The organism is Thermopolyspora flexuosa (assembly GCF_006716785.1).
GTDB lineage: Bacteria > Actinomycetota > Actinomycetes > Streptosporangiales > Streptosporangiaceae > Thermopolyspora > Thermopolyspora flexuosa.
On the sequence record NZ_VFPQ01000001.1, the window covers coordinates 4,253,156 to 4,310,826 of the forward strand.

Below are 57,671 nucleotides of genomic sequence, written 5' to 3' on the forward strand. Positions count from 1 at the left end.
GCGTTCGCGGCCGGGTTCGGCAGCCTGCGGCAGTTCAACGCGGCGATGCGCGAGGCGTACGGCTTCGCCCCGGGCGAGCTGCGGCGCAACGGGGCAGGCGCCGCGGCTGCCCGCCGTACCGGTGGGGCGGAGGGCGGCGGCGCGATCACGCTGCGCCTGCACCACCGCCGGCCGTACGAGGCCGGGGCGCTGCTGGAGTTCCTGGCGGCGCGGGCGGTTCCCGGGGTGGAGGCCGTGGACGGCACGGGCTACCGGCGGGTGGTGCCGGGCGGGGTGATCACGCTCACCCCCGCCGACGGTCATGTCGCGCTGCGGGCCACCCTCTCCGACACGCGGCAGCTCGCGCGGATCGTCGCCCGCTGCCGCCGGCTGCTCGACCTCGACGCCGACCCGGACGCGATCGCCGCCACGCTGGGCGCGACGCCGCTGCGGCCGCTGGTGGAGCGCCGCCCGGGGCTGCGCGTGCCGGGGGCGTTCGACGGGTTCGAGATGGCGGTGCGGGCCGTGGTCGGGCAGCAGGTGTCGGTGGCGGGCGCGCGCACCCTGCTCGGGCGGCTCGTGGCGCGGGCGGGCGAGCGGACCGCGGACGGCCACCTGTTCCCCACGGCCGAGCGGCTCGCCGACGCGGACCTCGCCGGGCTCGGGCTCACCGAGCGCCGCGTCCGCACGCTGCGCACGCTCGCCGAGCGGGTGGCCCGTGGCGAGATCGACCTCGACGGGGCGCAGGACCCGGCCGAGGTGACCGTACGGCTGCTCGCCGTACCGGGGATCGGCCCGTGGACCGCGGGCTACATCGCGATGCGGGCGCTGCGCGACCCCGACGCCTGGCCCGACGGGGACCTCGGGCTGCGGCGGGCGATGCGGCGGCTCGGCATCGGGGACGACGAGATCGGGCGGTGGCGGCCCTGGCGGGCGTACGCCGCCCAGTACCTGTGGAGCGCATCATGATCCTCACGCAGACCATGCAGACCCCGGCGGGCCCGCTCTCCCTGCTCGTGCACGACGACGTGCTCGTCGGCGCCGGCTTCACCGCCGACCCCGAGGAGTTGCACCTGCGGCTGGCGCCGGAGCTGCGCGCGCTGCCGCTGCGGCCGGTCGGCGACGTGGGCAAGGCCGCCCAGGCGGTACGCGACTACCTCGACGGCGACCTGGCCGCGCTCGACGCGATCGCGGCGAGGCAGCACGGCAGCGAGCGGCGGCAGCGGCTGCTCGCCGCGCTGCGCGCGGTACCGGCGGGCACGGTGGTGACGTACGCGGAGCTCGCCGAGCGGGCGGGCATGCCGCGGAGCGCGGCCCGGGCGGCCGGTGGGGCGTGCGCGGGGAACCTGGTCGCCCCGTTCGTGCCCTGCCACCGGGTGGTGCCCGCCACCGGCGGGGTGGGCTCGTACTACTACGGGCCCGAGGTGAAGCGGTGGCTGCTGCGTCACGAGGGCGTGCCGGTCTGACCCCCGGCCCGGCGACGGCCCCGCCGCCAGCGAAAACGAGTGATGCTCACTTTGTCCGTTGATGTATCAGGACGGCGGGGAGCGGGTCTGGCTCAGTGGGGAGTTCCCCCAGTCGCCGGGCGGAAGGGGCGGACATGTCCAGACCAGGGGTCGGCTGGACGGGCCGGGCGCCGGGGGGACATCCCCGTGCCTGAGGACTGGAGCGACGAGGAGCTGCTGGCGCTGCTCGCCGACTATCTGCGGGCGGCCGAGCACATCCCGCCGCATCTCATCGAGGCGGCGAAGGCGGCGATCACCGAGCTCCACCTCGACCCCGATCTCGCCACCTGGGACGCCGACCTCGCCGAGCTGTGCCTCGGCCACGGCGTCGCCCGGCCCGCCTTCGACTCCGCGCTCGCCGGCGGGGCGGCCTCACCGGCCCGGTCGCCGGACGCCGTGCGGGCGCTCACCTTCGTCGCCGCCGAGCTCACGATCGAGCTGGAGATCCGCCCGGACGCGCTGACCGGGCGCCTCCTGCCCGCCACCCCGGCCGAGGTGCGCGTCCACACCCTCGGCGGCGACGTCCTCACCGCGCCCGCCGACCGGCTCGGCCGCTTCGTGCTGCGCGGTGCCGTCTCCGGGCCGTTCCGGCTGCACTGCCGTAACGGCTCCGGCCTGGACGTGTCCACCACCTGGATCGTCCCGTAGGCCAGGCGCGATCCCGGACCTCCCGCCCGCTCGCGGACCAGCGTCCGGGCGTTTCCTCCGGTCGCCCCATCGCCGGATGAGCGGGCGGCTGCGCCCTCATATCGTTCGGACAAATGCGGCATGCCATTGTACTCGTGACAAAGGTCGCATCAATTACGACAAGGCATATTCACGCCCTGTGACCCCGATATCGGATCATCGCCCTCAGGAATTACGGATGGATAAATCGGCACATGACGTAAATCACGGCGATTGCGAGCAATTGACGATATGATCAACATTCCGATCGCGCCGCTTTGGGCGGCACCGACGGAAGGGGTCAGGTTGACCGAGGAGAAGCGCAACTGGGCCTGGGCCGGCAATCGCGAGAACGAGCGTGTGCCCCCGGAAATCGATCCGAGCAAGCCGAGCGTGGCCCGGGTGTACGACTTCATGATCGGCGGCAAGGACAACTTCGCCGTCGACCGTGAGGTCGCCCAGAAAATGCTGCAGATCGCCCCCGAGGCCCCGTACAACGGCAAGGCGAACCGCGCCTTCCTGCGGCGGGCGGTGACCTACATGGCCCAGGAGGCGGGCATCCGGCAGTTCCTCGACATCGGCTCGGGCCTGCCCACCGTCGGGAACGTGCACGAGGTGGCCCACGAGGTCGACCCCTCGATCCGGGTCGTGTACGTGGACAACGACCCGATCGTGCTGGTGCACGGCCGGGCGATCCTCGCGGACAACACGACCACCACGGTCGTCCAGGCCGACGTCCGGGAGCCGGAGTCGATCCTCGAGAACCCCGAGGTGCGGAAGTTCATCGACTTCCGCGAGCCCGTCGGGCTGCTGTTCGTCGCGATCCTCCACCACCTGAAGGACGAGGACGACCCGGCCGGCCTCGCCGCCCGGTTCTACGAGGTCCTCGCCCCCGGCAGCCACGTCGCCATCTCGCACTTCTGCAACCCCGGCGACCGGCACCCGGGCGCGTCCCGGCTCGCGGTGGAGTCCGAGCGGGTGTTCGCCGAGAACCTCGGCACCGGCCGGTTCCGCACCCCCGAGGAGATCCAGGGCTTCTTCGGCGACCTGGAGCTGATCGAGCCGGGCCTGGTGCCGCCGCTCGACTGGCGCCAGGACCCGGAGACGGTGGCCGGCATCCTGCCGCCCAACCGCGACCTCTACCACTGCATCTACGCGGGCGTCGCCCGGAAGAACTGAGGTACGCCCGGCCCGGCGGCGGCCCCCCTCGGGAGGCCCGGTCAGGAGGCGCCGCCGGTGACCGTGCTCTGCACCTCGCCCACCGGAACGTCCACCGTGGCCGAGGCGCGGACCGGCGCGTAGCCGATCGGGCCGACGGGCCGGGTGGCGGTGACGTTCACCTGCCACAGCGTGGTGACGGTGAGCTCGTACACGCCGCGCGGCCGGTCGGCCGAGGCGCGCAGGTAGCGGACCCCGCAGGTGAACTCGCCACCCTTGGTGTAGGGGCGTCCGGTGCCGCCGCACCCGTCGCGCACCTCGGCCCGGTCCCAGGTGGTGCCGGGATCGATCTCGATCCGGGTGCGGGTCGCGGTCACGGTGGCGCTCATCACGCCGGGCAGGGTCGCGGTGACCGAGCGGGTGGCCCCGCCGGGGTCGGTCAGCCACACCCAGGTGGGCAGGTTCACGTAGCTCCTGGTCCGCGGGCTGAGCCGTACCCGGGGCTCGGGCACGGTGAGCGCGGCGCGGGCCACGTCGACGAGCTCGCGGACGGTGACGCCGCCCTGCGGGACGGTGCCGTTCGGCACGAACAGGAAGGCCTCCAGCTTCGACCGGCAGGCCAGGGCGTCCGGGTCGAGGTGGTTGTACGCGGGCTGCCACCACATGCCGTCCTGCCCGATGCGCTCGCGGAACCGGTCGAGGAATCGCTGCCACTTCTCCTCGGTGGCGCCCGGGGTGTGGTGGAACCAGTAGTGGCGCAGGGCCTCCTGGGTCTTCAGCATCTCCTCGGGCGTCTTCGACGGCTCGTACCAGCAGGGGCGGCGCAGCCGGTAGCCGTCGCTCCTCCCGCGGCGCAGGCCGTCGCCGGACAGCCGGATGCGGGAGTTCGTCAACTGCACTCCGGCGGTACGGCCGCGCTGGAAGCCCTCCCCGGTCACGCCCGGCGGCCTGGTGGCCCCGGACCCGGCGCGCCCCGGGTCGGGCGCGGCGGCGTGCGCGGGCCCCGGCGACCCGAGGAGGACCGGCAGCGGGATCAGGGCGGCGGCCGCGAGCGCGGCACGCCGCAGCGGGTTCGCTCTCATCGCAGACACCCCTTCGCACGCTCGTCGGGCTGCTCGGCGTAGTGGAGCACCGTGACCCGCCAGACGCCGTCCTCGCCGCGCCGTACCCCGGCCGCCTGGAAGTGCACGGCCTGCCCGGGCCTGGTCCAGTCGGGCTGGTCGGCGAGGGCACGGCCGGTCGCGGCGTCGGTCACCCGCACCCCGGATCGGTCGATGCACGCGTCCACCTCGGCGCCGGTGCCCTGCACCGAGGCGACCCGCAGGCCGTACAGGCGGACCGTGCCCTTGGCGGCCATCGCGCCCTCGGCGTACGCCCGCACCCACGCGTAGCCGTGGAAGCGCGCGGGCTCCTCGAGGGTCTCCAGGTAGGAGCGGTCCTTGCCGCTCGTCGCGATCGCGCCCCAGATCTTCGTGACGTAGTCGCGGTACGCCCGCACCATGGCCGCGTGCTCGGCGGACAGGCCGCCGGGCCACTCCACGACGACCTCCATGCCGGGCGCGGAGCGCACCCGCTCCACCCGCGGCCCGGACCCGGCCGGTGTGGACGGGCCCGCCGACGCCTTCGGGGCGGCGTCCCCGGTGGCGGTCGCGCCCGGCGCCGGGCCGTCTCCGGGGACGAACGTCTCCTCCTCGTCCGCCGCGCAGCCGGCGGCGAGCAGCGCAGCGGTCGCGGCGAGAGCCGTCCATCGCAGGCGGGTACGGACCGGGCGGGTGCGGCTGCCGGGGTGCGGAGGCCGGCCTGCCACGGTTCGGCGGAGCACTGCGGTACCCCTTTCTCTCGTGCCCGTTCGTCACGCCGACGGCAGCGAGTGCAGGCGCCAGGCGGGCAGCAGCTCGTCGATGAGGGCCTCGGTCTCCGGGGCCATGCCGATCCCGTACGGGTGCGAGGCGGCCCGCCGGTGGAGGCTGTCGACCACGGCCCGCAGCCGCGCCGTGTCGCCGGTGGCGTGGACGGCGCGCAGCAGCGCGCGCCACAGGTTCTCGTCGTCGGCGGCGAGCAGCAGCCCGGCCCGCACCGCCCGCACGGCGCGTTCCGGGTCGCCCTGCGCCAGCCGGATCTCGCACAGCCGCAGCGCCGCGTCGGCGACGGCCGCGGTGACGTCGTACTCGAGGTCGTCGGCGGCGAGCCAGGCGTACCGGCCCTCCGGGCGGTCGGCGAGCAGCGGGCCGCGCACCAGGTCGAGCGCCTGCTCCAGCAGCGCGGCCTGGTCGGGGCCGTCGCCGCGGGCCCGCCGGGTGAGCGCGACGAACATCTGCCAGTCGGTCTGCACCTCCGGGCCGAGGCGGAGCCTGCCGGAGGCGTCGGTGTACAGGTGCGGGCGGCCGGTCCGGTCGGTGCCGAGCCAGCGGGCCACCCGCTCGAAGGTGGCGTCCCGCACCGACTGCTGCACCCCGCGCGGCCACAGGATGCCGCCGAGCACGACCGGGTGCACGCCGCCGGGGTGGGTGGCGAGGTAGACGAGCATCTCGTGCACCAGGTCGGCGCGGCCCTCCTCGAGCGGCCTCGCCGGGGTGATCTCGATGGGGCCGAGGATGCGCACCTCGATCGAGGCCGGTCCGGCGGGCGGCGGCACGTTCGCCGCCGGGATCGGCTCGCCCTGCTCCCGCCGTGCGGTGCGGAACAGGTCGATGACCGCGTCGTAGTGGCGGCGGGGCAGCAGCTGCGCCCGCGCCTCCAGGCCGAGGGCGTCCACGCGCACGGTGCGGTCCTCGTCGATCGCCCAGGTCCACGCCGCGTACGGCACCGCGCCCGCGACCACGTACCCGGCGGCGGTGCGGATGCCCGCGCGGGCGAGCATGGCGAGCCGCCGCGCCTCGTAGGCGTCCGGCCGCAGCGCGGACAGCAGGTAGTGCGGCGGCCACGCCGGGTCGGTGGCGCTCGCGGCGATGCGGCCGGTGAGCACGTCGCCGGGGCCGGGGAGGTGGGCGGCCCGGGCCTCCAGCTCGGGCAGCGCCTCGGCGAGCGAGCTCACGTGGCGCACCCGGTCCGGGGCGATCATGGTGAGTTCCTCGCCGAAGCCGACGAGGGTGATGCGCATGCCGTCGGACCAGCGGTTGGTGGCGAGCTCGACGGCGAGCGCGGCGAGCGCCTCGGTGGTGTGGGCGCCGATCACCGAGATGAGCCCGTACGCGGCCTCGAGGTCGACCATGATCCGGCCGCTGGCGTTCGTGCCGAGCGAGACGAGCCCCGGGTACGGCGCGGCGACGTGTGCGAGCGCCTGCTCGTCGATGCGCCTGCCCTCGTGCGCGGCGAGCCGCCACACCTGGCCGCCGTCGAGCGCGGTCCACGGCTCGGGGGCGTCCGGCTCGGGCGGGTGGATCCACAGGTCGATGCCGTAGCGGGACAGGTGGGCGGCGTAGATCGTGGGCGGGGTGCGGCCCTCCTCGGCGAGCCGGCGGCCGAGCAGCCGCAGCCCGAGGTCGAGCAGGCGGCTGCCGGGCGCGTCGGAGCCGAGGCGCAGCGCGACCTCGGCCTCGGCGGCGTCGCCCTGCGGGCGGGGGATGCGGTGGCCGAACGCCCGGTGCCACAGCTGCTCCCGGCGCCGCCGCCCCAGCGCGGCGAGCACCCCGGCCGCGACGAGCGAGCCGGTGGCGAGGTAGTCGAGCAGGTCCGGCCACGGCTCCCGGGCCCCGCTCGCGGCCTCCCCGGCGTCGTTCGCGGCGCCGTCCTCGGTGCCGGCCCCCGTGGCTCCCTTCTCCGCCCGCGCCTTGGCCGCCGCCTCGGACCCGGCTCCGGCGCGCGTGCCGCTCCCCGCGCCCGGCCGGTCGCCCGGCCGCTCGGCCGCCCTTTCGCCGGAACGTTCCCCCGGCCCGGTCTCGGCGTCCGCGCGCCCGGCCGTACCGTCGCCGCCCGACGCGCCGCCCGCCTCGGCCGCGTCCCCGCGCACCGACCGGCCCGCGGCGTCGGCCGAGCCGCCGGGGTCGATGTGGGTGGTGCGGCCGTCGCTCTCGGCCGGCCTGCCGGGATGGTTGCGCAGCGTCTCGGCGGGATCCTGGTCGGCGGGCACGACGTGCACGTTGACGGCGTCGTCCGGCATCTCGAGCACCCAGCCGGGCCGGATCAGGTCCGCCATGCGCAGCCGCGACCCGTCCGGCTGCACCTTGTCCCGGTTGAGACGGAAGATCTCGGGGTAGCGGCGGCCGTCGCCGAGACACTTCTCGGCGATCTCCCACAGGCTCTCGTGGTGCCGCCCCTCCGGCGGCTGCACCACGTACACCTTCCTGACCTTGCGCGCGCCGAGCGGCGGCCGGACCTGCTGGAGCGCAGCGCGCTCCTCCTTGCCCGCCTCGGCAGCGGCGGCGGTCGCCGCGGGGCGGAGCGGCGCGGCCGATCCCGAGCCGATGATCGGCCCGGCCACCGTGGAGACCGCGAACAGCAGCAGGACCGCCGAGACGAGCCGGTTCGCCAGGGCCTGGGTGCCGCCCGCGAACGGCACCCGGGCGGGCATGCCGACCCGGCGCACGCCCGCGTACACCTCGACGATCACGCACAGGACGAGCTGGGCCCAGGCGAGCCAGACCACCAGCACCAGCAGCGCGACGATCATCTCCGGGCCGACGCGCCGGGTGAGCAGGTCCGGGTTGAGCAGCTCCCCGGTCAGCGGCGGGCCCGCGTACCGCAGCAGCGCGAACGGGACGCCGCCGAGCAGGGCGGCGAGCAGGACCAGCGCCCCCAGCCCGGCGAGCACGTCCCCGGCCGAGCGCCCGGCCCGGATCCGCACCGGCCGCCGATCGCCCGGCGGCGCCCCGCCTCGGTGCGGCGCGGACCTGTATGGCGCGCCCATGGCGTCTCCTCCCCGTTCTCCCTGAGTCGTCTCAGCGTCGTCGCAGCGCCCTCCGTGCGCCGATCACCGCCCGGGCCCGGGCGGACCCGTGCGGCGGCCCGTCCCGGCGCACGGCTCCGGCCCACCGCGCCGCTCCCCCGCGCGTCACGGCGTCCCGCCCCCGTCCCCGGCGTCGGGCGCGGCGGTGGCGCTCGCCTCCATCTCGTCGCCCGCGAAGCCCAGCGCGGCGAGGAACATCGCGCTCCACCGCACCCGCACCGCCACGGTCACCTCGGTGGCGCCGACCTCGCAGCGGGACATGCGCGCGCCGTCCTCGCCCTGGGCGTCGACGATCTCCTGGGCGCGGCGGCACACCGCGTCCTCGTCACCGCGCAGCACGACCCGGTCGGTCTCGTGCAGCCGGTCGACGTCGATCTCGTCGGCCGCGGCCCGGGCGCCCTGCTCGGCGATGTCCGCCGCCCGCAGCCGGGCGTTGATCGCGGCCCCGCCGTCCACGAGGAGCCCGGCGAGCAGGAACACCGCCGCGGCGAAGACCACGGTGAACACCGCCATCGAGCCGCGGTCCCGCCCGCCGCGGGCCCGCCGATCGGGTCGGAGCGCGCTCACTCCACCCTCCGCAGCCGCTCGATCGGCACCACCGCTCTGCCGGTCATCTCGCGGGTCGCCCCGAAGCCGAGGAAGCCCAGGTCGAGCTCGCAGGTGACGGTCGCCACCACGGCGCCGCCCGGCCGCCACCGGGCGTCGTCGAGCTCGACCCGCGGCGCGCAGTCCCGGCCGAGCGCCGCCTCGGCCGCCTGTCGCGCGGCGGCCTGCGCCTCGGCGAACGTGCGCCGCACCGAGGCCGCCCGGGCCGCGTCCCGCGCCGCGCCGTTCACCTCCCCCTGCGCCTCGACGACCCGGCCGGCGCCGACGAGGAACAGCAGGAAGAGCACGAACACCGGGGCGAGCAGCACCGTCTCCACCGCCATCGAGCCCCGCTCGCGGGCCTCCGGCGGTGTGCGGCGGCACCGGGCGGGCGCGGTCATCCGCACCCCTCCGTGCCGTCGTCCGGGCGGAAGCACTCGACCGGCCCGCCGAACCGGGAGGTGACGGTGAAGGTGAGCGCGGGCAGCAGCGGGATCACCTGGACCGCCGATCCGGTCACCTCGACGCCGCGCAGGTCGCCCTCCTCCCAGGCCCGCACCCGGACGTCGGCGAGCAGGCGGGGGCCGACCGAACGCACGATCTGCTCGGCCTTCGCCTCGGCGTCGTCCTCCCAGCCGGTCTCGCCGCCCGCCCGCGCGACGCGCGCCCCCTCCCGCGCGGCGGCGTCCGCGACCTGGCGGCCGTGGAACCAGAGGGCCACCTGCACGATGAGCAGCACGATCGCGAGCACGACCGGCATGATCATGGCGAGCTCGACCACGGTCGCGCCGCGGTCGCCGCCCGCCCGGTCGCCCCGCTCCGGGCCGGTACGGCCCGCGGCGGGGGCGGTGGCACGACTACCGGCCGGCGTCGCCGCCGGAGCGGTAGCCACCGCTGCCTCCTCCGTTGAAGGCGTTCTCGATCTCGGTCTGCCGCTCCTCGACGAGGGTCCGGATCAGAGTGGCGAGGCCGAGCGCGACGCCCGCGATGATCGCGGTGATCAGCACCCATTCGACCGCGGAGGCCCCCTTGGACGGGGCGTTACGCGCCCGGTCGAGCCGTACGCTGAGCAGGATCAGCAGGTAGGACAACCACGGCGGTGGGGTGAACATCTAGACTCCCAACATCTTCATCGCAGCCGGAAAACTCAGGAAGACCAGGAACCCGGCGCACAGCAGGAGCTGGGCGACGAGCATCGACTGGGACCTCTCGCCCGCCTGTCCCTCGATCTCGGCGAGCTCGCGGCGGCGCAGCGTCGCGGCGCGGGCGCTGAGCGACGCCCGCACCTTCGCCCCGTCGTCGGCGACGAGGGCGAGCGCGGCCGACAGGTCGCGCAGCTCGTCGACGTCGATCTCGTCGCCGAGGCGGCCGAGCGCCTGCCACGGGGTGATGCCGACGATCCGGGCGTTGCCGAGCGCCTCGCGGATGCGGGCCATCGCCCAGTTGCCGTCGTCGCCGACCGAGACCGCCATCATCAGCGCCTCGGGCACGCCCCGCCCGCCCGCCAGGTTCATCGCGACCAGGTCGAGGAAGGCGCCCACGGCGTGCCGGAAGTCGCGCCTGCGCGCCGCGGCGTCGCGCCGTACCTGCAGGTCGGGCAGGAAGAAGAAGACGACGGCCGCGAGCACGGCGGTCCACAGCGGCACCTGCGGGGAGAAGCCCCAGCCCAGCAGGGCCAGCCAGCCCGCCAGCAGCGGCGAGAAGAGCAGGCCGGAGGCGGCGAGCAGCGCCTTGGTGGCGAGGAAGCCCTCGAAGGAGCGGCCGAGCAGCGCCAGGTCGGCCCGGATCGACCTCACCTCCCAGCCGCGGGCGGCGTAGAACCGGGCGAGCCGTTCGCCGAGGCCTCGCCGGAACGCGCTGAGCCGCTCGTCCGTGGCGACGAGCCGGGTGCGCGGCCCGGAACCGCCCTCGCCGCGGGCCGCGTCGAGCGCGCCGATCCGGGCGACGAGGCCGGGCCGCGCCGGGAAGAGAGCGCGGATCAGCAGGAACACCCCGAGGCCCAGCATCGCCCCGAACAGCGCCGGTTCAGCCATCGCCGCTCCTCGTCGCCGGGCCCGCGAGCAGGCGGGCGGGCTTGTCGAACCGGGCGAGCCGCCGCATCCACGCGAATCCAGCGCCGAACAGGGCGGCCACCACCACGAGCACGGCCTGGCCGAGCAGGCCGTCGTACTCGCTCACGTACGAGGGGTTGAACAGCACGAGCAGGGCCGCGAAGAGCAGGGCAGCCCCGACCACGATCTGCACGCTGCGCCGGGTGGCCCGGCGTTCCGCCTCGACCTTGCGGCGCACGTCGAGCTCCTCGCGGGCCGAGGCGGCGAGCGCGGAGAGCACCTCGCGCAGGCCGGGGCCGCGCAGCCGGGAGTTGAGGATGAGCGCGGCCACCACGAGGTCGGCGGAGGTGTCGTCGAGCTCGTCGGCGAACTCGCGCAGCGCCTCCGGCAGCGGCATACGGGTGTGCAGCCGGTCGACGAGCGCGCGCAGGTGGGGCCTGAGGGTCGGGGCCGCCGCGCGCACCGAGGCGGGGATCGCCTGCTCCAGCCCGGCCGCGCCGGCGATGGTGTCGCGCAGCGACTCGGTCCACGCGGCGAGCGCCTCCAGCTTCCGCATCGCGAGGCGTTCCTCGGCCGCGCCGCCGGCGAGGCCGCGCCAGGCGAGCACGAGCAGCACCGCACCGGCCGCCGCCACCGGCCAGCCGGTGACGACGAGCACGAGCCCGCCGGCGACGGTCGCCACCGCCGCCCGGGTGGACAGGGCGTCCAGCGTCCGCCGCGGGTCGCGCCGCCGCCCCGGCCGGGCCGGCCGCGGCGGCAGGCCGTACAGGGCGAGGCCGAGCAGGAACAGCCCGCCGCCGACCGCCGCGCCGGCGAGCATGACGAGCGGGTCGAACAGCGTGGCGGGGATCACCTCCACACCTCCAGCGCCGGGTCATAGCCGTGCGCGGCGAGCTCCTCGATGCAGGAGATCGGCGCGTGCGGTACGGCACGGCCGTCCGGGCCGGGCGCGAACACCTCGCTGGACAGCACCCGGCCGTCGCACCCGGTCACCTCGCGGATGCTCGACACGAACCGCCGCAGCCGCCCGCCCCGCGCGTAGTCGTTGCGTTTCTCGATGAACACCACGAAGTCGATCGCCCCGGCGATGAGCATGTGCGTCGCCTCGATGGGCAGCCGCTCCTCGGCCTGCAGGGCGTAGGTGGCGATGCGGTTGAACACCTCCATCGACGAGTTGGCGTGGATCGTCGACAGCGATCCGTCGTTGCCCTGGGTCATTGCGTTGAGCATGGTGACGATCTCGTCGCCGAGCACCTCGCCGACGATCACCCGCGACGGGTTCATCCGCAGCGACCGCCGGACCAGCTCGGCCATGCTGATCGCGCCCTGCCCCTCGGAGTTCGGCAGGCGCTCCTCGAAGGCGACCACGTTGGGGTGGAGCTCGGGGAACTGGTCGAGGCCGAGCTCGAGCGCGCGCTCCACGGTGATCAGCCGCTCGTTCGGCGGGATCTCGTTCGCCAGCGCGCGCAGCAGGGTGGTCTTCCCCGCGTTCGTCGACCCGGCGATCATGATGTTCTTGCGGGCGGCGACCGCCGCGGAGAGGAACCGGCCGACCTCGGGGGTGAGCGTGCCGTTCCCCACCAGGTCGGACAGGAACACCTTGGTGAGCCGGGCGCGGCGGATCGACAGGGCGGGCCGTGCCGTGACGTCCATCACCGCCGACAGCCGGGAGCCGTCCGGCAGTCGCAGGTCGAGCTGGGGGTTGGCGGTGTCGAACGGGCGGCTGGACAGGCCCGAGTAGGCGGCGAGGATCTGGACGAGCTCGATCAGCTCCTCGTCGGAGTCGGCGACCGGCTCGCCCATCACCTCGCGCCCGTCGGCGTAGCCGATGAACACCCGGTCGCAGCCGTTGATGTCGATGTTCTCGATCTCGGGGTCGTCGAGCAGCGGCTGCAGCCGGCCGACGCCGAACAGCGCGGCGTGCACCGCCGACGCCAGCGCCTCCTCCTCTTCCGCGGTGGGCGGGGTACGGCCCTGCGCGATCTCGGCGCGCGCGTGCTCCTCGAGCACCTGGGCGATGAGCGCGCGGGCGAACTGGCGCTCGTCCTCGGCGGTCATCGGCGGCAGACCGTTCGCCTGGTCGATGCGGCGCTGGCGCGCCAGGCGGTCGCCGACCTCCTTGCGGAACCGCTTCACCAGGGTGTGATCGATCATCTGCCCTCCCTCGCCGGACGGGGCCGGGGGACGACCGACCCGTCGGCGGCCGGCCGGACGGACTGCGGGGCCGCGGACCCGGCGGGTCCGGCGGGTTCGGCGGGTTCGGCGGGCGCGGCCGTGCCGGGGGCGACGGGCACGCGGGCGACGAGCCTCCCGGCGAGTTCCCGGGCGGTCCGGATGAGCAGGCTGCGGTCGAGCCGGCCGCCCCACTGGCCGCGCAGCAGCTCGGCGCCCTTGGGGTCGTGGGCGAGGCCGCCGACGAAGGCGACCCGGTCGCTCGCGGCGGTGACGATCCGGCGCACCTCGTCGATCGCCTGGCGGTAGGACCGGGGGTCGGCGATGACCACGACGCCACGCTCCGGGCCCCTCGGCAGCAGGGCGAGGCGCTCGCGCAGGTGCGCGACGTGGTCGAGGCTCGCCCGGGTGAACAGCACCACCAGGTCGGCCTCGGCGATCAGGTCGTTGATCTGCGGGTGACCGCCGAGCCGTCCGCAGTCGGCGAGCACGTCGGCCTCCGGCAGCGCGGCGAACGCCCGGCCGAGCGGGCCCCACAGCCAGGTGAGCCCGGCGGCCTGCTCGGCGTGGGTGAGGCCGGTGAGCACGTCGAGGCCGCCGACGAGGCGTTGGGTGTGCGCGTAGATCTGCTCGGGGTGGAGCCCGCGCCGGGCGGTGGCGCCGAGGCTGAGCAGGCCGCGGTCCGGGTTGAGCATGCGGCCGTCCTCACCCGGCAGGCGGTAGACGAGGTCCCCGCCCGCGGGGTCGCACTCGGCGACCAGCACCGGACGCGGCCACACGGCGCCGAGGGCGGTGGCGGCGGTGGTGACGCCGGGCGCGCCCTTGTCGGCGGCGAGCGCGATGAGGCCCACCTCAGCTCGCTCCGGGGAGTACGGCGAGGGCGATCTCGCCACTGGAGGAGTGCTGGGCGACCGTGGGCGAGTCGGCGGTGTCCACGATGATCGACACCAGGCCGCCACCGCCCCGGCCGGCGGCGCCGATCGAGTGGACGAGGGCGTTCTGCACGAGGACCCGGCTCGCGCCGTCGCTCCGCGCCGGTACGTGGATCACCTGGACGCGGTCGCCCTCGGCGAGGTCGGCGGGCATCTGCCCGGCCTTGAGGGCGAGGCCCACGATCGCCTTGCCGGGGGCGAGCTCCTCGCTCGCGGAGGTGGTCATGCCCCGGATCAGCAGCGTGCCGGGGACGAGGGGCACCTTGGCGTACGTCTTGGCCACCTGGTCGCGCAGCCGCCACGGCACGTACTCGACGCCGGTCCCGGCGACCTGCACCTCTTCCATGGCGGACAGGGCGATCGGCTGGCCGGCCGCGATCTGCCGGGTGATTCTGATCGCGGAGACGCGGTCGCCGGCGCGCATCGTCAGCAGCGTGGTGGCGAGCGCCCCGCCCAGGATGAGGAGCACGGCGAGCGCCGCCAGGGCGGGCTTGCGCTCCCGGGGTGGCATCGGGAGCCTTCGGGACGCGGGCGCGGACAGCCCGGGATGACCGCCGTTCGCCTCCGGGCGGCCGGCGGCGGGGCGGCCGTCACGCGCGGGCTTCTCGCTGGTCCTCATGGGTGCGTGACTCCAAAAGGGCGTTGTCGCGGCTGGTCACCGCGCAGGTGGGCGAACCTCGATTTGGAGCTGGGTAACGCGTATCCGATTCGGAATTCACGCCATTATGGGCGGATCGGCCTGCCTGGCCGGGGCGAAATCAACGATCCATGCCTATCCGTTATGGCCGGACGCCGTCAACAGGGCTGCACGATTTTAGCCGTGCCGCGCCCGGAGAGCACCGCTTATTACCATAAGGCATGATTAACTGCGATAACTACGACAACTTTACTAACTCTGTTACCGCTCGCGTGAGCGCGCGCCTCCGGACCGCGGCACGCCACATCATGCCACGTCAGCGTGCGAACCGTGACCGGTTGTCCACAGGCCCGGCTTGATCCGGGCGGTTATCCACAGATCGTCGTCCACCCGCTCCACAGGTCCCGTGACTCTGCTGACATGGCGGAGTCCGATCGGCTCCGAGGAGGCAACAATCGTGATCAACGGGACCACGGTTGCATACCGTACAGAAAGGTGCGGCCCACCCCATAGGCATTACCGCAAATACAGGGATCGGATCGCATTCGCTCGCTACCGTGTGGGGCGTACGGGCCGTGGCGGTGTTTTCTGCCGGCCGGATATCCGCGGGAGGCCTCGCATGCGACTGATGCTCACCGTGGTCACGGACCGCGGCAACCGCGACGTTCTCGTCGAGGGTGACGAGACGACGACCGTCGCCGACCTCGCGGAGGCGCTGCACGGCACGTCCCCCCGCTCGCCGGGCGCGGACCTGTCAAACGTCGTACGGCTCCGCTCCCGCGCCCCCTACGGCCTGGATCGTGTCGACGGCGGTCCGTCCAGACGAACGCCGCGGGATCGCGGTCACGGGACGGCCGAGCGGCGCCGCCTGTGGCTCGACGGCCGCCCGCTGGAGCCCGACGCGCTCGTCTTCGGTCTGTTGCGCGACGGCGACGTGGTCGCGCTCGAGCCGGGCAGCGCGGCCGCGACGGTGACCGAGGAGCCCGGCGGCGTGGTGGAAATGCGGGTCGTCGGCGGCCCGGCCGCAGGCGCGGTGCACCGGCTCGGCCTCGGCGTCTACACGATCGGATCCGATCCGGCCGCCGCCGTCGTCGTGGACGACCCCGCGATGCCGCCGCTCGGCGCGATCCTCCGCATCACCCCGCACGGCATCACCGTCGAGCCTCCCCCCACGGACCACGCGCATCTCACCCCCGGCTACCTCGACGCGCCGGAGCCCTCCCCAGGACACCGCTACGCCGGCGCGGCACCGGACCGGACGCTCCCCCACCCAAACGCTCGGAACCTCCACGACGGCGACCCAAGGTACGGCGACGTCCGGCGGTCCGGCGGCCTGGGCGAAGGCGGCGAGCGGTACTCCCCTGGCCGGGAACGGGCGGGCGACGTCCCGCGCCGCCCCGTGCGGCGTCCCCCGCGCGCCCGGCCGCGGGCACGAGGACCGAACGCGGCGGACACCCCTGCGGACGGGTACCTCGGCCGTCCGGCCGGCAACGCCGTCCCCGGCGACCGGGGGATCTCGTGGGCGTCCACCGGCGACAGCCCTCCGGCGGGCCACACATCGTGGCCGGACGCCCACCCCACCGGGAGCCGACCCCGCCCCGGCGTGTCACGGACCGGAGCGGGCGACGTCGCCGCCCCCGGCCTCGGTGGCGCCGGACGCAAGGCAGGCGGTGGATGGCATGGGCCGCAAACCGGCGAGCCGCTCCCCGGGACGGCATGGCCTCACCGGCAGCCGGGATCCGGCAGGGGGGCGGGTGTTCCGGGCAAGCCCGCACGCGGCTACGGCGGCGGGCACGGCACCCGTCTCGCCCGAGGCCCGGACGAATGGGCGCGCGAGCCCTCCGGTCACGGGCGGCGACGCGGGGAACGCGGCAACACCCCGCGGGATCGCCGCAGCCCCGTGGACGAGGAGGAGACCGGCCGCCGAAGGCTGTGGCGCAGGCGGAGGCGGCACGTGGCCGAACCGGACACGGCCGAGTGGGAGGACCCGGCCGCGCCTCGCCTTGACGGGGCGCCGCTGACGGAGCCGACGACCTGGGGCGACGGGCGACTGCTGCGGTGCGGCAACTCGCTGTTCGCCTGCGGCCCGGTCGAGCCGCCGGACGCGCACCTCGACACGTTGCCGGACGGCGGCCTCGCGTACAACCGGCCGCCCCGGCTCGCCCCGGCGGAGCGGGTCAGGCGCTTCGAGGTACCCGCCGAGCCCAAACGCACCGAGGGCATGCGGCTCCAGCTGCTCGCCGCGCTACTGCCCGCCGTGTTCGGGCTGGTCATGGCGGTGGCCTTCCAGCTCTGGTACTTCCTGCTGATCGCCCTTATGACGCCCGCGATCATGATCGGGCAGTGGTGGAGCGACCGCCGGCACGGACGCAAGAAACACCGGCAGGCGATGAAGGTGTACCGGCGGCGCCTCGCCGAGTTCGAGGAGGAGATCGAGCGCGCCCGAGTGCTCGATGAAGCCGAGCGACGGGCCGCCGCCCCGGACCCGGCGGAGCTGCTGCTCACCGCGAAGGGTCCGCGCCGACGGCTGTGGGAGCGGCGGATCCACGATCCCGACGTGCTGCGGCTGCGGGTCGGGCTCGCCGACCTGCCCGCCGACATGGAGTTCGTGCCGGAGCGGGGCGCCGCGGACGTCAAGCTCCCCGACCCTCCGATCGCGCGGAACGTGCCGGTCAGCCTCGCCATGCGCCGCCTCGGTGTGGCGGGGATCACCGGCGCACGTCAGACGGCCACCGCCGTGGCCCGCTGGCTCATCGGCCAGGCCGCCACCCTGCACAGCCCGCGCGATCTCGCGATCGTGGTGCTCTCCGCGAAGGCCGACGGCGCCGAGCAGTGGTCGTGGGTGCGCTGGCTGCCACACTGCGGCCCGCGCGACTCCGACTGCGCCGCGCTCGTCGGCGCGGACCCGGAGGCGGCGGCGAAGCGGGTGGCGGAGCTGGCGTCGCTGGTCGCCGAGCGCCTCGACGAGGACGGCTCCTACGGCCGGACGTTCCGCGGCGCCGGGCTCGACGCGCGGCCGGGCGGCTGGGACGACCCGCAGTGGGCGGGCACCGGGAAGGCCGACACCGGCCCGGCCTTCGCGGCCTACAGCGACCGGCCCTACGACGTGCTGCTGATCCTCGACGGCGCCCAGGTGCTGCGCGCGCTCCCCGGCATGCCACAGGTGCTGCGTCAGGGACCGCGCGTCGGGGTCTACACGATCGCGATCGACGACGACCGCCGGCTGCTGCCCGAGGAGTGCGCCACCGTCGTCTCCTGCGGTGTCGACGGGTACGTCCGGCTGCACGGCGGGGGCCTCGACGCGCTCGGCCCGATCCTCGCCGACCAGGTCTCCCCCTGGTGGGCCGAACAGCTCGCCCGCTCCCTCGCCCCGCTGCGGGACGTCGGTCGCGGCGACCCGGCCGCCGCCCTGCCCTCGTCGGCCCGGCTCCTCGACCTGCTCGGCCTTTCACCACCGACCGCACAGGCGATCCGCGCGAAGTGGACCGGCCACACCACCGAGGCCCTGATCGGGGCCGGCCCCGAGGGCCCCTACAGCATCGACCTGCGGCGCGACGGCCCACACGGGCTCGTCGCCGGCACCACGGGCGCCGGCAAGTCCGAGCTGCTCCAAACCCTGATCTGTGCCCTGGCGGTGGTGAACCGCCCCGACGAGATGACCTTCGTGCTCATCGACTACAAGGGCGGGGCGGCGTTCAAGGAGTGCGTACGGCTGCCGCACACCGTGGGCATGGTGAGCGACCTCGACGGCCACCTCACCCAGCGCGCCCTGGAGTCCCTCGCCGCCGAGATCCGCCGCCGCGAGCGCATCCTCCTCGCCGCAGGCGCCAAGGACATCGAGGACTACCAGGACCTCCGCGCCAAGTACGCGGGCGCGTCCGTTCGCCGAGGCGGCCCGGATCCGGCCACGCTCCGTTCTCGTTCGAGCGGCCCGCTGACGGGCGGGCCATCCCCGAACGGACGGTCTGACGGCTCCGTACCGGGGCGCGTGGCCGTGGGCGACCGCGCGTGGGCGGCAGCCGCGACCGACCGCCGTGCCTCCACGGGGCGGGTTCCGGCCGACTCCCTGACCGCCGAGTCCGTGGCCGCCGCCCCTCTGCCGTTCGGTGCCGCGTCCCGCGATGCCGTTCCGGTGGCCTCCACGGTCGAGATGCGGGCGGCCGTGGACGGAACGACCGGTCACGGGGTGCTCGGGCACGAGGTGGCCGCCGCTTCGGAGGTGGCCGGGATGGCCGCGACCGGACACGACGCGAGCGCGTCCACACCAGGCCTGGCCGCGACGGCAGGTCGGGGCGGGCCGAGGCCCTCCCCCGCCGCGGATTCGGGGTTACGGCCCGCCGCCGGGACGGCCGACGTGGGTGCGGCGGGGACAGCGCTGGAGCCGCTGCCCAGACTGGTGCTGATCATCGATGAGTTCGCCGCGCTCGTGGCCGAGCTGCCGGACTTCGTGGAAGGGCTGGTCGACATCGCGCGGCGCGGGCGCTCGCTCGGCATCCACCTCATCCTCGCGACCCAGCGGCCGCAGGGCGTGGTGACCGCCGACATCCAGGCGAACACCTCGCTGCGGATCGCGCTCCGGGTCACCGACACGACCGAGTCCACCGACGTCATCGACGGGCCGGAGGCCGCGCGCATCCCCAAGTCCCTGCCCGGCCGCTGCTACGTGAAGTCGGGCGCGGGCGCCCCGGTGGCCGTGCAGGCGGCCAGGGTCGGCGGCCGTACCCCCAGCCGAGAGGATCAGGGCAAGGCCCGGGTGGTCGAGCTGTCCTGGCAGGCCCTCGGCCATCCGGTGCGGCTCTCGGGCCCCGTCCGGGAGGACGTCGAGGAGACCGACCTGTCCCTGCTCGTCGACGCGATCCGGGACGCCGCGCGCGAGGCGGGCATTCCGGCCCAGCCGAGCCCGTGGCTGCCGCCGCTGCCCGACAACGTCGTGCTCGGCGAGGCCCCCGAGCTTCCGCTGCACGTCCCCGGCCGCCCGGACGGGGAGGTCCCGCCACTGCCCTTCGGGCTGACCGACCTGCCCTGGGCACAGTCACGCCGCCCGCTCGTCCTCGACCTCGTCCACGGTGGCCACCTGCTCATCGCGGGCACGTCCCGCACCGGCCGGTCGACCGCGCTGCGCACCATCGCCGGCTCGATCGCGGCGAACGCCTCGCCTGCCGACGTCCACCTGCACGCCATCGACTGCGGCTCGGGTGCGCTGCTCCCACTCGTCGCCATGCCGCACTGCGGGGCCGTGGTCACCCGGGACCAGATCGACCGGGTGGAGCGACTGCTCGGCCGCCTTCGCGCCGAGGTCGCCCGGCGCCAGCGCGTGCTCGCCGAGGCGGGCTACGCCTCCCTCGCCGAAGCGAGGGCCGTCGCACGCGCCGCGGACGGCTCCGACCGCGACGGCCGGACCGTCGAGCGCATGCCGTGGCTGGTGCTCATGCTCGACCGCTGGGAGGGCTTCGTCGCCGCGTTCGAGCAGTACGACTACGGCAGGCTGATCGAGGCCCTCATGCAGTTGCTGCGTGAAGGGCCCGCCGTCGGGTTGCGCGCCGTGGTGACCTCCGACCGCTCCGGTCTGCTCGGGCAGATCTCCACGGTGTTCGACGACAAGCTCGTGCTCCGCCTCGCCGACCCGACCGACTACGGGCTCGCCGGGCTGCCCTCCAAGAACCTGCCCTCGTCGATGCCGCCCGGCCGCGTGCTCGCCCCGGCGGAGCACGGCCTGGTCGAGAGCCAGATCGCCCTCCTCTGCCCGGATCCGGCGGGACCCGCGCAGGTGGCCGCGCTACAGGCGCTGGCGCGAAAGGCCGCCGAACGCTGGGGCCCGAACCCGAATCCGCCGCTGCGCGTCGACGCCCTGCCGATGCGGATCACCGCGTCGCAGGTGCGGGACCTCGACCCGGCGTTCACGCCGCCGTCGCCACTGTGGGTGATGCTCGGCGCGGGCGGGGACGCACTCGCCCCGCTCGGCATCGATCTGCTCGCCCAAGGCCCCGCGGCGATCGTCGCCGGCCCCGCACGTTCCGGCCGCTCGTCCGCGCTCGTCACCGCCGCCCGGTCGCTGCTGTCCCGGGACGTCCCGGTACTCATCGTGACCCCGCGGCGCAGCCCGCTGCGCGACCTCGCAGGCACCCCGGGCGTGCTCGCCGTCCTCGACGGGGGCGGCAAACCCCTGGACGGCTCGCCTGAGGAGCCGCTCGCCGCCCTGGTGGCGGGCCGTACCCGCTACGTCGTCCTCGTCGACGACTCCGAGCTCGTCTCCCCCGACACGCCCACCGGCATGGCCCTGGAGGAGATCCTCCGCACCGGCCGGGACGAGGAACACGGCCTGCTCATCGCAGGCACCACGGGCGACCTCGCCACCGCCTACCGCGGCTTCGTCGCCGAGGCCCGAAAGTCCCGGACCGGACTGCTGCTCTCGGTGCAGAGCCCTGCCGACGGCGACCTGTTCACCGTCCGCCTCCCTCGCGGCGCCGTAGGCGGCCCCATCGGCCGCGGCCTGCTCATCATCTCCGGCACCGCCACCCCCATCCAGGCCGCCGTTCCCGACTGACCGCCACGACCGCGACGGACCATGCGCCATCCACCACGCCTCATCCCCGATACGCAGGTCTCCGTCCGGGCTGCGCCAGGGCCCGGCCGACCGCCACCTGCCCACCGGCCACACCCCCGGCGGCACTCTGGGTGTCCCCACCGGCTCCGCCGACTCATCACCCCGGCACCCCACCGATCGACGTGTCCGAGCGACCGTGTCCATGGCTGCTCAGCGCGCCCCACCACCGCCCACCGCGAGCTCAACCCCGACTGCGGTGGGCACCGCCCTCGACACATCCGGCAGGAAGTTCCCGTTCGGCTCCTTAGGCGGTCCAGCCGCACCCCATCGGTGGGCGAGTCAGGGCCCCTCTCCCGGCGAACCGTTCCGGCGGAATGGTGGGGCTTACTCGCCATTTCACGGCCTGCTCATCGACCCCGGCACCGCCGCACACACAGACCAGCGTGCCGATCTCACCCACCCGCTCAAGCACCACGTGCGGCGTCGCGCCCACCCACCGCGATCTCAAGGCCCGAAGCATCGGGACACCGTGGCCACCCGCTGCGTCGCGCATACGTGACCGGTTCAGGCCGTTCGGCGTGCGCGGCACGTACTCGAGCCACACCGAATGACGCCTTCGGTGCCAGGCACGTCCGACGATGATGGGGTCTACGTCCGGCTTCCTCGCGGTCTCATGGAGCGGTCTCGCCTGCCGCAGCCTGCTCGTCCGAGTCCGGCACCGCCCCTGACCGTGGACCAGTTCGATTGATCTCGGAAAGCGCGGGTGACCTCACCACCGCCCACCGTGACGCACCGCCCGAACCCTCGGATCTCTGCACTGGTGTGCGGCTACCGGTACCTGACCCCCGCCGACGCGACCTGTTCGCTTCCGGCTCTCCGGCGATGCCGGAACGGCCAACGGCGGACGGCCTGCCGTCTCGTTCGGCGCACCGCCACCGCCATCCTCGCCGGGACATCCCGGCTGATCTTGATGGGGATTGCCTGCCCATCGTCGGCGAACGGTCGAGGCGGCACCCTCGGATGGAACCAGTGCCCCGGACGACGGCGGGAATGCGGTCGCCGTCCGCGCAGTCCCCGGCCGATCGGTGGGGCCGTCGCGGGAGCGTGCGGCGATCGACATGGGCCGGTCCGGTGCTCGCAGGGGTCGCCATCCGTACCGGGGACGACGAGGCCGAGAAGAATGCGGCGCCGACCTGGGGGAGGTCGGCGCCGGTGGTGCACGGAGGTAGGTCAGCGGGTGGCGGACTCGATGTTGCCGCGGTAGGTGTTGATGACTCGGGAGGCCTCGGTGAGCTCCTCGGCCATGCGCTGGAAGGCGGCGCGGTAGCTTTCCCAGGCGTCCTTGAAGCGCATCGCGCCCGGACCGGTCCACGCGGTGCCGACCTTGGCCGCCTCGCGGTCGAGGTTGGTCATGGTGGCGCGCACCTGGTCGGCCTGCTGGGTGAACTGCGCGGCCATGGCCTGCATCTCCGCCGGGTCGCCGCCGAGCAAGCTGTGGCTCATGCCGTCTCCTTCTCTTGACATGTCAAGTGGCCTTTACCGTAAGCGTCAGGAGCCGGCGATGAGCAGCGGTATATCCAGCGGATATGGCGGATGGAACGTTCCCGTACCGGTCGTCGTCCAAAGAGCAGGGCGGGCCCGCGATCCGCCGACGGCGCATTCCACGGCAACGCGGACAGCGGTGGCCGGCCGTCACGCCCGCGAGGGTGGCCCACACGGCGACGTCACCATGACGACCATCCCGCCGGCCCGCGGACGAGACGGCCGGAACGGGAAACGGGCCCCGCCGTACGGGTGGCGGGATCAGCGTTCGCGTTCGCGGTACCAGCGCGGGCGCAGGGACGGCGGCGTCCAGAAGAGCGAGATCCCCCCGATGAGGTGCAGGGCCATGCCCATGGCGGCGAGCAGACGGCCGAGACCGTCGGCCCCGGCGTCCTGGACGAGCGAGCCCAGCAGCAGGAACTCGCCACCTGCACCGATCCAGAGCAACGCCAGCGGCGCGTACAGCACGTAGGGCGTATTGACCCAGTCGGTCCACCTGCCGGAGTAGGCCAGCCAGCCGGGCAGCACGAAGACGACGGCCACCGCCACCATCGCCGCGAGAGTTCCAAGCGTGCTCATCGGACCGGCTCCCTTCACCCGGGCGTCACTTCGCGACCGATCGCGCTGCCGGCCAAGCGGCGGCGAGACGGGCTACCGGCTAGAGTGGCACGTTCGCGTTGTCGGCGCGGCGCGCCAGACGATTCGCCTCTTCCTCGAGGCGGTCCGCTTCCTGGCGGATCCGCTCGGCCACGTCGCCGCACCGGGTCTTCCAGGTCCTGATCTCGCCCCGCACCCGGTCGGTGAGCGGGCCGGACCAGTCCATCTTCGCCGCCTCGTTGTCCACCCTGTCGGGAAGCTCCTGAACGTGGTCGGCGAAGACCCGGAGCTTCGACGCCCGGTCCCTGAGCTCCTGAACTGCGGGATCCGCCATGATCGCCCCATTTCCTCCGTCAAATCACCGATCTTGTCAACTTGTCAGATATACAGTGTGGGGCCATGGGTGGAGACGGTCTTCGTACTTTGAATCCTGACGAGCTCGAACGGCTGGCCGACCGCATGGACGACCTGGACACGGCCAGCGGGGACGCCTTCACACGGGCCTCCACCCTCCAGGTGTCCGGTCTGATGTCCCCGCTCCGGGAGATGCCGACCTGGGCCCGCAACACCGGCCAGAACCTGCGCCGCCGCGCCGCCATCGCCCGGCTCCAGACCGGGGATCCGTTCGCCGGTCTCGCCTGGGCCGGGTTCTCCGGACTGGAGATCTCCGCCAACGGCGACCGGCTCGACCCCCTGCTGCTCATCTGGCTCAACACGGTGGTGGACTGGGCGGCGCGGTACGGCAAGAGCGAGTACGCCCGCAGGCCCGGTGAGTCGCTCGACGACTACATCAAGCGGCTGGAGGCGGCGGCGGCCTCGAAGCTCATCCCGCAGCTGAAGCCGCACGAGGCCACGGTCCAGCAGGTCCTCAAGGTCATCGGGGACATCCGCGGGGTGGCCGTCACCGCGCCCGTCGTGTTGACCCAGAGCATCTCGCTCGGGCGGGTGCTGATGAACAACAAGGTCTGGCAGCCGCTGATCAGCAAGCTCACCGGCGGGCGCTGGACGATCCAGACCCGCTCGGCCACGGCCCCCGGCAGCACGCTCGGCATGGTGGTACGCGGCCTGTTCGAGCGCAGCTCCTTCTACCGGAACTACGTCTCGCGCTGGGCGCCCTACTACCTGCACATGGACGGGATCAACCGGGTGGTCGACTACGGCCGGGCGGGCCTGGGCCTGCGCGTCAACCAGTTCCTCGACCTGACCTTCGGCAACAGCAAGCTCGCCCAGGCCCTCGGCGGCCTCACCCACTCGGGCCAGCCCGTCACGACCGCGGGCCAGGCGAACCTGCTCAAGGTCTGGTCGGCCACCGCCGATCCGGAGAAGCTCAAGACGGCCGCCGAGATCCTCAACAAGACGCCGGAGGAGGTGAGCCGGCTCGGCACGGTCGCCAGGACCGCGGGCGTGCTGCGGGTGGGGGGCATCGTCACCAGCGGCGCGTCCACGGTGTACAGCGCGGCGAACGTGATCTCCCAGGGCAATCCGGTCGAGGCGTTCAAGCGCAAGGGCGCCGGGTACGTGGCGGACGTCGCCGAGCTCGGGTTCAACGCCTCGCTCACCGCGGCCATGGTCGCCCCGAACCCGGTGACGATCGGCGCCGCCGTGGTGACCGGAAGCATCTATGTCGGCGCCAAGGTCGTCGAGAACTGGGACGATATCAAGGCCGGGGCGAAGAAGGCCGCCGACGCCGTCGGCAAGGGCCTGCAGAAGGCGGGCGACGCGATCGGCGGCGGCCTGAAGAAGGCCGGCGACGCCCTCAAGAGCCTCAACCCGTTCGGCTAGGACCTTCGGTAGGAGTGATCAGGAGACGACATGCCGTCCTTCGACAGCGCACGTGAGCGGTTCCGGCTGGGAGCCGACCATCTGAAGGTCCTCGGCCACCTGTACGACGGCGAGGCGATCCCCGAGGATCTCGTGCCGGCGCGTGACGCCATGCGGGAGGCGGGCCTGCTGAGCGAGGAGGACGCGGTCCTGCCCGAGCTCGCCACCCTCACCCGGACGCTCGCCGACACCGTCATGCTCGTGCAGATCGAGGTGACCGGCGGCCAGGGAACGACGCTGCACGGCGCCCTGGTCGGCCAGGACGCCTGCTACACCTACGAGACCTGGCCGGGCGAGGAGGAGTCGGAGTACGTCCCGACCGACCTCGGCACCCTCGTGTGGTCGCTCGCCCGCGCGGTCGGCCTGCGGAACCGGGACGGCAAGCCGCCGCAGGCCCCGATCGTCACCACGACCGTCGGCGTGCTCGACGCGGGCTTCGCCGCCCTCGCCCAGATGAACGCCGAGTCCGTGGAGGAGGCCGCCGAGCGGCTGCGCGCCGCGCTCAGCGAGGCCGGCGCCCCCGGCGACCCCGAGCTGACCGTCCTCACCCACCTGATCCTCCAGCTCAACTCGAACTGGCGGATGACCGTGGCCTTCCAGAACCGGTCCGGTCAGAACACCGAGATCCGCGGCATCGCCGTACTCGACTGCGGGCCGCTCGGGTACTGGCTGCGGGAGCGCCCGGCCGAGCCGATCATGCCGGGCGGGGTCGACCCCTCCGCCGAGCTGCGGCTGGTCTACGTCGAGCCGAAGGATCTGTGGGATCTGATCACCAACCTGATCCCGGACCGGGACGAGCTGCGCATCGTGGCATGAGCGTCGAGTTCACGCTCACCGGCCGTAAGCTGCGGGGCCGCGAGAAGCACGAGTTCTTCCTCGTGCTCACCGGTACGGCAGGGCCGTACGGCGAGGCGACGGTCAGCGTGGGCGCCCTCTCCCGGCGGGCCGAGCTGTCCTGCCCGGCCCTGCCCGGGGCGTGGGTCGACCATCCCGGCGGCGATCCGCACGGGCTGATCCCCGTCGACGAGCGCACCCGGCTGGTCGTGGACGGCCGGCAGGCCGTACTCACCCAGAACCGGCGTGCCCTCAGCCGGGAGGGGCGTGCGCTGCGCATCGCCCTCGGCGAGCGCCGCTACGCCTACCTCGCCACCGGCACCGGCAAGGAGGAGCTCCGCGACGAGACGCGAGGTGCTCTCGTGCGGGTCCGCATCCCGCCGCGCGTCGAGCGCGTGTTCACCGTCCTCCCCGCGGCCGACCCCGTCGACGTCGCCCTCGCCCTCATCCTCCAGGGCGCCGACCTGCGCGCGCTCACCCTCACCCGCGCCGCGCTCACCGGCGCCCTCTCCTTCCTCGACACGGGCAGAGGAGAGGGCTGACGCAAGGCCGTCCCCGGCCGCGGTGTCGGCCACCGGACAGCGGCGGCGTGTCGGTGCCCGGCCCGCTCAGGCGGTCCTCATCCGGTCGCATGCTCCGCCACGCCGGTTCGTACGGCGGTCGCCACCACTGCGGTGTAGCGCATGGTGAACCCGCCCCCGAACGCGTCGATGGCGGCGCCGATGGCCGCGAGGAGGTTCCGCAGCGTGTCGGCGGGGAGCCGGGAGTGCACGGAATGGGTGGGCACCAGGTCGAGCCACTCGTCCCGGGTGTAGTGCCGCTCCCAGCCGAACCGCCACTCCTCGGGCTCGCCGAACCCGCCCGCCCGGCGCAGGCCGTCGGCCGTCGTGTGGAAGAACGGCGTGTGCCCGCCGGAGACGGGCATCCACCGGCGAGGAGGCGGCGTGCCGGGCGCCACCCGCGCGTACACCTCGGCGAAGGCCTCGGCGATCTCCGCGGGCGGCTGCGCGACGTTCCAGAACACCGCGAGGCGGCCACCGGGCCGCAGCACCCGCGCCGCCTTGGCCGCACCCGCGACCGGCTCCACCCAGTGCCAGGCCTGCGCGGAGATCAGCGCGTCGAACCGCCGCCCCGCAGGGTCCCACTCCTCGAAGCTCGCCACCTCGACCTCGATGCCGTGCCGCCGGGCGACCTCGGCCATGCGGGCGTCGACGTCCACGCCGAGCACCCGGCAGCCCGCATCCCGGAACTGACGGGCCGCGATGCCGGTCCCGCAGCCGACGTCGAGGACCTCGGGCCCGGGGCTGCCCGCCACGATCGCCTCGACCATGGCCTCCGGATAGCGCGGCCGGGACCGGTCGTAGCGCTCGGCGTCCGCGCCGAACGACTCGGCGGCGTGCCGGTAGAGGTGCGGCCGTTCACCAAGAGGATGAATCCAGTGCGGGGGTACGGTCGGCACAAACCCACGGTAACCGGGCCCGTACCGATACAACAGGCACCGCGCCGGTCCCGCACCGCCCTTTCCCCCCGCCCGACCGTTCGCATGGGTCACATGGCAGCGCATGCATCGCCGGGCCCGCCTGCTCCACCGATCCGCCGTCCTGGCGGGCCGCCATCCCCATTGGTTCGTAGCGGGCCTGCCAATGAAGACCGCCGTTCAGATCGCCCGAGCAGCCCGGGATCGAGGAGCACGACGAGAGAAATCGCCGTAAGCCCTTCATTCGGATACGACTGAGGACGCACCTCGGTTCAACGGATTCCAGATAATGACGCAACGCCCGCCCCAAACAGCGAATTATGGCCGAGTCATTATTCCGGACGACTTTCTCAACAGGCACGGCGGTCACTGCCACCACCCCCGTCAGCGCCCGAGCCAGCCATGAAGAACCCGCAGGTCATCGACCTCTTCACGGCACCCGCCCCGGCGCGGCCAGCGGTTTTCTCACCTATCCGTGACGATTATCGACCTGACCTCCCGCCACCTTGATCCGCATGATCAGGACGCGACATACGCCGTTCCAACTTTCTCGCCAAAAACACCCATTCTCCCGACAGATCACATATAAAGTTTGGCCATGGGCGGAGGTGGCTTTCGCGGTTTCCATCCTGACCAGCTCGAACGGCTCGCCGACCTGATGGATGATCTCTTCATCTCCGCCGACGAGGCATTCGTCCGCGCCTCGAGGCTCGAGGTCTCCTCACTCCTCGTCCCCATCCGGGAAATGCCCCGCTGGGCCACGGACACCGGGCGCGACCTACGCCGCCGCGCCGCGATCGGCCGACTCCAGACCGGCGACCCCTTCGCCGGCCTCGCCTGGGCAGGATTCACCCCGTTAGAGATCGCCGCTAAGGGCGACAAGCTCGACCCCGCGTCCCTCGTCTACGTCAATTCCGTCGCCGAGTGGGCCATCCAGACCGGCAAACCGACTACACCCGCAAACCCGGCGAATCCCTCGACGACTACTTCAAACGATTACAGGCCGCACTTCTGGCCAAGGCCATCCCCGCCCTGGGCCCCATCAGGCCACCGTCGCCAACATCCTCGAGATCGTGGGCGACATCCGCCAGATCGGCGTGACCGTCCGGGTGGTCGCCACTCAGAGTTTCAGCCTTGGCCACGTCCTGTTCGCCAACAAAGTCTGGCGGCCGCTGCTCGCACAACTCACTCAAGGCACTCCGTTACAAGGGATGGTACGGACGGTCGCACCGGTACGTTCGCTGACGGCTCCCGGGACCTACCTCAGCTCTCTGATGCGCAATCTGTTCATGCGCAGCAGGCTCTATCGCGACTATGTGGCCCGTCTCCCCAATCACGGAGAAATGGATCTCGCCGGAAAGGCCGTAAAGGCGGGTCGGGCGATTGCGGGAATGCGCGTCAATCAGTTCCTCGATATTGCTTTCGGCAATGACCGTCTCGCCGCCCTGCTAGGCGGAAAAACGCATTCCGGCGTAGATGTGGCGACCTCCGGTCAGGCAAACCTGCTCAAGGTCTGGCGCGCAACCGCGGATCCAAAGAAGCTGGAGGCCGCGGCCGACATCCTGAAGGTCAAACCGACCGAGCTCAGCAGGATAGGTGCGGTGGCCCGGACCGCGGGCGGGCTGAGGGTGCTCGGCATCGCCGGTAGTGCAGCATACGCCGCCTATGGCGCTGCAAACCTTATTTCTCAAGGCGATCCTCGAGAGGCGTTCAAGCGCCGAGGCGCGGGTTATATCGCGGACATCGCGGAGTTCGGATTCAACGCATCGCTGACCGCGGCGATGATCGCCCCCACGCCACTCACCATAGGAGCGACGGTTGTCACGGGCGCACTGTACGTCGGCGCCAAGGCGGTGGAACATTGGGATGACATAAAGGCTGGAGCACAAAAGGCGGCCAACGCGCTCAGTACCGGCCTGAAGAAAGCCGGTGACTTTATTAAGAACATTAACCCGTTCGGGTAGACGCACAATGAGGAGCAATAGGCAATCGATGAGATCGGACTCGACCTCCCTAAGGTCGTCCTCGCCGCTCTGTTTCATCCGATCCCCGGTGGTGGTAGTAGTGAGTGTGATCCCTGATCCCCTACCACATCAAAGTTGCGCTGGTGCTTCGACGGCAAGGATCAACGAAGATCATATCCGTCGAGCGGCTTGAGAGAATGACCGGCACGTAGATACATTCTACACAGGAGCACTTTTCATTCGTTCGGTGGGCATCATGGGTTTCGAATTCGACCTCAGTCGAAAGCGACTGCCTCGGCGTCAAAGACGCGGGGTCTACGACGCGTACACCGGAATCGCCGGTCCTTACGGAGAGGTGACCATCATCATAACGATGGGACCTCAGAAAGCCGAGTTGTCCTCGACCACCTTGCCATCCGCATCGATCCTGCATCCCGAAGATCGTCGACAAAGTCCGGTCACACTCGATGACAAGACCTACTTCGTGGTAGGCGATCAGGAAGCGAAAATCGTCCAAAACCGCCGCGCCCTCCGTAAGGAGGACAGGGCACTACACATCTATCTCGGCGACCGCCACTACGAATACTTAGTCCCCAAGTTCAACGTGGAGGAACTCCGCGACACCGAACGCGGCACACTCCTCCGAATGACGAGTCCACCCAAGGTGATCTCACGGGTCACCGTATTTCCCAGTGCCGATCCCACCGACATCGCACTCGGACTGATCCTACATGGCGCCGATACAAGCGGACTGACCCTCGCACGAACGGTGACCTCAAACATCTGGTATCTGTTCAATAACGGGGAAGGCCAGCTCTGATGCTCTCGCTGGGAGTTACCTCCCGATGCCACATCGGCCGTCTATCGACCTGTGTATGGATGCCATTTCCTGAACCTCATGGAGCAGGCATGACAAGCCCGAGCGAAGGAGTCAGGCCACACGAAACGACATCCGCTGTTTGATGGTCAACGACGAGCGCCGAGGGAATGAACGGACAGCGCAGAGGGAGTAGGCGCAACCACGACCTCCATGAGCTTCTATTTCGATCTGGATATAAAGTCGCCATCTCGACGTCGGATGCGTGACATCCACAACGTGTTCACAGGAGTGGCCGGCCCGTACGGCGAGGTGACCATCACCGTCACCCGGGTGCCCAGAAAGGCCGAGTTGTCCTCCACGACTTTGCCATCTGCCTGGATCCTTCATCCTCTCGGAATCCGAGAAGGGCTGGTAACCATCGACGAAACGACACGCCTTGTGGTGGGTGACCACGAGGCCGAACTCGTCCAGAATCGTCGCGCCCTCCGCAAAGAGGATCGAGGGCTGCACATCCACACCGGCGACCGCAACTACCAGTACCTCGCCGTCAAGCCTCGGAAGGAGGAACTAAGCGACACCTTACGTGGCCCCGTATGTCGGATCGAGCGTACGCCAAAGGTATTGATGCGAGTGACAGTCCTTCCCAATGCTGATCCGACCGACATCGCTCTCGCGCTGATCCTACAAGGTGCTGATAGGCATAACCTGACCCTCGCTCGGGCGGTCGCGTCCAATATCTGGTACTTCTTCAACAACGGCACGGCGCCGACCTGACAAACACTCTGAGACGTGTCCTTGTGAGGACTTCATCGCCGCGGAATGATTCAGATGCATTTCGAGTTCGATCTCGGCCGAAAACGGCTGCCTCGCCGTCAAAGACGAGGTGTCTACGACGCGTACACCGGAGTCGCCGGCCCATATGGTGAGGTGACCATCACCGTCACGAAGGTTCCTCAAAAGGCCGAGTTATCCTCGGCCACCCTGCCATCCGCATGGATTCTTCATCCCGAAGGGCTGCGGGAAGGACGGGTCTATATCGATGACACGACACGCCTTGCGGTGGGCGACCAGGAAGCCAAGCTCACCCAGAACCGCCACGCCCTCCGTAAGGAAGACCGGCACTGCACATTCACCTCGGCGACCGCCACCACGAGTATCAGGCCGTCAAAACCGGCGTGGAGGAACTTCGTGACGCCGAACGCGGTCCCCTACTCCGAGTCCGATTTCCGCCCAAGGTGGTAGCGCGGGTCACGGTACTCCCCCAGGCCGACCCGATCGACATCGCCCTGGGCCTGATCCTGCAGGGCGCTGATAGAAGCATCCTCACCCTCACAGGAACGGTCCTCTCGAACATCTGGCACTTTTTCAACACCGGCAAAGCGGACATTTGATCGTGGGGTCAGGATCTGCAACCCCGGCGGCCCGCTGCCCGGCGACCCATTGGGGTGCGACCTTCGACCCAGGCTCGGCAGGACGACAGCCGAGAGGTCGGAGAGGCAGGTCATCGACGACGAAGGTTTGGTCTGCCCGCTCTCCCGCCAGGCCCGCGTGAGAGAAACAGGACCGTTGGTCGGCAGTGCGGTCGAGAGCTCAGGGAAGCGTTGCCGGAGGTCGGTGAGCGGCGGGCTCCAGGGCGTTCTGCGGGCGGGTCGGACGACGTTGCAGGTGTGAGGCCGCGGGAGCGCATCCGATGGTCGACGGCCGAGGGAGGCCCCAGGCGCTCGGTCGTGGTGACGAGCGCGGCCGGACGGGGCCGGGTGATGAACTCCGGGCGGCGGGGCCGACGGGCGGTCTTCTCGGCGTTTCCTGAATCAGTGGCACGAAAACCCTAGGCTGGGTCTTACTCCACAGGAACCCCGCGAGAGGACAGGATGCGCATCTCTCTCACGGCTCTCACCCCCAACGGCGCGCACGACGTCGTGGTGACCGGCGACGACGGCACCACGGTCGGCGTGCTCGCGGAGGCGCTGGTGGAGCGGCTGACGGGGCACGCCCAGCACGTGCCCATGCCGCAGTACGGCCAGGGCCCCGTGCCGGTGGTGCCGCAGCAGCGGCCGGGTGCGGCCGGGTACCCGCAGCGGCCCCCGGTGGAGCTGTGGGTGAACGGGCGGCGGCTCGATCCGGCGGCGCCGGTGACGCGGGTGCTGCGCGACGGCGACGTGGTCGCGTTCGACCCGGCGGGCGCCGCGGCCACCTGGCGGCACGAGCCGACCGGCGTCGTCGAGGTGCGGATCTCCAGCGGGCCGGGCGCCGGCACCGTGCACCGGCTCGGGTTCGGGCCCGCCACCCTCGGCAGCGACCGCGGCTGCACCATGCCGGTCGCCGACCCGCACATGGCCCCGCACGTGGCCACCGTGTACGTCACCGCCCAGAACGTGACGATCGAACCGGTGCCGGGCGTGGCGGTCACCCTCGACGGCGAGCCGATCACCGAACCCGTGCACTGGCCGATCGGCGGTGTGCTGATCAGCGGCTCGTCGGTGTTCACGCTGCGGCCGCCGGAGGCGCCCGACGCCCACCTGACCCCGATGCCGGACGGCGGGCTCGCCTACAACCGGCCGCCCCGGCTGTCCGGGCCGAGCCGTACCAAGACCATCGAGGTCCCGGCCGAGCCGCGCCGCCCGGAGAACTACCGGCTGCAGCTGCTCTCCTCGATGGTCTTCGCGGTCGGCGGCGTGGTGATGGCGGTGGTGCTCAAGCAGCCGTGGTTCCTGCTGATGACGCTGCTCACCCCGCTGTCGATGATCGCCCAGTGGTGGAGCGACCGCCGGTACGGCCGCAAGCGGTACCGGCAGGCGCTGAAGGAGTACCGGCAGCGCCAGGCCGCGTTCGCCGAGGAGGTCGAGCGGCTGCGGCAGGCCGACCAGGCCGAGCGCCGCTCCGAGTGCCCGGACCCGGCCGAGGTGCTGCTCACCGCGATCGGGCCGCGGCGGCGGCTGTGGGAGCGCCGCATCCACGACGCCGACACCCTCCACCTGCGGCTGGGCCTCGCCGACCTGCACTCCCGCATCGAGTTCACCGCCGAGCGCGGCACGTACTCCTCCGACCCCAAGGAGCTGCCCCCGGTCCCGGTCTCGCACGCGGTGCCGGTCACCGTGCCGCTCCCCCAGGTCGGCGTGCTCGGCATCACCGGGATGCGGCAGGTCTCCCGCGCGCTCGCCCGCTGGCTCGTCGCCCAGGCCGCCGCGCTGCACAGCCCGCGCGACCTGGAGATCGTCGTGCTCAGCGCGGACGCCGAGGCCGCGCAGAGCTGGAACTGGGTGCGCTGGCTGCCGCACTGCGCGCCGCACGAGGGCGAGGACTGCGTGGCGCTCGTCGGCACCGACCCGGACAGCACGGCGCGCCGCATCAGCGAGCTGCTCAACAAGATCAACGAGCGGCGCGCGGCGCAGTCCCGGAGCCTCGGCCCCTTCGGCGGCCTCGACGGCGGCGGCCAGGGCGCCGCCAACCCGTTCGCGCAGGGGTACGCCACGCAGCGGCCGTACAACGTGCTCGTGGTGCTCGACGGCGCCCGGGTGCTGCGCGGCATGCCGGGCATGCCGCAGGTGCTGCAGTTCGGCCCCACCGTGGGCGTGTACGCGATCTGCGTCGACGACGACCAACGGCTGCTGCCCGAGGAGTGCACCACGGTCGCGGCCTGCATGTTCGAGAAGCCCGGATTCGTCCGGCTGTACGGCGGGCGCGTGGTCGACGAGCTGCCGCCGGACACCGAGGTCGTCGCCGACCAGGTGAGCGTGCCGTGGTGCGACCGGACGGCCCGCGCGATGGGGCCGCTGCGCGACGTGAGCCGCGACGACGCCGACTCGGTGATCCCCAACTCGGCCCGGCTGCTCGACCTGCTCGGCATGCCGGACCCGCGGCCGGAGCAGATCCACGCCTACTGGCGGCGGGGCCGTACCACCCGGGTGCCGATCGGCGTCGGCGCGGAGGGCATGTTCACCATCGACCTGCGGCTCGACGGGCCGCACGGGCTCGTCGCCGGTACCACCGGCGCGGGTAAGTCGGAGCTGCTGCAGTCGCTCATCGCCTCGCTCGCGGTGGCGAACCGGCCCGACGAGATGACGTTCGTGCTCATCGACTACAAGGGCGGCAGCGCGTTCAAGGACTGCGCCAAGCTGCCGCACACCGTGGGCATGGTGAGCGACCTCGACGGGCACCTCACCGAGCGGGCGCTGGAGTCCCTCGCCGCGGAGCTGAAGCGGCGCGAGCACATGCTGCTGCGCGCGAACGCCAAGGACATCGAGGACTACAACGACCTGCGGGACGCGGGCGAGCCGCTGGAGCCGATGCCCCGGCTCGTGCTCGTGATCGACGAGTTCGCGGCGATGGTGCAGGAGCTGCCCGACTTCATGGTGGGCCTCGTCGACATCGCCCGGCGGGGCCGCTCGCTCGGCGTGCACCTCATCCTCGCCACCCAGCGCCCGGCCGGCGTGGTCACCCCGGAGATCGCGGCGAACACGAACCTGCGGATCTCGCTGCGGGTGACGAGCGCCCAGGAGTCGACCGACGTGATCAACGCGCCGAACGCGGTGTCGATCTCGAAGGACACCCCGGGCCGCTGTTACGTGCGCTCGGGCGCCTCCTCGCTGCACCTGGTGCAGTCGGCCCGGATCGGCGGCCGGCGGCCCGGCGCCGCGTCGGCGCGGCCGGACCCGGTGCACGTGGTCCCGGTGGGGTGGCAGCACCTGGGCATGCCGCTGCCCGCGCCGCCGGAGGACGACGAGGACGACTCGACGATGGTGACCGACCTCGCCGTGCTCGTCGACGCGATCTCCGCCGCGGCCCGGCAGCTCGGCATCGACCGGCAGCGCAGCCCGTGGCTGCCGCCGCTGCCGGACCAGGTCACGCTGCGCGAGCTGCCGATGGAGCACCCGACCCGGCTGCCGTTCGGCCTCGCCGACATCCCCGCCGAGCAGCGGCGCGCCGTCGAGTGCTTCGACCTGTCCGGCGGGCACCTGCTGGTGTGCGGGGCGAGCCGCAGCGGCCGGTCCACCGTGCTGCGCGCGATCGCGGGCTCGGTGGGCGTTCACACCTCCCCGCGCGACGTGCACCTGTACGCGGTGGACTGCGGCAACAACGCGCTGCTGCCGCTGGTGCGCATGCCGCACACCGGCGCGGTGGTCGGCCGGGACTCGCCCGACCGGCTCAGCCGGCTCACCGACCGGCTGCTGGAGGAGATCTCCCGCCGCCAGCAGATCCTCGCCGCGCAGGGCTTCGCCGACGTCACCGAGCAGCGCGCCGCGGTGCCGCCCGAGCAGCGCATGCCGTACCTGCTGGTGCTGTTCGACCGGTGGGAGGGCTTCGTCGCGGCGTTCGAGAACTACGACAACGGGCGGCTCGTCGACCAGTGGCTGCAGATCCTGCAGGAGGGCTCGGGCGCCGGGGTGAAGGTGGTGATGACCGGCGACCGGTCCACCCTCGTCGGCCGCGTCTCCACGCAGTTCGACGACCGGCTCGTGCTCAAGCTCACCGACGCCATGGACTACACGTACGTCGGCATGAAGACCAAGGACGTGCCGGAGCACTTCCCGCCCGGCCGGGGCTTCCGGGCCACCACCGGGCTGCGCGAGGTGCAGGTCGCCCTGCTGACCGACGACCCGGCGGGTACCGCGCAGGTCGCGGCGCTGCACGAGATCGCCCGGATGGCACGGGAGCGGGTGGGCGATATTCCGCGCCCGCTGCGGCCGTTCCGGGTCGACGCGCTGCCGCCGGTGATCGACCTGGCCGAGGCGCTCAGGCTGGACGACGAGCCGGTCCCGGCCGACGCGGTGGTGTTCGGCGTGGGCGGCGACGCGCTCGGCCTGCGTTACTTCCGCGCCGAGGAGCACGGCCCCGGCATCGTGGTCGCCGGGCCGCCGAAGAGCGGGCGCAGCACCGCGCTGTGCACGATGGCGACCTGGCTGCTCGGCCGCGGGTACGAGGTCGCGCTGATCACGCCGCGGCGCAGCCCGCTGCGCGACCTCGCCGGGCGGCCGGGGGTGCTCGGCTCGTTCACCGCCGACGACCCCGTGGACGCGGTGCGGAAGGCGGTGGCGGGCGCGGGACGGCACGTCCTGCTCATCGACGACCTCGAGCTGCTCGGCAACGACAGCGAGCTCGCCGAGTGGGTCACCGAGTACGTCGGCGAGCTGCGGGACACCGGCAACCTGGTGATCGGGGCGGGCAGCGTGGACGACCTCGACAGCATGTACCGGGGGCCGGTGGTGGCGATGAAGAAGTCCCGCAACGGGCTGCTGCTGCGGCCCACCTCGACCGGCCAGGGCGACCTGCTCGGGGTACGGCTGCCGCGCAGCGTGGCGAGCGGCGCCGGGCCGGTGGGCCGCGGGCTGTTCGTGGTCGGCGGCCAGTGGGAGCAGATCCAGGTCGCCCGGGTGTGACCGGCCGTGGTGTGGCCGGAACGCCCCCGCAATAGCGGCTGAAAAGCCATATAAATATGGAAAGAGCCGGGGTGACCCGGCTCTTTCGATATCCACCCGCCACCGGCACGGATGACATCCGCGCCGGTGCGCGGTCGGCGACGTATGTCAGGCGCCGGTCGCGGCGGCGATCGCCTCGCGGTTCTTGCGGATGCCCTCCTGGGCCTCGATCAGCGTCTGCTGGACGTTGTCGAAGGTCTTCTTGTAGCTCTCCCAGGCCTGCAGGAACTTCTCGGCGTTCGGGCCGGACCAGGACGCCGGGATCTTGCGCGCCTCGGCGTCGAGCGCCCGCTGCACGTTCATGATGGCCTCGGCCTGGACCTTGAAGGTCTGCGCCATCTGGTCCATGTCCGCGAGAACGCCACCGACCTTGGTCATATAGTCCCCTTTCAGTCCCACCTTTCACAGGGATGGTCGGTCTACACAATAGGCCCCAAGGTCCCACAAGATGCACGCTTCCACAAATCCCGGTCAGGTTTGCTGGCCGATTTCCGTGATGACCGGTGCCGTGACCTGCACGGTCACGGGGGCAGGTGACCGACGAGGGTGGCCGCACGGCTCCGGCGAAACCCGCGGGCGGCGCGGCCGACTCGCGGTGGGGTGGCTCCGCGTCAGAACGCGGGGACGCTTACACTCCTGTGCCAGGTCCTACAGGGTGCGGACCGAGAAAGGCGGACGACACACGTGCAGAAGGTCCTGATCGCCAACCGGGGTGAGATCGCCGTCCGGATCGCCCGCGCGTGCCGGGACGCCGGCCTGGTCAGCGTGGCGGTGTACGCCGACCAGGACCTCGACGCGCTGCACGTCCGCATCGCCGACGAGGCGTACGCGCTCGGCGGCCAGTCCCCCGCCGAGACGTACCTCAACATCGGCAAGCTGCTCGACATCGCCCGTTCCGCGGGCGCCGACGCGGTGCACCCCGGCTACGGCTTCCTCGCCGAGAACGCCGACTTCGCGCAGGCCGTGATCGACGCCGGGCTGATCTGGATCGGCCCGCCGCCCGCCGCGATCAAGGCGCTCGGCGACAAGGTCGCCGCCCGGCACATCGCCCAGCGGGTGGGCGCGCCGCTCGTCGCCGGCACCCCCGACCCGGTCTCCGGCGTCGACGAGGTGATCGAGTTCGCCAAGAAGCACGGCCTGCCGATCGCGATCAAGGCCGCGTACGGCGGCGGCGGGCGCGGCCTCAAGGTCGCCCGCACCCTCGAGGAGATCCCGGACCTCTACGACAGCGCGGTACGCGAGGCGGTGACCGCGTTCGGCCGCGGCGAGTGCTTCGTCGAGCGCTACCTGGACCGCCCGCGGCACGTGGAGACCCAGTGCCTCGCCGACGCGCACGGCAACGTCGTCGTGGTCGGCACCCGGGACTGCTCGCTGCAGCGGCGGCACCAGAAGCTGGTGGAGGAGGCGCCCGCGCCGTTCCTCACCGCCGAGCAGGTCGAGCTGCTGCGCATTAGCTCCAAGGCGATCCTCAAGGAGGCCGGGTACGTCGGCGCGGGCACCTGCGAGTTCCTCGTCGGCCAGGACGGCACGATCTCCTTCCTCGAGGTCAACACCCGGCTGCAGGTCGAGCACCCGGTGACCGAGGAGGTGACCGGCATCGACCTGGTGCGCGAGCAGTTCCGCATCGCCGCCGGGGAGGAGATCGGCTACGACGACCCGGAGCCGCGCGGCCACTCCATCGAGTTCCGCATCAACGCCGAGGACCCGGGGCGCAACTTCCTGCCCGCGCCGGGCACGCTCGCCACCATGCGCGTGCCGTCCGGCCCGGGCGTGCGGCTCGACTCGGGCTACGAGGCGGGCATGACCGTGCCGCAGGCGTTCGACTCGCTCATCGCCAAGCTCATCGTCACCGGCCGCACCCGGGACGAGGCGCTGGCCCGGGCGCGCCGGGCGCTCGCCGAGTTCGAGATCGAGGGCATGCCGACGGTGCTGCCGTTCCACCGCGCCGTGGTCGACGACCCGGCGTTCACCGGCGAGCCGTTCGGCGTGCACACCCGGTGGATCGAGACCGAGTTCGCCGCGGACATCCCGCCGTACGCCGGGGAGATCGCCGAGGCGGAGCCCGCCGAGCGGGAGCGGATCACCGTCGAGGTGGGCGGCAAGCGGCTCGAGGTCGTGCTCCCGGCCGGGCTGACCGCGGGCGGGGGCGCGAAGTCCGGCGGGCGGAACCCGGGCCGTACGGCGAGGCGCTCCGCGCGGCGCGGCGGTCCCGCGCCGGCCGCCGGGGGTGACGCCCTCGTGTCGCCGATGCAGGGCACGATCGTCAAGGTGGTCGTCGCCGACGGCGACACCGTGGCCGCGGGCGACACCGTCGTCGTGCTCGAGGCGATGAAGATGGAGCAGCCGATCACCGCGCACAAGGCGGGCACGATCACCGGCCTGTCCGCGGCGGTGGGCCAGACGGTGAGCGCGGGCGCCACGCTCTGTGAGATCAAGGACGCGTGAGGTCTTCGGCCACGGCCGGACCGGCTACGGTGGAAGGGATCCGTGTCGGGAACCCTGACCACTCCCCGTTCGTCCTCATGGGCGAAGGAGGCATCGAGCCGTGACCACTGACCTGCTACGCCGCGCGGGATCCGCACTCCTCGCGCTGCTCACCGGTGTGCTGGTGCTGGTCGCGTTCGCGTCCCCCGCGAGCGCGCGCGCAGCCGCCGCGCCGGACACCAACGAGATCGTTTCCTACTGGAAGGACAAGAAGGACCGGCTCTTCGTCGAGTCCGGTTCCCCGTTGACCTCCGACCAGCAGTCGGAGATCCGCGACGCGCTCAGCGAGTCGAAGACGAGGATCTACGTCGCCGCGCTGGCCGACTCCTCCATCGCCGACGAGGCCGCCGCGGGCAATCTGATCAACTCGCTGGGCCAGGCCCTGGAGCGGGAGGGGCGCGGTAAGTTCACCGTGGTCGTCCTCGACGGCACCCGGATCTACTCGCGCTCGAACCTGATCGGCCGGAACGCGGCCACGCTCGCCGACCTGGCCGCATCCGCGGCGAACGGCGACATCGCCGCGGGCATGAAGGACTTCATCAACCGCGTCAACCTCGCCGCCGACGGCAACCGCCGCGCCGCGCTCGACCCCGACAGCACGGTGAGCAGCGACAGTGGCGGCGGTGGCGGCTTCGGCGTGCTCGTCGGCATCCTCGTGCTGTTCCTCGCCGGCGGCGTCGGCCTGTTCCTCTACTCCCGCAAGAAGCAGCGGGAGCGGGAGGCGCGCGAGGCGGCCGAGCTCGCCGCCGTCAAGCAGACGGTCGAGGAGGACATCACCAAGCTCGGCGAGGAGATCACCGAGCTCGACACCGAGGTGAAGCTCGCCGCGTCCCAGGCGGACACCCAGGCCGACTGGCAGCGCGCGCTCGACGCCTACGAGCGGGCGAAGGCCGAGCTCGCCGCGGTCAAGCACGTCGACCAGCTGCGCAGCGTGACCGAGGCGCTCGAGGAGGGCCGGTACGCGCTCGCCTGCGTGCGCGCCCGGGTCAACAACCAGCCGGTGCCCGAGCGGCGTCCCCCCTGCTTCTTCAACCCGCAGCACGGCCCGTCCGTGCGTGACGTGCGCTGGGCCCCGCCCGGCGGCGCGCCGCGCGACGTGCCCGCCTGCGCCGCCGACGCGCAGCGCGTCGAGCAGGGCTTCGACCCGCACATCCGCGAGGTCATGGTCGACGGCCACCGCCGGCCGTACTACGACGCCGGCCCGGCCTACGCCCCCTACGCCTACGGCTACTACGGCGGGTTCGGCGACGTGATGACCGGCATGCTCGTCGGCACCATGCTCGGCAGCATGATCGGCGGCGGATTCGGCTTCGGCGGCTTCGGCGCGGGCTACAGCGCCGGGTACGCCGAGGGCGTGCAGGACGCCGGCGGCTTCGGTGGCGGCGACTTCGGAGGCGGTGACTGGAGCGGCGGCGACTGGACCAGCGGCGGCGACTTCGGAGGCGGCGACTTCGGAGGCGACTGGTAGGCCGTCGCCGACCAGGCCCTTGGCCCCGGTCCGCACGGCGGCCGGCGCCTGAGTGGTCACAGGCCCCGGCGTTCGGAAACGCTTCTCCGGCCCCGGGCGGTGCGATCGACCGCCCGGGGCCGTCGCGTGTCCGGGGCCCGGGTCGCGGGCGGCGCGGGGATCGGCGCGTGCGCCGCCCGGTGCGAGGATCGGTGGCGGACCGGGGATCAGATGCCGACGGAGGCGACCGGCTGCATGAGGCGGCGGGCCGCCTCGGTGATCGACCCGGACAGCGACGGGTAGACGGCGAAGGTGTGCGCGACCTGGTCGACGGTGAGCCGCTGCTGCACGGCGAGCGAGATCGCGAGGATCAGCTCGGAGGCGCGCGGCGCGACGATCACGCCGCCGAGCACGATGCCGGTGTTGGGGCGGCAGAACAGCTTGACGAACCCGTCGGTGAAGCCCTGCATCTTCGCCCGGGCGTTGGTGGCCAGCGGCAGCTTGACCACGTTCGCCTCGACCTCGCCGCGCTCGATCTGGGCCTGGGTGACGCCGACGGCGGCGATCTCCGGGTCGGTGAAGATGTTCGAGGCGACCGTGGCGAGCCGCAGCGGCTGCACCGCCTCGCCGAGCGCGTGCCAGACCGCGATCCGGCCCTGCATCGCGGCGACCGAGGCGAGCATGAGCACGCCGGTGCAGTCACCGGCCGCGTACACGCCGGGGGCCGAGGTGCGGGACACCTTGTCCACCTCGACGAACCCGCCGCGGCCGAGCCGTACCCCGGCCTCCTCCAGGCCGATGCCGGTGGTGTTCGGCACCATGCCGACGGTCATCAGGCAGTGCGTGCCCTCGCAGGTGCGGCCGTCCTCCAGGGTGACGACCACGCCGTCGGCGGTGCGCTTCACCGAGGCGGCGCGGGAACGTGCCATGACGTTCATGCCGCGGCGCCGGTAGACCTCCTCGAGCACCTCGGCCGCGTCCTGGTCCTCGTTCGGCATCATGCGGTCGCGCGAGGAGACGAGGGTCACCTGCGAGCCGAGCGACCGGTACGCGCCGGCGAACTCGGCGCCGGTCACGCCGGAGCCGACCACGATGAGGTGCTCGGGCAGGGTGTCGAGGTCGTAGAGCTGGCGCCAGTCGAGGATGCGCTCGCCGTCGGGCTCGGAGCCGGGCAGCACGCGCGGCGTGGCGCCGGTCGCGATGATCACGACGTCGGCGCGAATGGTGTGGTCGCCCACGCGGACCCGCTGCGGGTCGACGAGCCGCCCCTCCCCCTCGATCACCTCGACGCCCTCGGCGGCGAGGCGGTTGGCGATGTCGTTCGACTGTGCCCGGGCGAGCTCCTTGACCCGCCGGTTCACCTGGGGCAGGTCCACCCGCACCCCGGTGCCGCCGTCGGCGGCGCCGTCGAAGCGCACGCCGAGCGACGCGGCGTCGAGCAGGGCCTGCTTGCGTACCGATGTGGCGATCAGCGTCTTGGACGGGACGCAGTCGGTCAGCACGCAGGAGCCGCCCGGCCCGTTGCGCTCGACCACGGTGACCTCCGCGCCGAGCTGTGCCGCCACCAGCGCCGCTTCGTATCCTCCTGGTCCGCCGCCTATGATCACGATCCTCGTCACATATCCCATTCTCCCGTATCCCGGTGACCGGACCGACCCGGCCCCGAAGCGCCCGTGGGCCGCGCGACCCGGCCGGCCGGCGATCTTGGATTACCCTGGGATGCCGTGCCTGTCTACGCCGCCTACGGCAGCAACATGGATCCCAAGCAGATGGCCCAGCGCGCCCCGCACTCGCCGATGCGCGGCACCGGCTGGCTGCAGGGCTGGCGGCTGACGTTCGGGGGCGAGGACATCGGCTGGGCGGGCGCGCTCGCCACCATCGTCGAGGATCCCGGTAGCCAGGTGTTCGTGGTGCTCTACGACGTCCCGGAGTGGGACGAGCCGTTGCTCGACCAGTGGGAGGGGGCCGCGCTCGGCCTCTACCGCAAGATCCGGCTCCCCGTCGCCACGCTCGACGGCGACGTCGTCGCCTGGTTCTACGTCCTCGACGACTACGAGGGCGGGCTGCCCTCCGCGCACTACCTCGGCATCCTCGCCGACGCCGCGGAGAAGGCGGGAGCGCCCGACGACTACGTGCGCGACCTGCGCAACCGCCCCTGCAAGTCACTTGGAGACTGACATGCTCTCCTCTCACGGGTCCTCCCCCACCGGCGCCGCGTCGCCGGACCCCTTCGCGACCGCGGCCGAGGCCGCCTCGGCGCTGCTGTCCCGCACGGGCCTCGCCTCGATCGAGATCGCGCTCGTGATGGGCTCGGGCTGGAGCCCGGCGGCCGACGCGATCGGCGAGGCGATCGCCGAGTTCCCGGTGACCGAGCTGCCCGGCTTCGCCCCGCCCGCCGTGGAGGGCCACGCCGGCCGGGCCCGCGTGGTCCGCACCGAGGCCGGCCGCCACGTGCTGATCTTCCTCGGCCGCACCCACCTGTACGAGGGCCGCGGCGTCGAGCCGGTGGTGCACGGCGTGCGCACCGCGATCGCCGCGGGCGCCCGGGTCGTCGTGCTCACCAACGCCGCCGGAGGCCTGCGGCCGGAGTGGCAGAAGGTCGGCGAGCCGGTGCTGATCAGCGACCACATCAACCTCACCGGCGCGAACCCGGTCACCGGCGCGAAGTTCATCGACCTCACCGAGGTGTACTCGGCCCGGCTGCGCGAGCTCGCCCGGGAGGCCGACCCGTCCCTCGCCGAGGGCGTGTACGTCGCGCTGCGCGGCCCGACGTACGAGACCCCCGCCGAGATCCGCATGCTGCGCACCCTCGGCGGCGACATGGTCGGCATGTCCACCGTGCTCGAGGCGATCGCCGCCCGGGAGGGCGGGGCCGAGGTGCTCGGCATCTCGCTGGTCACCAACCCCGGGGCCGGCCTCGTCGGCGAACCCCTCGACCACGAGGAGGTGCTCGCCGTGGGCCGGGCCACGGCGAGCCGCATGGGCGCCCTCCTCGCCAGGCTGGTCGACAAGCTGTAGCGGCCCGCCCGCGCGACGCGGGCCGGCGATCCGAGATGGCGTGAGGGAACGCGATGGCATCCGATGACGTGCTGGTGGCCCGGGCCCGGGAGTGGCTCGCCCAGGACCCCGATCCGGAGACCCGGGCCGAGCTGAAGGCGCTGCTCGAGGCCGGGGCGCCGCTGGAGGACCGGTTCGGCGCCGAGCTGCGGTTCGGTACGGCCGGCCTGCGCGGCGAGCTCGGCGCCGGGCCGAACCGCATGAACCGGGTGACGGTGATGCGGGCGGCGGCCGCGCTGGCGAAGGTGCTCGGCCCGGGCGGGCACGTGGTGATCGGCTACGACGCGCGGCACAAGTCCGAGCTGTTCGCCCGCGACTCGGCCGCGGTGCTCACCGGCGCGGGCCTGCGCGTGTCGCTGATGGCCGCGCCCTGGCCCACCCCGGTGCTCGCGTTCGCGGTGCGGCACCTCGGCTGCGCGGCCGGGGTCATGGTCACCGCGTCGCACAACCCGCCCCGGGACAACGGCTACAAGGTGTACTGGGGCGACGGCATGCAGATCGTGCCGCCGGTCGACCGGGAGATCGCCGACGCGATCGCCACGGTGGGCCGGGTGGACGAGCTGCCGCTCGGCTCGGCGTGGGAGACGCTCACCGCCGAGCGCATCGTCGAGCCGTACCTGGAGGCGGTCACCGCGCTGCCCATCGGGGACGCGCGCGACGTGCGGGTCGCCTACACCCCGCTGCACGGCGTCGGCGGCGAGGTGCTGACGGCGGCGTTCCGGCGGGCCGGGTTCCCGGAGCCCGCGGTGGTCCCGTCGCAGGCCGAGCCCGACCCGGACTTCCCCACCGTCGGCTTCCCCAACCCGGAGGAGCCGGGCGCGATGGACCGCCTGCTCGACCTCGCCGCCGAGACCGGCGCGGACATCGCGATCGCGAACGACCCGGACGCCGACCGGTGCGCGGTCGCCGTACCCGGGCCGGACGGATCCTGGCGCATGCTCACCGGCGACGAGGTCGGCGGGCTGCTCGCCGAGCACGTGCTCGCGCGCACCTCGGGCGACGACCGGGTGGTGGCGACGACGATCGTGTCCTCCTCGCTGCTCGGCCGCATCGCCGCGGCCCACGGGGTACGGCAGGCCGTCACGCTCACCGGGTTCAAGTGGATCGCCCGGGCCGCACGCCCCGGCGAGCGGCTGGTGTTCGGCTACGAGGAGGCGCTCGGCTACACGGTCGGCACCGACAAGGGCCTGCCGGTGCGCGACAAGGACGGCATCGGCGCGGCGCTCGTCATCGCCGGGCTCGCCGCCGAGGCGAAACGGGACGGCCGCACCCTGCTCGACCTCCTCGACGACCAGGCCCGCCGGTACGGCGTGCACGCCACGGCCCAGCTGTCGGTGCGGGTCACCGACCTCGGGCGCATCCACCGGTCGATGGCGCGGCTGCGCGCCGAGCCGCCGCGCGAGCTCGGCGGCCGGGCGGTGGAGTCCGCCGACGACCTCGCCGAGGGGGTCGACGGGCTGCCCCCGACCGACGGGCTGCGCTACCGGCTCGCCGGGGACGCGCGCGTGGTGATCCGGCCCAGCGGCACCGAGCCGAAGCTCAAGTGCTACATGGAGGTGGTGGTCCCGGTCGCGGGCTCGGTCCCCGACGCGCGGGCGCGGGCCGACCGGGCGCTCGACGCGATCCGGGACGACCTCGCCGCGATCGTGGACTGACCCGCGTCAGCGGCGGCGGGCGCGCCGCCCGCGCGACCGGGTCGCGCCCCGCACCAGGCCTGTAACGATCCACAGCAGGGCGGCGAGCAGGGCCGCGCCCACGGTGTACGGCACCACGCCGGACGTGGCGGACTCCGCCGAGGCGGCGGCGCCCGGCGCGTCGCCGGTACCGCCGTCCGGGTTCGCCGCGGCCGTGGCGGAGGCGCTCGGGGTGGCGGCCGGGGCGGCGGCCTTCGGCCCGTCGGGCGACGGGCTGAGCGCGGGCTCCGGCAGCGGGTCGACGAGGTGACCGACGGGCTCGGCCTTGCCGCGCACCGCGAAGCCCCAGTCGAGCAGCGCGGCGACCTCGTCCCAGAAGTAGCCCTTGTGCCGCATGATCGCGACGATGATCGTGTGGCCGTCGCGCCGCGCCGCGCCCACGAAGCTCGCCTGCGCCTTCGACGTCCAGCCGTTCTTCACGCCGATCATGCCCTTGTACCGGCCGAGCAGCCGGTTGTGGTTGGCGATCTGGTACGTCTTGCCGCGCGGCGCGGGGAAGTCGGCGAGCCGGGTGCCGACGTAGCGCCGGAAGTCGGGGTACGCCAGGCCCGCCCGGCTGATCAGCGCGAGGTCGTAGGCGGAGGTGAGCTGCCCCGGCTTGTCGAGCCCGCTCGGGGTCTTGGCGACCGTGTCGTACGCCTGCAGCCGCCGCGCCTCGGCGTTCATCGCGCGCAGCGTGGCCGCGAGGCCGCCGTTCGCCTCGGCGAGCGCCATCGCCGCGTCGTTGCCGGAGACCATCATGAGCGCGAGCATGAGGTCGTCGACGGTGTAGATGCGCTGCGGCTTGAGCCCGACCGCGCTGCCCTCCTGGTTGACCGCGGTGACGCTCGGCTTGACCTTCATGTTCTTGTCGATGCCGGCGCGCAGCAGGGTGACCGCGGTGAGGATCTTCAGCGTGCTCGCCGGGCGGTAGCGCCCGTGCGGGTCCTTGGCCGCGAGCACCTCGCCGGTGTCGGCGTCGGCGACGACGAACGCGGCCGCCTTGGTCTTCGGCGGCGGCTTCACCCCGCGGGGCAGCACGAGCCCGCGGCTCGCCAGCCGTTCCCCGCCGACCACGGGCCGCGGCTCCGCCGTACCGGACCGGCGGGCGGCGGGCCCGTTGGGGAGGCGGTCCCCCTGGGCCGTAGGCTGGACCGTGACCCCGGCCCGGACCATGCGGCCGGAGTCCGGCGCGCCGGTGGGCGCCTGGAGGGCGTATGCCGGAGCCGCCGGCAGCAGCACACACGCGACGACCACCGAGACCGGACGTACGCCCCAGCACCCCCACAACCTTCGCATAGAGCCCTCAGCGTAGCGTTCGCGTCCTCGATGGGGAGTGTGATGCCCCGCGGCGCCCATAGGCACCCTCGGAGATCGTCAAGGATACGACAGGGAGATAGGCCCCAAATGACGCGACGCGGAGCGGCGTTCCTCCTCGGCCTCGCCGCCTTCATGATCATCGAGTGGATCAACCTGGGCTTCAACCTCCAGGACGGCCACGAGACCTCGTTCTACGTGATCCACGGCATCCTCATCGTGGTGAACGTGATCCTCGGCGCGATCCTCGGCGTGATCGGCCTGCGCGCCTGGCGGGCCACCGGGGACGACGCGCGGCGGACCGGCACCGGCGAGCGGACCCCGTCGGGGAGCACCCGGGCCTGAGCGCACCCGGCGCCGGAACGAGGTGTGCGGAGGGACACATGGGACAGGAGTGATGATTCTGACTTAAGTGACAAAATAGATTCCACTCGATGCGCACCTTGAATGGCGCATAACGCACAAAGAGGCATAAATCCCCACACTCTGGTACAGGGTGTGCCGACTGTCCAGAACCCGGACGTGATCTAGAAACCTGCCTGTTTGCGGTTCACCATGCACTTGTGCCGCTGTTTCGACCGGTTTGGTGATGGCCGGAAGTCATGGCGGCGCGAATGGTTGCGCCATCGTTAAGGAGATCACCGGACCGGGAGGTCGATGGTGGGGATCGAGTTCACGCCCTCGCGTGGCGCCAGCCTGGGCGTCGAATGGGAACTCCAGCTCGTGGACCGGCAGACCCGCCGGCTACGGCAGGACGCCGGGGAGGTGCTCGCCGAGATCCGCGACCTGAGCGAGGCCCCGCGACCCAAGGCGATGCACGAACTGATGCAATCGCAAATCGAGATCGTTACCGGGGTCTGTCACACGGTAGCGGAGGTGCTGCAGGATCTTAGCGGTACCATCGAACGTATCCGCCAGGTCGTCGAACCGCGGGGCACCGGGCTCGCGTGCACGGGGACGCACGCCATCAGCGATTGGCGTGAGGCCGTCTACGCCCCCATCCAGCGCTACGCCGAGCTGGTGGAGGAGATGCAGTGGCTGGCATGGCGCATACAAACATTTGGCGTACATGTCCACGTGGGGGTGCGGGAGAGGGATAAAGTCATCCCCATCGTCAACGCACTCGCGGCCTACCTGCCGCATTTTCTCGCGTTGACGGCCTCCAGCCCGTTCTGGGGCGGTCAGGACACCGGACTCGCCTCCAGTCGGGCCATCGTTTTTGGAGCCCTGCCCACGGCCGGCCCACCCCACCTGCTGGCCGACTGGGCGGAGTTCGAGGAGTACATGGAAACGCTCATGCGTGCCGGGACCATCAAAAGCATCAAGGAGGTGTGGTGGGATGTCCGGCCACACCCCGATCTCGGCACGATCGAGATTCGCATGTTCGACGGCATCCCGACCCTCCGCGAGGTCGGGATGGTGACCGCGCTGTCGCAGTGCCTGGTCCACCAGTTCGACCAGCAGCTCGACCGCGGTTACAGGCTGCCGCGCCCGCCGGCGTGGGTGGTGCGGGACAACAAGTGGCGCGCCACCCGGTACGGCATGGACGCCGTGATCGTCACCGACGACCGCGGCGCCACCGCGCCGCTGCGCGACGTGCTCTACGAGCTGCACCGGGAGCTCGAGCCGATCGCGGACCGGCTGGGCTGCGCCGAGGAGCTCGCCGTGATGAGCGAGGTTCTGGAGCACGGCGGGTCGGCCGAGCGACAGCGGGCAGTGATAGCGGAGGGCGGCACGCTCGAGGACGTGGTGGACGCCACGATGATCGAGCTCGCCGAGAACCGGTTTGTGACGTCACGACAACACTTGGTGGATGGAACGGTGGATCATGCGGGGACGTGAACTGCGGGGGGAACTAGACGCGTTCCTGAGCGCGCGGGAGGACGAGCTCATCGCCTTCCGCCGTGACCTTCACGCGCATCCCGAGCTGGGATTCGCCGAACACCGCACCACCCAGCGCGTCATGGACCGGCTGATCCGCGCCGGGCTGGAACCGGCGCGGCTTCCCCGCGGCACCGGCCTCATCTGCGACATCGGCAGCGGCGACGGCCCCACGGTCGCGCTCCGCGCCGATCTTGACGCGCTTCCCCTCATGGACGAGAAGGACGTTCCCTACCGCTCCACCGTGCAGGGCGTCTGCCACGCCTGCGGCCACGACGTGCACACCACCGTGGTGCTCGGCGCGGGCCTCTTCCTCGCCCAGCAGGCCGAGGCCGGGCTGCTGCCCGGCCGGGTCCGGCTCGTGTTCCAGCCCGCCGAGGAGGTGCCCGGCGGCGCGCTGCGGGTGATGGAGGCGGGCGGCATCAGCGGCGTGGACCGCATCTTCGCCCTGCACTGCGACCCGCGCCTCGACGTCGGCCACATCGGCATGCGGGTCGGCGCGATCACCGCCGCCTGCGACAAGGTCACGGTACGGCTCAGCGGCCCCGGCGGCCACACCGCCCGGCCCCACCTCACCGCCGACCTCGTCTACGCGCTCGCCAAGATCGTGACCGAGCTGCCCGCGGCGCTCTCCCGCCGGGTGGACCCGCGGTCCTCGCTCTCCCTGGTCTGGGGCCGGGTGCAGGCCGGCTCGGTGGCGAACGCCATCCCCGACGACGGCCTCGCCGAGGGCACCGTGCGCTGCCTCGACGAGCAGGCCTGGCACGACGCGCCCGACCTGTTCAAGGCGCTGCTGGAGTCGGTGGCGAGCGCCTACGGCGTGGAGGCCGACCTCGGCTACGTGCGCGGCGTGCCGCCCACGATCAACGAGGCGACCAGCGTGCAGATGATGCGGGACGCCGTGGAGCAGGTGCTCGGCCCGGAGGCCGCGATGCCGACCCCGCAGTCGCTCGGCGGCGAGGACTTCGGCTGGTACCTGGAGTCGATCCCGGGCGCGATGGCCCGGCTCGGCACCCGCACCCCCGGCGACCCGCGCGAGCTCGACATCCACCAGGGCACCTTCGACGTCGACGAGCGCTGCATCGCCGTCGGCGTGCGCACCCTCGCGGCCACCGCGCTCACCGCGCTGTGGGAGGGCGGCCGCCCGGTCGGCGAGGAGGCCGCCGCGGAGGCGGTCGTCGCCTGAGACCCGCCCGGCCGTCGCGGTGGCGCGGCCGTACCGCCGCCCCACCGCCGTCCGCCTGGTGCCGCCACGTGAAATGCGTCACGCCCCGCCCGGCTCAGGCGATCTCGCCGGGCGGCTCCGCGGGCGCGCCGGCCGGTGCCGTACCGGGCATGCCGCTGGTCACAGGGTGGCGTGTGCTGCATAACGGACCTGTTGCGGAGCGGTGCCGCCACTTTGGTACCCGAAGTGCGGAGAACTATCTTCCGTGAAGGGTCGCCCTGCGTAGTTTTCGCCGGGCGATGTTGGTTCGGCACTGAGGGAGTCCACCTTGCTCCGCGATCGAGTTCGCAGACTGGGCGCCGCCGTACTCGCGGGTGCCCTCGTCACCATGGGGGCCGCCGCGTGTGGCGGAGGCGAGGAGAGCAGCGGTGAGGCCGCTCCGAGCGGCGCCGCGTCCGGGGGTTCGAACCTGAAGGTGGGCCTCGCCTACGACGTGGGCGGGCGCGGTGACCAGTCGTTCAACGACGCCGCCGCGGCGGGCCTCGACAAGGCGAAGGCGGAGCTGAACCTCGCCGAGGCGCGCGAGCTGTCGGCGGGCCCGGGTGAGACCGACGCGCAGAAGGAGGAGCGGCTGCGGCTGCTCGCCAGCAGCGGCTACAACCCGATCATCGCGGTCGGCTTCGCGTACTCCGGCGCGCTCGGCAAGGTCGCCAAGGAGTTCCCGGACGTCAAGTTCGCCATCGTCGACGACGCCGTCGAGGGCTCGAACATCACCAACCTGCTCTTCGCCGAGCACGAGGGCTCCTTCCTGGTCGGCGCGGCCGCGGCGCTGAAGAGCGAGAAGAACAACATCGGCTTCATCGGCGGCGTGCGCACCCCGCTGATCGAGAAGTTCCAGGCCGGCTACGAGGCGGGCGCCAAGTCGGTGAAGCCGGACATCAAGATCCAGTCCGACTACCTCACCGACCCGCCGGACTTCAACGGCTTCAACGACCCGGCCAAGGGCAAGACCACCGCCGAGGGCATGTACGACGCCGGCGCGGACGTCATCTACCAGGCCGCGGGCGGCTCCGGCGGCGGCGTGTTCGAGGCCGCGAAGGCCGCGAACGCGTGGGCGATCGGCGTCGACTCCGACCAGGCGAAGACCGCCGACCCGGGCGTGCGGGACGTGATCATCACGTCGATGCTGAAGAAGGTGGACGTCGCCGTCTTCGACTTCATCAAGAGCGTGAGCGACGGCTCGGTGCAGGCCGGCCCGAAGGTCTACGACCTGAAGGCGGGCGGCGTCGACTACTCCACCACCGGCGGCAAGATCGACGACATCACCGCCAAGCTCGACGAGCTCAAGCAAAGGATCATCAGCGGCGAGATCACCGTTCCCGACAAGCTCTCCTGACGTGAAACCCGCCGTCGAACTCCGGGGAATCACCAAACGATTCCCCGGAGTGGTCGCCAACAAGAACATCGAGCTCAGCGTCGCCGCCGGCCACGTTCACGCCATCGTGGGCGAGAACGGGGCCGGCAAGTCGACGCTGATGAAGATCCTGTACGGCATGCTGCGCCCCGACGAGGGCGAGATCAGGGTCAACGGCGAGAAGGTCACCTTCCACTCCCCGGCCGACGCGATCGCGGCCGGGATCGGCATGGTGCACCAGCACTTCATGCTCGCCGACAACCTGACCGTGCTGGAGAACGTGATCCTCGGCAGCGAGCCGCGGCGGATGTTCGGCATCGACTTCGCCGCGGCCCGCCGCCGGATCAAGGAGATCTCCGAGACGTACGGTCTCGGCGTCGACCCGGACGCGCTCGTCGAGGACATCGGGGTCGGCGAGCGGCAGCGCGTGGAGATCCTCAAGGTGCTCTACCGGGGCGCGCGCATCCTCATCCTCGACGAGCCCACCGCGGTGCTCGTGCCGCAGGAGGTGGAGGAGCTCTTCCGCAACCTGCGCTCGCTCGTCGAGCAGGGCCTGACCATCATCTTCATCTCGCACAAGCTCGACGAGGTGCTGTCCGTCGCCGACGCGATCACCGTGATCCGGCGCGGCGAGACCGTGGCGAACGTCTCCCCCAAGGAGGTCACCGCCCGCAGGCTCGCCGAGCTCATGGTCGGCAGCGAGCTGCCCAGCCCGCAGACCGGCGAGTCCACGGTTACCGACGAGGTCGCCCTGGAGGTGTCCGGCCTGTCCATGGTCAAGGACGGCCGGCCGCTGCTCTCCGGCATCGACCTGCGCATCCGCAAGGGCGAGGTGGTCGGCATCGCGGGCGTGGAGGGCAACGGGCAGGCCGAGCTGGTCGAGGCGATCATGGGCATGCGCCCGATCGACTCCGGCACCATCCGGCTGCTCGGCGAGGACATCACGCACTGGCCCACGCTGCGCCGCCGCGAGCGCGGCATCGCCTACATCCCCGAGGACCGGCACCGGCACGGCCTGCTGCTCGACGCGCCGCTGTGGGAGAACCGCATCCTCGGCCACCAGACCCGCCGCCCGAACGTCAAGGGCTTCTGGATCGACCGGGCCGGGGCACGCCGGGACACCCAGCGCATCGTCGAACGCTACGACGTGCGCACCCCGGGCATCGACGTGGCCGCGTCCGCGCTCTCCGGCGGCAACCAGCAGAAGCTCATCGTCGGCCGGGAGATGAGCGGCGACCCCGTGGTGCTCATCGCCGCCCACCCGACCCGCGGCGTCGACGTCGGCGCCCAGGCGGCGATCTGGGACCACCTGCGCGAGGCGCGCGCCAACGGGCTCGCCGTACTGCTCATCTCCGCCGACCTCGACGAGCTCATCGGCCTCTCCGACACGCTCAAGGTGATCCTGCGCGGGCGGCTGGTCGCCGAGTTCGACCCGTCCCGCGTCACCCCGGACGAGCTCGGGTCGGCGATGACGGGTGCTCAGGAGGTTGCGTGACCGGTTTCGTCGACCGCCTGCTCGGGCGGGTCCCGCTCAACGGCGTGCTCGCGATCGTCGCGCCGCTGCTCGCCGTGCTGTTCGCGGCCCTGGTCACCTCGATCGTGCTGATCGTCACCGGCAACCCGCCGGTCGACACCCTGCTGCTCATGGTCGAGTACGGCACGCGGCCTCGCACGCTCGTGCTCACCATCAACCAGGCCACCACCTTCTACCTGTCCGCGGTCGCGGTGGCGATCGGGTTCCGGATGAACCTGTTCAACATCGGCGTGGACGGCCAGTACCGGCTCGCCGCGCTGATCGCGGCCGCGGTCGGCGGCGCGGTGGTGCTGCCCGCGCCGCTGCACATCGCGCTCATCGTCGTGGTGGCGGTGCTCGTCGGCGCGCTCTGGGCGGCGATCGCGGGCGTGCTCAAGGTCACCCGCGGGGTGAGCGAGGTCATCTCGACGATCATGCTGAACGCGATCGCGACCGGCCTCGGCGCGTGGCTGCTCACCCAGTGGGCGGTGCCGATCTCGGGCAGCAACAACATCGGCACCCGGCCGATCCCGGAGTCCGGGCGCTTCCCCGGCTTCGAGCTGATCCCCGGCACCACGCAGCAGGTGTTCGGGTTCATCATCGTCGCCGCGCTCGTCGGCGTCGGCTTCCACGTGATGCTCAACCACACCCGGTTCGGGTTCGAGCTGCGCGCCACCGGGCAGTCCGAGCCCGCCGCGGTGGCGAGCGGCGTGAACGTCAAGCGGATGGTCGTCCTCGCGATGATCATCTCGGGCGGTACGGCCGGGCTGGTGGGCATGCCGCAGCTGCTCGGCCACTCCTACACCTACAGCCTCGACTTCCCGGCCGGGCTCGGCTTCACCGGGATCGCGATCGCGCTGCTCGGCCGCAACCACCCGGTCGGCATCGTGTTCGCCTCGCTGCTGTGGGCCTTCCTCGACAACTCCGCCCAGATCCTCGACCTGGAGGCGATCCCCAAGGAGATCGTCACCATCATGCAGGGCACGATCGTGCTCTCCGTCATCGTCGCCTACGAGCTGGCGCACCGGTACAGCCAGGTGGCGCTGCAGCGCCGCGTCGGCCGTGAGCTGGGGGAGGTGAAGGCGTGAGCGTCACCGAGGCGGCCCCGCCGGCGCGGGCCGCGGGCACCGCGGCGCCGTCCCGGTTCCGCATGTCGTGGCAGGTGCTGCTGCTCGGCCTGTTCGGACTGCTCGTGCTGCTGTCGGTCGCCCGGGTGCTCACCGGGGCGAACGACATCACCTCCGGCGGCACGTTCGGGGCCGCGCTCGGGCTCGCCGTACCGATCGGGCTCGCCGCGCTCGGCGGGTTGTGGTCGGAGCGGGCCGGGGTGGTGAACATCGGCCTCGAGGGCATGATGATCTTCGGCACCTGGTTCGGGGCGTGGGGGGCGCTGCAGTTCTCCAGCCCCTGGGCCGGGGTGATCGCCGGGCTGATCGGCGGCGCGCTCGGCGGCCTGCTGCACGCGATCGCCACCGTCACCTTCGGCGTCGACCACATCATCTCCGGCGTGGCGATCACCATGCTCGGCCAGGGCGTCACCCAGTACCTGTCGAAGCTCGTGTTCGAGGGCATGCCGGGCGGCGGCGAGACCCAGTCGCCGCGGGTGCCCGCGCCGGAGCGGGTGAGCATCCCGGGCATCGGCGAGCCGCTGCAGACCCTGGAGGCGAAGGGCTGGTTCCTGCTGTCCGACGTGGCCGGGCTGCTGCGCGGGCTCACCCAGAACGTCTCGCTGCTCACCATCGTGGCGATCCTGCTCGTCCCGCTCAGCTACTGGCTGCTGTGGCGGACGGCGTTCGGGCTGCGGCTGCGCTCCTGCGGCGAGCGGCCGGTGGCGGCCGAGTCGCTCGGCGTGAACGTCTACTTCTACAAGTACGTCGCGGTGATCGTGTCCGGCGCGCTCGCCGGGCTCGGCGGGGCGTTTCTCTCCCTGGTCGCGGCGGGCATCTACCGGGAGGGCCAGACCGGCGGCCGCGGCTTCATCGGCCTCGCCGCGATGATCTTCGGGAACTGGCGGCCGGGCGGGCTCGCCGGCGGCGCGGCGCTGTTCGGGTTCACCGACGCGCTCCAGCTCCGCCAGGGCGGGGTGTCGGTGCACGCGCTGCTGCTGGTGATCGTGCTGCTGCTCGTGGCGTTCGCGGTCTACCAGGCGGTACGGCACCGCCACGTGCGGGCGGCGGTGATCTCCGCGGCCTGCGCGCTCGCCGTGTTCGTCGTGTTCGCGGTCACCGACACGGTGCCCGACCAGTTCACCTCGTTCACGCCGCACCTGGCCACGCTGCTCGTGCTGTCGCTCGCCTCGCAGCGGCTGCGCATGCCGGCCGCGGACGGCGTGCCGTACCGGAGAGGACAGGCGTCATGACCGAAGCGCCGGACCGCGGCGCGACCACCGAGCGGGAGATCGACTGGGGGCTGCTGCGCGAGCGTGCCGTCGAGGCGATGCGCCGCGCGTACGCGCCGTACTCGAAGTTCCCGGTCGGCGCGGCGGCGCTCGTCGACGACGGGCGCGTGGTGGTCGGCTGCAACGTCGAGAACGCCTCCTACGGCCTCGGCCTGTGCGCCGAGTGCGGCCTGGTGTCCGCGCTGCACGCCACCGGCGGCGGGCGGCTGGTCGCGCTCGCCTGCGTGGACGGCAACGGCGAGCCGCTCATGCCGTGCGGGCGGTGCCGGCAGCTCCTGTACGAGCACGGCGGGCCGGAGATGCTGCTGCAGACCGCCGAGGGGCCGAAGCGCATGGCGGAGGTGCTGCCGCTCGCGTTCGGCCCGGAGGACCTCGGCCGGGTGCGCTGAGCCCTTTCCGAACCGGCCCGGCGCGCCTCGGCCCGGGCCGGTTCCCCGGTGACCTGATGGGGGTTTCATGAGCTTCGACGCGATCGACGTGATCATCACCAAGCGGGACGGCCGCGAGCTGTCCGACGCGCAGATCGACTGGGTCGTCGACGCGTACACCCGGGGCGAGGTGGCCGACGAGCAGATGTCCGCGCTCGCCATGGCGATCCTGCTCAACGGCATGAACCGGCGGGAGATCGCCCGGTGGACCGCGGCGATGGTCGCCTCCGGCACCCGGATGGACTGGTCGGCCCTGGGCGGCCCGACCACCGACAAGCACTCCACCGGCGGCGTCGGCGACAAGATCACGCTGCCGCTCGCGCCGCTGGTCGCGGCGTGCGGGGCGTACGTGCCGCAGCTGTCCGGCCGGGGCCTCGGCCACACCGGCGGCACGCTCGACAAGCTCGAGTCGATCCCCGGCTGGCGGGCGTCGCTGTCCGCCGACGAGATGCTCGCCGTACTGCGCGAGGCGGGCGCGGTGGTGTGCGCCGCCGGGGAGGGGCTCGCCCCGGCGGACCGCAAGCTGTACGCGCTGCGCGACGTGACCGGCACCGTGGAGTCGATCCCGCTCATCGCCTCGTCGATCATGTCGAAGAAGATCGCCGAGGGCACCGGGGCGCTCGTGCTCGACGTGAAGGTCGGCTCCGGCGCGTTCATGAAGGACGTGGCCTCGGCCCGGGAGCTCGCCACCACCATGGTCGAGCTCGGCGAGGACGCCGGGGTGCGCACGGTCGCCCTGCTCACCGCGATGGACCGGCCGCTCGGCCGCGCGGTCGGCAACGCGCTCGAGGTCGCCGAGGCGGTCGAGGTGCTCGCCGGGGGCGGCCCGGAGGACGTGGTCGAGCTCACGGTACGGCTCGCGCGGGAGATGCTCGCCGCCGCCGGGGTGGACGGCCGGGACCCGGCCGACGCGCTCAAGGACGGCTCGGCGATGGACGTCTGGCGGCGCATGATCCGGGCCCAGGGCGGCGACCCGGACGCCCCGCTGCCGCGCGCCGCCGAGACCATGGACGTCACCGCCCCGGCCGACGGCGTGCTCGCCCGCCTCGACGCCTACGCGGTGGGCGTCGCCGCCTGGCGGCTGGGCGCGGGCCGGGCCCGCAAGGAGGACCCGGTGTCGCACGCCGCGGGCGTCACGCTGCACGCCAAGCCCGGCGACCATGTGCGCAAGGGGCAGCCGCTGCTGACCCTGCACACCGACGAGCCCGCGCGGTTCGACCGGGCCCTGGCGGCCCTTGAGGGCGCGTACGAGATCGGCATGGCGCCCGACCCGGGCCTGCTCCCGCTGGTGATCGAGCGGGTGACCGCCTGAGCCCGCAGGACCGCGAGAGGACGGGGGAACCATGGTGCGGAAGATCGAGTCGGCCACCCGCATCCCGGTGCCGGGCGGCAAGATCATCGACGAGTACGTGGGCCGGGTGAACACCGGGGACGAGCGGCTGTCGGTCGCCCACATGGTCGCCCCGCCCGGGTGGACCGAGCCGCCGCAGACGCCAGAGTTCGCCGAGTTCACCCTGGTGCTGCGCGGCACGCTGCACGTGGAGCACGACGGCGAGGTGATCGAGGTCGGCGCGGGCCAGGCCGTGGTGACCGAGCCGGGCGAGCGCATCCGGTACGGCGTCGGCCCGGAGGGCGCCGAGTACGTGGCGATCTGCCTGCCCGCGTTCTCGCCGGACACCGCCCACCGGGAGGACGAATGACGCACGCGGCCGGGCCGTACCGGCGGCGCGGCATAGGATGAGCGAATGGACCAGAAGCCGACTCTAGAGGAGATCCGCAAGGCGCCGAAGGTACTGCTCCACGACCATCTCGACGGCGGCCTTCGGCCGGAGACGATCGTCGATCTCGCCCGCGAGTCGGGGTACGACCGGCTGCCCAGCACCGACCCGGACAACCTGCGGCAGTGGTTCCACGAGGCGGCCGACTCGGGCTCGCTCGAACGGTACCTGGAGACCTTCGCCCACACGGTCGGGGTGATGCAGACCCGCGAGGCGCTGTACCGGGTGGCGCTCGAGTGCGCCGAGGACCTCGCCGCCGACGGCGTCGTGTACGCCGAGGTGCGGTTCGCCCCCGAGCAGCACACCTCGGCCGGGCTCGGCCTCGACGAGGTGGTCCAGGCGGTCCTCGACGGCTTCAAGGACGGCTCGGCGCGGTACGGCATCCGCGTGGGCACGCTGCTCACCGCGATGCGGCACCAGGCCCGCTCGATGGAGATCGCCGAGCTCGCGGTCCGGTACCGGGACGTGGGCGTGGTCGGCTTCGACATCGCCGGCGCCGAGGCGGGCTACCCGCCGACCCGGCACCTGGAC

Annotated in this window: 48 protein-coding genes (2 of these 48 running past the window's edge); 29 read left to right on the forward strand and 19 right to left on the reverse strand. The window is 72.5% G+C overall.

Going from position 1 to position 57,671, the window contains the following annotated elements:
• The 4 genes from FHX40_RS18060 to FHX40_RS18075 all read left to right on the forward strand — a co-directional run.
• Positions 1 to 948: the 3' portion of a DNA-3-methyladenine glycosylase 2 gene (locus FHX40_RS18060; RefSeq protein ID WP_142261864.1), read on the forward strand. Its footprint begins 501 nt before the window's first position; the window shows 948 of its 1,449 coding nt (coding positions 502-1,449); its start codon lies beyond the left edge, outside the window; the stop codon is at positions 946 to 948.
• On the forward strand, positions 945 to 1,445 hold the full coding sequence (locus FHX40_RS18065) for a methylated-DNA--[protein]-cysteine S-methyltransferase (protein ID WP_142260719.1): 501 nt from the start codon (positions 945 to 947) through the stop codon (positions 1,443 to 1,445). The genes FHX40_RS18060 and FHX40_RS18065 overlap by 4 nt, the downstream gene beginning before the upstream one ends.
• A 186-nt stretch (positions 1,446 to 1,631) precedes the next feature.
• On the forward strand, positions 1,632 to 2,132 hold the full coding sequence (locus tag FHX40_RS18070; protein ID WP_142260720.1) for a hypothetical protein: 501 nt from the start codon (positions 1,632 to 1,634) through the stop codon (positions 2,130 to 2,132).
• 324 nt (positions 2,133 to 2,456) lie between these two features.
• Positions 2,457 to 3,329: an SAM-dependent methyltransferase gene (locus FHX40_RS18075; RefSeq protein WP_229789031.1), complete on the forward strand. Its 873-nt coding sequence runs from the start codon at positions 2,457 to 2,459 to the stop codon at positions 3,327 to 3,329.
• A 41-nt stretch (positions 3,330 to 3,370) separates the two neighbouring features.
• Here the strand turns inward: FHX40_RS18075 and FHX40_RS18080 are convergent, their stop codons facing one another.
• From FHX40_RS18080 to FHX40_RS18135, 12 genes are all read right to left on the reverse strand, one after another.
• A complete protein-coding gene (locus FHX40_RS18080; RefSeq protein ID WP_142260722.1) occupies positions 3,371 to 4,390 on the reverse strand; it encodes a hypothetical protein in 1,020 nt (339 codons plus the stop codon).
• Positions 4,387 to 5,115, reverse strand: coding sequence for a hypothetical protein (locus FHX40_RS18085; protein ID WP_170198656.1), 729 nt, complete (start codon positions 5,113 to 5,115; stop codon positions 4,387 to 4,389). Before FHX40_RS18085 ends, FHX40_RS18080 begins: the two co-directional genes overlap by 4 nt.
• A gap of 45 nt (positions 5,116 to 5,160) precedes the next feature.
• Positions 5,161 to 8,154 carry a BTAD domain-containing putative transcriptional regulator gene (locus tag FHX40_RS18090; protein WP_142260724.1) on the reverse strand — a complete coding sequence of 998 codons (2,994 nt, stop codon included), beginning with the start codon at positions 8,152 to 8,154 and terminating at the stop codon, positions 5,161 to 5,163.
• Between the two features lie 144 nt (positions 8,155 to 8,298).
• Positions 8,299 to 8,760: a pilus assembly protein TadG-related protein gene (locus tag FHX40_RS18095; protein ID WP_229789033.1), complete on the reverse strand. Its 462-nt coding sequence runs from the start codon at positions 8,758 to 8,760 to the stop codon at positions 8,299 to 8,301.
• A complete protein-coding gene (locus FHX40_RS18100; RefSeq protein WP_229789035.1) occupies positions 8,757 to 9,179 on the reverse strand; it encodes a TadE/TadG family type IV pilus assembly protein in 423 nt (140 codons plus the stop codon). The genes FHX40_RS18095 and FHX40_RS18100 overlap by 4 nt, the downstream gene beginning before the upstream one ends.
• Positions 9,176 to 9,670: a TadE/TadG family type IV pilus assembly protein gene (locus FHX40_RS18105; protein WP_229789037.1), complete on the reverse strand. Its 495-nt coding sequence runs from the start codon at positions 9,668 to 9,670 to the stop codon at positions 9,176 to 9,178. Before FHX40_RS18105 ends, FHX40_RS18100 begins: the two co-directional genes overlap by 4 nt.
• Entirely contained in the window at positions 9,636 to 9,890 is a 255-nt protein-coding gene (locus tag FHX40_RS18110) for a Flp family type IVb pilin (protein WP_142260725.1), read from the reverse strand. The genes FHX40_RS18105 and FHX40_RS18110 overlap by 35 nt, the downstream gene beginning before the upstream one ends.
• Entirely contained in the window at positions 9,891 to 10,811 is a 921-nt protein-coding gene (locus tag FHX40_RS18115; protein ID WP_142260726.1) for a type II secretion system F family protein, read from the reverse strand.
• Entirely contained in the window at positions 10,804 to 11,682 is an 879-nt protein-coding gene (locus tag FHX40_RS18120; protein WP_244941604.1) for a type II secretion system F family protein, read from the reverse strand. Before FHX40_RS18120 ends, FHX40_RS18115 begins: the two co-directional genes overlap by 8 nt.
• The gene (locus FHX40_RS18125) at positions 11,679 to 12,983 is read right to left on the reverse strand and encodes a TadA family conjugal transfer-associated ATPase (RefSeq protein ID WP_142260727.1); all 1,305 of its coding nucleotides are present in this window, start codon (positions 12,981 to 12,983) and stop codon (positions 11,679 to 11,681) included. Before FHX40_RS18125 ends, FHX40_RS18120 begins: the two co-directional genes overlap by 4 nt.
• Positions 12,980 to 13,894 carry a hypothetical protein gene (locus tag FHX40_RS18130; protein ID WP_229789041.1) on the reverse strand — a complete coding sequence of 305 codons (915 nt, stop codon included), beginning with the start codon at positions 13,892 to 13,894 and terminating at the stop codon, positions 12,980 to 12,982. The genes FHX40_RS18125 and FHX40_RS18130 overlap by 4 nt, the downstream gene beginning before the upstream one ends.
• The gene (locus FHX40_RS18135; protein ID WP_229789043.1) at positions 13,854 to 14,552 is read right to left on the reverse strand and encodes a hypothetical protein; all 699 of its coding nucleotides are present in this window, start codon (positions 14,550 to 14,552) and stop codon (positions 13,854 to 13,856) included. The genes FHX40_RS18130 and FHX40_RS18135 overlap by 41 nt, the downstream gene beginning before the upstream one ends.
• Before the next feature lie 637 nt (positions 14,553 to 15,189).
• Here FHX40_RS18135 and FHX40_RS18140 point away from each other — a divergent pair.
• Entirely contained in the window at positions 15,190 to 21,114 is a 5,925-nt protein-coding gene (locus FHX40_RS18140) for an FtsK/SpoIIIE domain-containing protein (RefSeq protein ID WP_229789045.1), read from the forward strand.
• Positions 21,115 to 22,344: 1,230 nt separating this feature from the next.
• On the opposite strand, the gene FHX40_RS18145 is transcribed toward FHX40_RS18140, so the two are convergent.
• The 3 genes from FHX40_RS18145 to FHX40_RS18155 form a co-directional block, all read right to left on the reverse strand.
• Positions 22,345 to 22,617, reverse strand: coding sequence for a WXG100 family type VII secretion target (locus tag FHX40_RS18145; protein WP_142260728.1), 273 nt, complete (start codon positions 22,615 to 22,617; stop codon positions 22,345 to 22,347).
• Positions 22,618 to 22,917: 300 nt separating this feature from the next.
• Positions 22,918 to 23,235: a hypothetical protein gene (locus tag FHX40_RS18150; RefSeq protein ID WP_142260729.1), complete on the reverse strand. Its 318-nt coding sequence runs from the start codon at positions 23,233 to 23,235 to the stop codon at positions 22,918 to 22,920.
• 79 nt (positions 23,236 to 23,314) lie between these two features.
• Positions 23,315 to 23,587: a hypothetical protein gene (locus FHX40_RS18155; protein ID WP_142260730.1), complete on the reverse strand. Its 273-nt coding sequence runs from the start codon at positions 23,585 to 23,587 to the stop codon at positions 23,315 to 23,317.
• Positions 23,588 to 23,676: 89 nt separating this feature from the next.
• Between FHX40_RS18155 and FHX40_RS18160 the strand changes: the two genes are divergently transcribed.
• Genes FHX40_RS18160 through FHX40_RS18170 form a run of 3 tightly spaced genes read left to right on the forward strand, consistent with a single transcriptional unit; the run spans position 23,677 to position 26,450 of the window.
• The gene (locus FHX40_RS18160; RefSeq protein ID WP_142260731.1) at positions 23,677 to 25,035 is read left to right on the forward strand and encodes a PE-PGRS family protein; all 1,359 of its coding nucleotides are present in this window, start codon (positions 23,677 to 23,679) and stop codon (positions 25,033 to 25,035) included.
• Positions 25,036 to 25,065: 30 nt separating this feature from the next.
• Positions 25,066 to 25,890 carry a hypothetical protein gene (locus tag FHX40_RS18165; protein ID WP_142260732.1) on the forward strand — a complete coding sequence of 275 codons (825 nt, stop codon included), beginning with the start codon at positions 25,066 to 25,068 and terminating at the stop codon, positions 25,888 to 25,890.
• The gene (locus FHX40_RS18170) at positions 25,887 to 26,450 is read left to right on the forward strand and encodes a hypothetical protein (protein ID WP_142260733.1); all 564 of its coding nucleotides are present in this window, start codon (positions 25,887 to 25,889) and stop codon (positions 26,448 to 26,450) included. The genes FHX40_RS18165 and FHX40_RS18170 overlap by 4 nt, the downstream gene beginning before the upstream one ends.
• A gap of 77 nt (positions 26,451 to 26,527) precedes the next feature.
• Here the strand turns inward: FHX40_RS18170 and FHX40_RS18175 are convergent, their stop codons facing one another.
• Positions 26,528 to 27,367 (reverse strand): class I SAM-dependent methyltransferase, encoded by an 840-nt coding sequence (locus FHX40_RS18175; RefSeq protein WP_229789047.1) that lies wholly within the window; start codon positions 27,365 to 27,367, stop codon positions 26,528 to 26,530.
• Between the two features lie 1,091 nt (positions 27,368 to 28,458).
• Here FHX40_RS18175 and FHX40_RS18180 point away from each other — a divergent pair.
• The 5 genes from FHX40_RS18180 to FHX40_RS18200 all read left to right on the forward strand — a co-directional run bounded on the left by FHX40_RS18180 (position 28,459) and on the right by FHX40_RS18200 (position 36,546).
• Positions 28,459 to 29,349: a hypothetical protein gene (locus tag FHX40_RS18180; RefSeq protein WP_142260735.1), complete on the forward strand. Its 891-nt coding sequence runs from the start codon at positions 28,459 to 28,461 to the stop codon at positions 29,347 to 29,349.
• 355 nt (positions 29,350 to 29,704) lie between these two features.
• On the forward strand, positions 29,705 to 30,169 hold the full coding sequence (locus tag FHX40_RS18185) for a hypothetical protein (protein ID WP_142260736.1): 465 nt from the start codon (positions 29,705 to 29,707) through the stop codon (positions 30,167 to 30,169).
• Between the two features lie 210 nt (positions 30,170 to 30,379).
• Positions 30,380 to 30,943: a hypothetical protein gene (locus FHX40_RS18190; protein ID WP_142260737.1), complete on the forward strand. Its 564-nt coding sequence runs from the start codon at positions 30,380 to 30,382 to the stop codon at positions 30,941 to 30,943.
• A 54-nt stretch (positions 30,944 to 30,997) separates the two neighbouring features.
• Positions 30,998 to 31,411 (forward strand): hypothetical protein, encoded by a 414-nt coding sequence (locus tag FHX40_RS18195; RefSeq protein WP_142260738.1) that lies wholly within the window; start codon positions 30,998 to 31,000, stop codon positions 31,409 to 31,411.
• A 629-nt stretch (positions 31,412 to 32,040) separates the two neighbouring features.
• Positions 32,041 to 36,546, forward strand: a complete 4,506-nt coding sequence (locus FHX40_RS18200) for a type VII secretion EssC family protein (RefSeq protein ID WP_142260739.1) — start codon at positions 32,041 to 32,043, stop codon at positions 36,544 to 36,546.
• Positions 36,547 to 36,693: 147 nt separating this feature from the next.
• Here FHX40_RS18200 and FHX40_RS18205 read toward each other — a convergent pair whose 3' ends face one another.
• A complete protein-coding gene (locus FHX40_RS18205; RefSeq protein ID WP_142260740.1) occupies positions 36,694 to 36,963 on the reverse strand; it encodes a WXG100 family type VII secretion target in 270 nt (89 codons plus the stop codon).
• Positions 36,964 to 37,269: 306 nt separating this feature from the next.
• On the opposite strand from FHX40_RS18205, the gene FHX40_RS18210 reads away from it, so the two are divergent.
• Together FHX40_RS18210 and FHX40_RS18215 are read left to right on the forward strand one after the other, a co-directional pair.
• Positions 37,270 to 39,030, forward strand: a complete 1,761-nt coding sequence (locus FHX40_RS18210; protein ID WP_142260741.1) for an acetyl/propionyl/methylcrotonyl-CoA carboxylase subunit alpha — start codon at positions 37,270 to 37,272, stop codon at positions 39,028 to 39,030.
• A 100-nt stretch (positions 39,031 to 39,130) separates the two neighbouring features.
• Positions 39,131 to 40,537 (forward strand): hypothetical protein, encoded by a 1,407-nt coding sequence (locus tag FHX40_RS18215; protein ID WP_142260742.1) that lies wholly within the window; start codon positions 39,131 to 39,133, stop codon positions 40,535 to 40,537.
• Between the two features lie 206 nt (positions 40,538 to 40,743).
• Here the strand turns inward: FHX40_RS18215 and FHX40_RS18220 are convergent, their stop codons facing one another.
• Positions 40,744 to 42,135, reverse strand: coding sequence for an NAD(P)H-quinone dehydrogenase (locus tag FHX40_RS18220; RefSeq protein ID WP_142260743.1), 1,392 nt, complete (start codon positions 42,133 to 42,135; stop codon positions 40,744 to 40,746).
• A 105-nt stretch (positions 42,136 to 42,240) separates the two neighbouring features.
• On the opposite strand from FHX40_RS18220, the gene FHX40_RS18225 reads away from it, so the two are divergent.
• Genes FHX40_RS18225 through FHX40_RS18235 form a run of 3 tightly spaced genes read left to right on the forward strand, consistent with a single transcriptional unit; the run spans position 42,241 to position 45,228 of the window.
• Entirely contained in the window at positions 42,241 to 42,693 is a 453-nt protein-coding gene (locus FHX40_RS18225; RefSeq protein WP_142260744.1) for a gamma-glutamylcyclotransferase family protein, read from the forward strand.
• 1 nt (position 42,694) lies between these two features.
• Positions 42,695 to 43,534, forward strand: coding sequence for a purine-nucleoside phosphorylase (locus tag FHX40_RS18230; protein ID WP_142260745.1), 840 nt, complete (start codon positions 42,695 to 42,697; stop codon positions 43,532 to 43,534).
• Between the two features lie 53 nt (positions 43,535 to 43,587).
• Complete coding sequence (locus FHX40_RS18235; protein WP_142260746.1) at positions 43,588 to 45,228, forward strand: phospho-sugar mutase; 1,641 nt, start codon at positions 43,588 to 43,590, stop codon at positions 45,226 to 45,228.
• A 6-nt stretch (positions 45,229 to 45,234) separates the two neighbouring features.
• On the opposite strand, the gene FHX40_RS18240 is transcribed toward FHX40_RS18235, so the two are convergent.
• Complete coding sequence (locus FHX40_RS18240; protein ID WP_229789049.1) at positions 45,235 to 46,545, reverse strand: D-alanyl-D-alanine carboxypeptidase family protein; 1,311 nt, start codon at positions 46,543 to 46,545, stop codon at positions 45,235 to 45,237.
• A 108-nt stretch (positions 46,546 to 46,653) separates the two neighbouring features.
• Between FHX40_RS18240 and FHX40_RS18245 the strand changes: the two genes are divergently transcribed.
• From FHX40_RS18245 to FHX40_RS18295, 11 genes are all read left to right on the forward strand, one after another.
• Complete coding sequence (locus FHX40_RS18245; protein ID WP_142260747.1) at positions 46,654 to 46,908, forward strand: SCO4848 family membrane protein; 255 nt, start codon at positions 46,654 to 46,656, stop codon at positions 46,906 to 46,908.
• 315 nt (positions 46,909 to 47,223) lie between these two features.
• Positions 47,224 to 48,405: a glutamate--cysteine ligase gene (locus tag FHX40_RS18250; RefSeq protein WP_142260748.1), complete on the forward strand. Its 1,182-nt coding sequence runs from the start codon at positions 47,224 to 47,226 to the stop codon at positions 48,403 to 48,405.
• Positions 48,392 to 49,630: an amidohydrolase gene (locus FHX40_RS18255; RefSeq protein WP_142260749.1), complete on the forward strand. Its 1,239-nt coding sequence runs from the start codon at positions 48,392 to 48,394 to the stop codon at positions 49,628 to 49,630. The genes FHX40_RS18250 and FHX40_RS18255 overlap by 14 nt, the downstream gene beginning before the upstream one ends.
• 307 nt (positions 49,631 to 49,937) lie before the next feature.
• A complete protein-coding gene (locus FHX40_RS18260) occupies positions 49,938 to 51,005 on the forward strand; it encodes a BMP family lipoprotein (protein WP_229789051.1) in 1,068 nt (355 codons plus the stop codon).
• Between the two features lie 49 nt (positions 51,006 to 51,054).
• Complete coding sequence (locus FHX40_RS18265) at positions 51,055 to 52,518, forward strand: ABC transporter ATP-binding protein (RefSeq protein WP_229789053.1); 1,464 nt, start codon at positions 51,055 to 51,057, stop codon at positions 52,516 to 52,518.
• Positions 52,515 to 53,624: an ABC transporter permease gene (locus FHX40_RS18270; protein ID WP_189136255.1), complete on the forward strand. Its 1,110-nt coding sequence runs from the start codon at positions 52,515 to 52,517 to the stop codon at positions 53,622 to 53,624. The genes FHX40_RS18265 and FHX40_RS18270 overlap by 4 nt, the downstream gene beginning before the upstream one ends.
• Positions 53,625 to 53,686: 62 nt before the next feature.
• Positions 53,687 to 54,895, forward strand: a complete 1,209-nt coding sequence (locus FHX40_RS18275; protein ID WP_142261873.1) for an ABC transporter permease — start codon at positions 53,687 to 53,689, stop codon at positions 54,893 to 54,895.
• Entirely contained in the window at positions 54,892 to 55,323 is a 432-nt protein-coding gene (locus tag FHX40_RS18280) for a cytidine deaminase (RefSeq protein WP_142260751.1), read from the forward strand. The genes FHX40_RS18275 and FHX40_RS18280 overlap by 4 nt, the downstream gene beginning before the upstream one ends.
• A gap of 67 nt (positions 55,324 to 55,390) precedes the next feature.
• Positions 55,391 to 56,674 (forward strand): thymidine phosphorylase, encoded by a 1,284-nt coding sequence (locus FHX40_RS18285; protein WP_142260752.1) that lies wholly within the window; start codon positions 55,391 to 55,393, stop codon positions 56,672 to 56,674.
• A 31-nt stretch (positions 56,675 to 56,705) separates the two neighbouring features.
• Positions 56,706 to 57,062 carry a cupin domain-containing protein gene (locus FHX40_RS18290; RefSeq protein ID WP_142260753.1) on the forward strand — a complete coding sequence of 119 codons (357 nt, stop codon included), beginning with the start codon at positions 56,706 to 56,708 and terminating at the stop codon, positions 57,060 to 57,062.
• A gap of 45 nt (positions 57,063 to 57,107) precedes the next feature.
• Positions 57,108 to 57,671: the 5' portion of an adenosine deaminase gene (locus FHX40_RS18295; RefSeq protein WP_142260754.1), read on the forward strand. Its footprint extends 525 nt past the window's final position; the window shows 564 of its 1,089 coding nt (coding positions 1-564); its start codon is at positions 57,108 to 57,110; its stop codon lies off the right edge, out of view.

What these genes read in the sequence shown, in the direction of transcription:
- FHX40_RS18125 (WP_142260727.1), bottom strand. Translation starts at nt 12,983, where the DNA reads ATGATCGATCACACCCTGGTGAAGCGGTTCCGCAAGGAGGTCGGCGAC.
- FHX40_RS18065 (WP_142260719.1), top strand. Translation starts at nt 945, where the DNA reads ATGATCCTCACGCAGACCATGCAGACCCCGGCGGGCCCGCTCTCCCTG.
- FHX40_RS18290 (WP_142260753.1), top strand. Translation starts at nt 56,706, where the DNA reads ATGGTGCGGAAGATCGAGTCGGCCACCCGCATCCCGGTGCCGGGCGGC.
- FHX40_RS18240 (WP_229789049.1), bottom strand. Translation starts at nt 46,545, where the DNA reads ATGCGAAGGTTGTGGGGGTGCTGGGGCGTACGTCCGGTCTCGGTGGTC.
- FHX40_RS18275 (WP_142261873.1), top strand. Translation starts at nt 53,687, where the DNA reads ATGTCGTGGCAGGTGCTGCTGCTCGGCCTGTTCGGACTGCTCGTGCTG.
- FHX40_RS18205 (WP_142260740.1), bottom strand. Translation starts at nt 36,963, where the DNA reads ATGACCAAGGTCGGTGGCGTTCTCGCGGACATGGACCAGATGGCGCAG.
- FHX40_RS18080 (WP_142260722.1), bottom strand. Translation starts at nt 4,390, where the DNA reads ATGAGAGCGAACCCGCTGCGGCGTGCCGCGCTCGCGGCCGCCGCCCTG.
- FHX40_RS18090 (WP_142260724.1), bottom strand. Translation starts at nt 8,154, where the DNA reads ATGGGCGCGCCATACAGGTCCGCGCCGCACCGAGGCGGGGCGCCGCCG.
- FHX40_RS18200 (WP_142260739.1), top strand. Translation starts at nt 32,041, where the DNA reads ATGCGCATCTCTCTCACGGCTCTCACCCCCAACGGCGCGCACGACGTC.
- FHX40_RS18135 (WP_229789043.1), bottom strand. Translation starts at nt 14,552, where the DNA reads ATGAGGACCAGCGAGAAGCCCGCGCGTGACGGCCGCCCCGCCGCCGGC.
- FHX40_RS18140 (WP_229789045.1), top strand. Translation starts at nt 15,190, where the DNA reads ATGCGACTGATGCTCACCGTGGTCACGGACCGCGGCAACCGCGACGTT.
- FHX40_RS18155 (WP_142260730.1), bottom strand. Translation starts at nt 23,587, where the DNA reads ATGGCGGATCCCGCAGTTCAGGAGCTCAGGGACCGGGCGTCGAAGCTC.
- FHX40_RS18245 (WP_142260747.1), top strand. Translation starts at nt 46,654, where the DNA reads ATGACGCGACGCGGAGCGGCGTTCCTCCTCGGCCTCGCCGCCTTCATG.
- FHX40_RS18255 (WP_142260749.1), top strand. Translation starts at nt 48,392, where the DNA reads ATGCGGGGACGTGAACTGCGGGGGGAACTAGACGCGTTCCTGAGCGCG.
- FHX40_RS18195 (WP_142260738.1), top strand. Translation starts at nt 30,998, where the DNA reads ATGCATTTCGAGTTCGATCTCGGCCGAAAACGGCTGCCTCGCCGTCAA.
- FHX40_RS18165 (WP_142260732.1), top strand. Translation starts at nt 25,066, where the DNA reads ATGCCGTCCTTCGACAGCGCACGTGAGCGGTTCCGGCTGGGAGCCGAC.
- FHX40_RS18145 (WP_142260728.1), bottom strand. Translation starts at nt 22,617, where the DNA reads ATGAGCCACAGCTTGCTCGGCGGCGACCCGGCGGAGATGCAGGCCATG.
- FHX40_RS18110 (WP_142260725.1), bottom strand. Translation starts at nt 9,890, where the DNA reads ATGTTCACCCCACCGCCGTGGTTGTCCTACCTGCTGATCCTGCTCAGC.
- FHX40_RS18115 (WP_142260726.1), bottom strand. Translation starts at nt 10,811, where the DNA reads ATGGCTGAACCGGCGCTGTTCGGGGCGATGCTGGGCCTCGGGGTGTTC.
- FHX40_RS18230 (WP_142260745.1), top strand. Translation starts at nt 42,695, where the DNA reads ATGCTCTCCTCTCACGGGTCCTCCCCCACCGGCGCCGCGTCGCCGGAC.
- FHX40_RS18100 (WP_229789035.1), bottom strand. Translation starts at nt 9,179, where the DNA reads ATGACCGCGCCCGCCCGGTGCCGCCGCACACCGCCGGAGGCCCGCGAG.
- FHX40_RS18150 (WP_142260729.1), bottom strand. Translation starts at nt 23,235, where the DNA reads ATGAGCACGCTTGGAACTCTCGCGGCGATGGTGGCGGTGGCCGTCGTC.
- FHX40_RS18170 (WP_142260733.1), top strand. Translation starts at nt 25,887, where the DNA reads ATGAGCGTCGAGTTCACGCTCACCGGCCGTAAGCTGCGGGGCCGCGAG.
- FHX40_RS18235 (WP_142260746.1), top strand. Translation starts at nt 43,588, where the DNA reads ATGGCATCCGATGACGTGCTGGTGGCCCGGGCCCGGGAGTGGCTCGCC.
- FHX40_RS18285 (WP_142260752.1), top strand. Translation starts at nt 55,391, where the DNA reads ATGAGCTTCGACGCGATCGACGTGATCATCACCAAGCGGGACGGCCGC.
- FHX40_RS18190 (WP_142260737.1), top strand. Translation starts at nt 30,380, where the DNA reads ATGAGCTTCTATTTCGATCTGGATATAAAGTCGCCATCTCGACGTCGG.
- FHX40_RS18280 (WP_142260751.1), top strand. Translation starts at nt 54,892, where the DNA reads ATGACCGAAGCGCCGGACCGCGGCGCGACCACCGAGCGGGAGATCGAC.